51 protein-coding genes, 10 pseudogenes and 2 other annotated features are annotated in these 56,303 nt (G+C 58.2%); of the genes and pseudogenes, 32 read left to right on the top strand and 29 right to left on the bottom strand.

Annotation, left to right across the window (positions count from 1 at the left end):
- Positions 1–152: 152 nt before the first annotated feature.
- Both LDZ24_RS27875 and LDZ24_RS27870 read right to left on the bottom strand, forming a co-directional pair.
- Positions 153–791, bottom strand: a pseudogene (locus LDZ24_RS27875) (transposase); the annotation flags it as partial.
- Between the two features lie 69 nt (positions 792–860).
- Positions 861–1,807 (bottom strand): annotated as a pseudogene (locus LDZ24_RS27870) (IS3 family transposase); the annotation flags it as partial.
- Positions 1,389–1,505 (bottom strand) — a sequence feature (AL1L pseudoknot). (Overlaps the previous pseudogene by 117 nt.)
- Between LDZ24_RS27870 and LDZ24_RS27865 the strand changes: the two are divergent.
- From LDZ24_RS27865 to LDZ24_RS27845, 5 genes and pseudogenes are all read left to right on the top strand, one after another.
- Positions 1,763–2,954 (top strand): IS3 family transposase gene (locus tag LDZ24_RS27865; protein WP_371747520.1). Its coding sequence is split into 2 segments (ribosomal slippage): positions 1,763–2,061 and positions 2,060–2,954, totalling 1,194 coding nucleotides; the frame shifts between segments, so codons are not numbered across the junction. The pseudogene LDZ24_RS27870 and the gene LDZ24_RS27865 sit on opposite strands and share 45 nt — an antisense overlap.
- Before the next feature lie 778 nt (positions 2,955–3,732).
- The gene (locus LDZ24_RS27860; protein ID WP_087128633.1) at positions 3,733–4,137 is read left to right on the top strand and encodes a type II toxin-antitoxin system HicB family antitoxin; all 405 of its coding nucleotides are present in this window, start codon (positions 3,733–3,735) and stop codon (positions 4,135–4,137) included.
- Positions 4,138–4,220: 83 nt separating this feature from the next.
- Entirely contained in the window at positions 4,221–4,487 is a 267-nt protein-coding gene (locus LDZ24_RS27855) for a hypothetical protein (RefSeq protein WP_143754646.1), read from the top strand.
- Positions 4,488–4,564: 77 nt separating this feature from the next.
- Positions 4,565–4,951: a hypothetical protein gene (locus LDZ24_RS27850; RefSeq protein WP_087128447.1), complete on the top strand. Its 387-nt coding sequence runs from the start codon at positions 4,565–4,567 to the stop codon at positions 4,949–4,951.
- Positions 4,952–5,395: 444 nt separating this feature from the next.
- Positions 5,396–6,601, top strand: a pseudogene (locus LDZ24_RS27845) (acyl-CoA desaturase).
- 644 nt (positions 6,602–7,245) lie between these two features.
- On the opposite strand, the gene LDZ24_RS27840 reads toward LDZ24_RS27845, so the two are convergent.
- The 3 genes and pseudogenes from LDZ24_RS27840 to LDZ24_RS27830 all read right to left on the bottom strand — a co-directional run.
- The gene (locus tag LDZ24_RS27840; RefSeq protein WP_248324850.1) at positions 7,246–7,512 is read right to left on the bottom strand and encodes a hypothetical protein; all 267 of its coding nucleotides are present in this window, start codon (positions 7,510–7,512) and stop codon (positions 7,246–7,248) included.
- A gap of 777 nt (positions 7,513–8,289) precedes the next feature.
- Entirely contained in the window at positions 8,290–8,562 is a 273-nt protein-coding gene (locus tag LDZ24_RS27835) for a hypothetical protein (protein ID WP_248324848.1), read from the bottom strand.
- Positions 8,563–9,957: 1,395 nt separating this feature from the next.
- Positions 9,958–10,140, bottom strand: a pseudogene (locus tag LDZ24_RS27830) (ATP-binding protein); the annotation flags it as partial.
- Positions 10,141–11,150: 1,010 nt separating this feature from the next.
- Here LDZ24_RS27830 and LDZ24_RS27825 point away from each other — a divergent pair.
- The 7 genes from LDZ24_RS27825 (at position 11,151) to LDZ24_RS27795 (ending at position 16,952) form a co-directional block, all read left to right on the top strand.
- Positions 11,151–12,191, top strand: a complete 1,041-nt coding sequence (locus tag LDZ24_RS27825) for a PHB depolymerase family esterase (RefSeq protein ID WP_248324846.1) — start codon at positions 11,151–11,153, stop codon at positions 12,189–12,191.
- Between the two features lie 262 nt (positions 12,192–12,453).
- A complete protein-coding gene (gene phaP / locus LDZ24_RS27820; RefSeq protein ID WP_143754727.1) occupies positions 12,454–13,020 on the top strand; it encodes a TIGR01841 family phasin in 567 nt (188 codons plus the stop codon).
- Between the two features lie 391 nt (positions 13,021–13,411).
- Entirely contained in the window at positions 13,412–14,128 is a 717-nt protein-coding gene (locus LDZ24_RS27815; protein ID WP_248324844.1) for a hypothetical protein, read from the top strand.
- A 33-nt stretch (positions 14,129–14,161) separates the two neighbouring features.
- On the top strand, positions 14,162–14,623 hold the full coding sequence (locus tag LDZ24_RS27810; protein WP_248324842.1) for a YsnF/AvaK domain-containing protein: 462 nt from the start codon (positions 14,162–14,164) through the stop codon (positions 14,621–14,623).
- 67 nt (positions 14,624–14,690) lie between these two features.
- On the top strand, positions 14,691–15,593 hold the full coding sequence (locus LDZ24_RS27805; protein WP_248324840.1) for a YsnF/AvaK domain-containing protein: 903 nt from the start codon (positions 14,691–14,693) through the stop codon (positions 15,591–15,593).
- Between the two features lie 61 nt (positions 15,594–15,654).
- Positions 15,655–15,804, top strand: a complete 150-nt coding sequence (locus tag LDZ24_RS27800) for a hypothetical protein (RefSeq protein ID WP_248324838.1) — start codon at positions 15,655–15,657, stop codon at positions 15,802–15,804.
- A 272-nt stretch (positions 15,805–16,076) separates the two neighbouring features.
- Positions 16,077–16,952 (top strand): manganese catalase family protein, encoded by an 876-nt coding sequence (locus LDZ24_RS27795; RefSeq protein ID WP_248324836.1) that lies wholly within the window; start codon positions 16,077–16,079, stop codon positions 16,950–16,952.
- A 198-nt stretch (positions 16,953–17,150) separates the two neighbouring features.
- Here the strand turns inward: LDZ24_RS27795 and LDZ24_RS27790 are convergent, their stop codons facing one another.
- The 10 genes and pseudogenes from LDZ24_RS27790 to LDZ24_RS27740 all read right to left on the bottom strand — a co-directional run bounded on the left by LDZ24_RS27790 (position 17,151) and on the right by LDZ24_RS27740 (position 24,402).
- On the bottom strand, positions 17,151–17,567 hold the full coding sequence (locus tag LDZ24_RS27790; protein WP_248324834.1) for a response regulator: 417 nt from the start codon (positions 17,565–17,567) through the stop codon (positions 17,151–17,153).
- Positions 17,568–17,819: 252 nt separating this feature from the next.
- Positions 17,820–18,068, bottom strand: a complete 249-nt coding sequence (locus LDZ24_RS27785; RefSeq protein WP_248324832.1) for a hypothetical protein — start codon at positions 18,066–18,068, stop codon at positions 17,820–17,822.
- 31 nt (positions 18,069–18,099) lie between these two features.
- The gene (locus LDZ24_RS27780) at positions 18,100–18,300 is read right to left on the bottom strand and encodes a DUF2934 domain-containing protein (RefSeq protein ID WP_248324831.1); all 201 of its coding nucleotides are present in this window, start codon (positions 18,298–18,300) and stop codon (positions 18,100–18,102) included.
- 403 nt (positions 18,301–18,703) lie between these two features.
- Positions 18,704–19,522 carry an IS3 family transposase gene (locus LDZ24_RS27770; RefSeq protein WP_305854751.1) on the bottom strand — a complete coding sequence of 273 codons (819 nt, stop codon included), beginning with the start codon at positions 19,520–19,522 and terminating at the stop codon, positions 18,704–18,706.
- The gene (locus LDZ24_RS27765; protein WP_248324920.1) at positions 19,501–19,863 is read right to left on the bottom strand and encodes a transposase; all 363 of its coding nucleotides are present in this window, start codon (positions 19,861–19,863) and stop codon (positions 19,501–19,503) included. Before LDZ24_RS27765 ends, LDZ24_RS27770 begins: the two co-directional genes overlap by 22 nt.
- 121 nt (positions 19,864–19,984) lie before the next feature.
- A pseudogene (locus tag LDZ24_RS27760) lies at positions 19,985–20,551 on the bottom strand (transposase); the annotation flags it as partial.
- Positions 20,552–20,981: 430 nt separating this feature from the next.
- Positions 20,982–22,102 (bottom strand): IS3 family transposase gene (locus LDZ24_RS27755; RefSeq protein ID WP_248324918.1). Its coding sequence is split into 2 segments (ribosomal slippage): positions 20,982–21,844 and positions 21,844–22,102, totalling 1,122 coding nucleotides; the frame shifts between segments, so codons are not numbered across the junction.
- A gap of 418 nt (positions 22,103–22,520) precedes the next feature.
- A complete protein-coding gene (locus LDZ24_RS27750) occupies positions 22,521–22,859 on the bottom strand; it encodes a hypothetical protein (RefSeq protein WP_087129147.1) in 339 nt (112 codons plus the stop codon).
- A gap of 243 nt (positions 22,860–23,102) precedes the next feature.
- Positions 23,103–23,258 carry a hypothetical protein gene (locus LDZ24_RS27745; RefSeq protein ID WP_248324916.1) on the bottom strand — a complete coding sequence of 52 codons (156 nt, stop codon included), beginning with the start codon at positions 23,256–23,258 and terminating at the stop codon, positions 23,103–23,105.
- A gap of 275 nt (positions 23,259–23,533) precedes the next feature.
- Positions 23,534–24,402 (bottom strand): annotated as a pseudogene (locus LDZ24_RS27740) (manganese catalase family protein).
- Positions 24,403–24,651: 249 nt separating this feature from the next.
- Here LDZ24_RS27740 and LDZ24_RS27735 point away from each other — a divergent pair.
- The 4 genes and pseudogenes from LDZ24_RS27735 to LDZ24_RS27720 all read left to right on the top strand — a co-directional run.
- Positions 24,652–25,080 (top strand): annotated as a pseudogene (locus LDZ24_RS27735) (transposase); the annotation flags it as partial.
- Between the two features lie 1,494 nt (positions 25,081–26,574).
- Positions 26,575–26,778 (top strand): cold-shock protein, encoded by a 204-nt coding sequence (locus LDZ24_RS27730; RefSeq protein WP_008345092.1) that lies wholly within the window; start codon positions 26,575–26,577, stop codon positions 26,776–26,778.
- A 738-nt stretch (positions 26,779–27,516) separates the two neighbouring features.
- Positions 27,517–27,672, top strand: a complete 156-nt coding sequence (locus LDZ24_RS27725; RefSeq protein WP_160297420.1) for a hypothetical protein — start codon at positions 27,517–27,519, stop codon at positions 27,670–27,672.
- A 197-nt stretch (positions 27,673–27,869) separates the two neighbouring features.
- Positions 27,870–28,067 carry a hypothetical protein gene (locus LDZ24_RS27720; protein WP_033537232.1) on the top strand — a complete coding sequence of 66 codons (198 nt, stop codon included), beginning with the start codon at positions 27,870–27,872 and terminating at the stop codon, positions 28,065–28,067.
- Between the two features lie 622 nt (positions 28,068–28,689).
- Here the strand turns inward: LDZ24_RS27720 and LDZ24_RS27715 are convergent.
- Entirely contained in the window at positions 28,690–29,439 is a 750-nt protein-coding gene (locus tag LDZ24_RS27715) for a trypsin-like peptidase domain-containing protein (RefSeq protein ID WP_248324926.1), read from the bottom strand.
- Positions 29,440–29,807: 368 nt separating this feature from the next.
- Positions 29,808–30,050: a hypothetical protein gene (locus LDZ24_RS27710; RefSeq protein WP_248324914.1), complete on the bottom strand. Its 243-nt coding sequence runs from the start codon at positions 30,048–30,050 to the stop codon at positions 29,808–29,810.
- 325 nt (positions 30,051–30,375) lie between these two features.
- Here LDZ24_RS27710 and LDZ24_RS27705 point away from each other — a divergent pair, with 325 nt between their 5' ends.
- The 8 genes from LDZ24_RS27705 (at position 30,376) to LDZ24_RS28240 (ending at position 37,439) form a co-directional block, all read left to right on the top strand.
- The gene (locus LDZ24_RS27705; RefSeq protein ID WP_248324912.1) at positions 30,376–30,786 is read left to right on the top strand and encodes a hypothetical protein; all 411 of its coding nucleotides are present in this window, start codon (positions 30,376–30,378) and stop codon (positions 30,784–30,786) included.
- Positions 30,755–30,970: a hypothetical protein gene (locus tag LDZ24_RS27700; protein WP_035970473.1), complete on the top strand. Its 216-nt coding sequence runs from the start codon at positions 30,755–30,757 to the stop codon at positions 30,968–30,970. Before LDZ24_RS27705 ends, LDZ24_RS27700 begins: the two co-directional genes overlap by 32 nt.
- Before the next feature lie 282 nt (positions 30,971–31,252).
- Entirely contained in the window at positions 31,253–31,492 is a 240-nt protein-coding gene (locus LDZ24_RS27695; RefSeq protein WP_014253392.1) for a hypothetical protein, read from the top strand.
- A 357-nt stretch (positions 31,493–31,849) separates the two neighbouring features.
- Entirely contained in the window at positions 31,850–32,599 is a 750-nt protein-coding gene (locus LDZ24_RS27690) for a transglutaminase family protein (RefSeq protein ID WP_248324910.1), read from the top strand.
- Positions 32,600–33,079: 480 nt separating this feature from the next.
- Positions 33,080–33,442 (top strand): HigA family addiction module antitoxin, encoded by a 363-nt coding sequence (locus LDZ24_RS27685; protein WP_248324908.1) that lies wholly within the window; start codon positions 33,080–33,082, stop codon positions 33,440–33,442.
- A complete protein-coding gene (locus tag LDZ24_RS27680) occupies positions 33,432–34,931 on the top strand; it encodes an ATPase domain-containing protein (protein ID WP_248324906.1) in 1,500 nt (499 codons plus the stop codon). The genes LDZ24_RS27685 and LDZ24_RS27680 overlap by 11 nt, the downstream gene beginning before the upstream one ends.
- 7 nt (positions 34,932–34,938) lie before the next feature.
- Positions 34,939–36,993 carry a response regulator gene (locus LDZ24_RS27675; RefSeq protein WP_248324904.1) on the top strand — a complete coding sequence of 685 codons (2,055 nt, stop codon included), beginning with the start codon at positions 34,939–34,941 and terminating at the stop codon, positions 36,991–36,993.
- A 41-nt stretch (positions 36,994–37,034) separates the two neighbouring features.
- Complete coding sequence (locus tag LDZ24_RS28240) at positions 37,035–37,439, top strand: DUF2934 domain-containing protein (protein ID WP_371747519.1); 405 nt, start codon at positions 37,035–37,037, stop codon at positions 37,437–37,439.
- Here the strand turns inward: LDZ24_RS28240 and LDZ24_RS27670 are convergent.
- Positions 37,431–38,668 (bottom strand): IS3 family transposase gene (locus LDZ24_RS27670; protein WP_248324902.1). Its coding sequence is split into 2 segments (ribosomal slippage): positions 37,431–38,377 and positions 38,377–38,668, totalling 1,239 coding nucleotides; the frame shifts between segments, so codons are not numbered across the junction. The two genes, LDZ24_RS28240 and LDZ24_RS27670, sit on opposite strands and share 9 nt — an antisense overlap.
- Positions 38,271–38,387: a sequence feature (AL1L pseudoknot), on the bottom strand. Its footprint overlaps the gene before it by 117 nt.
- Positions 38,669–38,792: 124 nt before the next feature.
- Positions 38,793–38,971: pseudogene (locus LDZ24_RS27665) on the bottom strand (DUF4148 domain-containing protein); the annotation flags it as partial.
- Positions 38,972–39,526: 555 nt separating this feature from the next.
- On the opposite strand from LDZ24_RS27665, the gene vapB reads away from it, so the two are divergent.
- From vapB to LDZ24_RS27645, 4 genes are read left to right on the top strand one after another with little or no spacing between them, the layout of a single operon-like run.
- Positions 39,527–39,763 carry a type II toxin-antitoxin system VapB family antitoxin gene (gene vapB / locus LDZ24_RS27660; RefSeq protein WP_248324899.1) on the top strand — a complete coding sequence of 79 codons (237 nt, stop codon included), beginning with the start codon at positions 39,527–39,529 and terminating at the stop codon, positions 39,761–39,763.
- The gene (locus LDZ24_RS27655; RefSeq protein WP_248324898.1) at positions 39,763–40,164 is read left to right on the top strand and encodes a type II toxin-antitoxin system VapC family toxin; all 402 of its coding nucleotides are present in this window, start codon (positions 39,763–39,765) and stop codon (positions 40,162–40,164) included. The genes vapB and LDZ24_RS27655 overlap by 1 nt, the downstream gene beginning before the upstream one ends.
- A gap of 16 nt (positions 40,165–40,180) precedes the next feature.
- Positions 40,181–40,357 carry a hypothetical protein gene (locus tag LDZ24_RS27650; protein WP_248324896.1) on the top strand — a complete coding sequence of 59 codons (177 nt, stop codon included), beginning with the start codon at positions 40,181–40,183 and terminating at the stop codon, positions 40,355–40,357.
- Positions 40,358–40,388: 31 nt separating this feature from the next.
- Positions 40,389–40,541 (top strand): hypothetical protein, encoded by a 153-nt coding sequence (locus LDZ24_RS27645; RefSeq protein ID WP_248324894.1) that lies wholly within the window; start codon positions 40,389–40,391, stop codon positions 40,539–40,541.
- A gap of 320 nt (positions 40,542–40,861) precedes the next feature.
- On the opposite strand, the gene istB (LDZ24_RS27640) is transcribed toward LDZ24_RS27645, so the two are convergent.
- Entirely contained in the window at positions 40,862–41,662 is an 801-nt protein-coding gene (gene istB / locus LDZ24_RS27640) for an IS21-like element helper ATPase IstB (RefSeq protein ID WP_248324893.1), read from the bottom strand.
- Positions 41,655–43,178 (bottom strand): IS21 family transposase, encoded by a 1,524-nt coding sequence (gene istA, locus LDZ24_RS27635; RefSeq protein WP_087129150.1) that lies wholly within the window; start codon positions 43,176–43,178, stop codon positions 41,655–41,657. The genes istB (LDZ24_RS27640) and istA (LDZ24_RS27635) overlap by 8 nt, the downstream gene beginning before the upstream one ends.
- A 281-nt stretch (positions 43,179–43,459) precedes the next feature.
- On the opposite strand from istA (LDZ24_RS27635), the pseudogene istA (LDZ24_RS27630) reads away from it, so the two are divergent.
- Positions 43,460–45,036 (top strand): annotated as a pseudogene (gene istA / locus LDZ24_RS27630) (IS21 family transposase).
- 2 nt (positions 45,037–45,038) lie between these two features.
- A complete protein-coding gene (gene istB / locus LDZ24_RS27625) occupies positions 45,039–45,806 on the top strand; it encodes an IS21-like element helper ATPase IstB (protein ID WP_248324924.1) in 768 nt (255 codons plus the stop codon).
- Between the two features lie 65 nt (positions 45,807–45,871).
- Here the strand turns inward: istB (LDZ24_RS27625) and LDZ24_RS27620 are convergent.
- A pseudogene (locus LDZ24_RS27620) lies at positions 45,872–46,101 on the bottom strand (integrase); the annotation flags it as partial.
- A gap of 223 nt (positions 46,102–46,324) precedes the next feature.
- Between LDZ24_RS27620 and LDZ24_RS27615 the strand changes: the two are divergent.
- Both LDZ24_RS27615 and LDZ24_RS28235 read left to right on the top strand, forming a co-directional pair.
- The gene (locus tag LDZ24_RS27615) at positions 46,325–47,530 is read left to right on the top strand and encodes a HAMP domain-containing sensor histidine kinase (protein ID WP_248324891.1); all 1,206 of its coding nucleotides are present in this window, start codon (positions 46,325–46,327) and stop codon (positions 47,528–47,530) included.
- On the top strand, positions 47,527–47,934 hold the full coding sequence (locus LDZ24_RS28235) for a response regulator (protein WP_371747518.1): 408 nt from the start codon (positions 47,527–47,529) through the stop codon (positions 47,932–47,934). The genes LDZ24_RS27615 and LDZ24_RS28235 overlap by 4 nt, the downstream gene beginning before the upstream one ends.
- A gap of 672 nt (positions 47,935–48,606) precedes the next feature.
- Here the strand turns inward: LDZ24_RS28235 and LDZ24_RS27610 are convergent.
- From LDZ24_RS27610 to LDZ24_RS27580, 7 genes are all read right to left on the bottom strand, one after another.
- Positions 48,607–50,037: an ATP-binding protein gene (locus tag LDZ24_RS27610; protein WP_248324889.1), complete on the bottom strand. Its 1,431-nt coding sequence runs from the start codon at positions 50,035–50,037 to the stop codon at positions 48,607–48,609.
- Positions 50,038–50,196: 159 nt separating this feature from the next.
- Entirely contained in the window at positions 50,197–50,775 is a 579-nt protein-coding gene (locus tag LDZ24_RS27605; RefSeq protein WP_248324887.1) for a zinc-ribbon domain-containing protein, read from the bottom strand.
- Positions 50,776–51,139: 364 nt separating this feature from the next.
- Positions 51,140–51,664 carry a DUF4411 family protein gene (locus LDZ24_RS27600; protein ID WP_248324885.1) on the bottom strand — a complete coding sequence of 175 codons (525 nt, stop codon included), beginning with the start codon at positions 51,662–51,664 and terminating at the stop codon, positions 51,140–51,142.
- Positions 51,661–52,839: an ImmA/IrrE family metallo-endopeptidase gene (locus LDZ24_RS27595; RefSeq protein ID WP_248324883.1), complete on the bottom strand. Its 1,179-nt coding sequence runs from the start codon at positions 52,837–52,839 to the stop codon at positions 51,661–51,663. Before LDZ24_RS27595 ends, LDZ24_RS27600 begins: the two co-directional genes overlap by 4 nt.
- A gap of 207 nt (positions 52,840–53,046) precedes the next feature.
- Positions 53,047–53,259, bottom strand: a complete 213-nt coding sequence (locus tag LDZ24_RS27590) for a hypothetical protein (protein WP_248324881.1) — start codon at positions 53,257–53,259, stop codon at positions 53,047–53,049.
- Positions 53,260–53,341: 82 nt separating this feature from the next.
- Entirely contained in the window at positions 53,342–55,453 is a 2,112-nt protein-coding gene (locus tag LDZ24_RS27585; RefSeq protein ID WP_248324880.1) for a site-specific integrase, read from the bottom strand.
- The gene (locus tag LDZ24_RS27580; RefSeq protein WP_248324878.1) at positions 55,446–56,054 is read right to left on the bottom strand and encodes a hypothetical protein; all 609 of its coding nucleotides are present in this window, start codon (positions 56,052–56,054) and stop codon (positions 55,446–55,448) included. The genes LDZ24_RS27585 and LDZ24_RS27580 overlap by 8 nt, the downstream gene beginning before the upstream one ends.
- Positions 56,055–56,303 lie beyond the last annotated feature (249 nt).

Here is a 56,303-nt window from a genome sequence, read left to right as displayed (position 1 = left end):
GTATTCGGCCTGAAAAGATAGACATTCCGGGGGGCAGTCGTAAAAACAAGGCGTTTCGGCCATGACACCGACAGGCTCCCCTCAGCATAACTGCCAAAATCAAATAAAACTGTTGAAACAGGCCAAGGGTGGCAGAAGCGACAAATATCTAGGATCGATTCATCATCCGGGAAATCTACCTGCAACCGATTAGCAATTTGTTCAGGTGACCAACCATTGACCCACTTTCGGTCCCCGCGATGCGGTTTATTTCGCCCCTTGAACGGCGTCTGCTTGGGTCCGTCAATTTTACGACCGTCAGCGTCATGTACCTTGCCCTCCAGGCGCTCCCGTACATATTGACGCAGTTCTACATTAGTCGCCAGTTTCGCGGGCTTGGGTCGTTTAGCGAACCGTTCAGCCTTCCACTGCGCAACCGAAGCACGATACTCGAGACACCCACCTCGAGTCGCAGCATTGCGCGTAAGTTCTCGTGATACGGTCGATGCATTCCGTCCGATACGGCGGGCGATCTCGCGCACCCCGAACCCCTGGACAGAGAGCAAGGCTATTTCTTCCCGCTCAGCGAACGACAGGTATCGACCAGCGATAGGTTTGGACATGAATAGTGGCATGCTGCCACGATAGCGGAACCAACGCGAGCCTACCGCTTGTGATGCGCCTACCGCCTGCGCCGCTTTCTCGCTTGTAATGCCGGTCGCGATCTGTTGCCAGAACCGACGCTCAACCTCATGTCCAAGTGATGGGGCGCCCGGGGAGTACATCGCTGCTCGACCCGTCAACCGATACACCTGCTTTGCCGTTCGCACCATGCAACACCCCCTCGATTAAAGGTGTTGCGACGACCGGTTGAATCCGCCTTGCGACCCGTGGTCGCTATGGTGAATGAGCCCGGGCGGTGGCTGGCGATCGTGTAACGCCTGGTTCAGTGCATCCAGCACGAAATCAGTTCGCATCGATGCCGACACGCGCCAACCGACGATACGGCGCGCAAACACATCGGTCACGAAGGCCACATAGACAAAGCCCGACCATGTCCAGCAATAGGTAAAATCTGCGACCCACAGCGCGTTAGGCCGTTCGGCCCGGAATTGACGTTTGACCCGGTCCAGCGGGCGCGGCACCGCATCGTCGCGCTGCGTCGTCTTGATCCGGCGCCCACGCCGCACACCTTCGAGGCCCATCACCTTCATCAGGCGCGCAACCGTGCAGCGCGCGACCTTCACGCCATCGCGCAACAACTGGCGCCAGACCTTGCGCACTCCATACACGCCGAAGTTCTCGTCCCAGACCGCCCGGATGAGGGCATTCAGTTCAATATCGCGATGCGCTCGTGCTGGCCATTGCTCCGGATCGCTGCGCCGCCCAGCGTGCCGGTAATACGTCGACGGCGCGATCGGCAGCAGGCGGCAGATCGGCTCGATACCGTAGACGTCGCGATGCTCATCGATGAACGCGATCATGGCTTCGATCGGCGGTCGAGCTCCGCCTGCGCGAAATATGCGGAGGCCTTGCGCAGGATCTCGTTGGCCGTGCGCAGTTCACGATTCTCGCGCTCCAGTTCCTTCAGACGCGCCAGCTCCGAAATTGTCGCGCCCGCTCGTTGGCCACGGTCGCGCTCAGCCTGAATGATCCAGTTGCGAAGCGTCTCTCGCGACATCCCCATCTTCGAGGCGATCGAGCGGATTGCCGCCCCCTGCGTTTGATACTCGTGTTGGTGCTCGAACACCATCCGCACCGCTCGCTCACGGACCTCATCCGAATATCGCGTCCCGGTGGGCTTCCTTGCCTTGCCTTCGCTTTCCATGCTTCAAATCTCCCGTTACAGCCAAGATCCGAAGTCTCCTACATTTCCGGGGCGGTTCAGGAAGCCGCCAGCCGATTATCGTTGTCAGTCAAGACGCTGGGCGCCTGGGTCGTTGCTGAACGAAAAGGGACGCTGGCGAAAGTTGGTGGGACGCAAAAGCCACAGAACGAGCTAGAAGCGGAATTGGCGCGGGTCAAGCAAGAGCTGGCAACAGTTACGATGGAGCGCGACATCTTAAAAAAGCGACGGTCTATTTCGCGAAGGGGTCGCGGTGAAATACGACCGGATTGAAGCGATGCGACAGGAATATCCGATCGCTGTGCTGTGTCGGGTGTTTGGGGTGGGAGCCAGTAGCTATTACGCTTGGCGTCGACGCGCCGAGTCGCCGCGTGCACGAGAGAACGCCCGGCTTGAAGTCCAGCTTGCCGCGGCCCATGAACGAACCCGGCACACGTATGGGCGAGAGCGGTTGCAAGCCGATCTGAGTGATCACGGCGTGCGCGTTGGCCTTCATCGCATCAGGCGCATTCGCTCCAAACTGGGACTTCGATGCAAGCAAAAGCGAAAATTCAGAAATACGACAGACTCCAAGCACGATCTGCCAGTCGCACCGAATTTGCTGGAACGCAATTTCGACATGAGCGCGCCGAACCAGGCTTGGGTAAGTGATATCACGTACCTGTGGACCGACGAGGGCTGGTTGTATCTTGCTGGTATCAAAGACCTGTTCAAAGGCGAGTTGGTCGGCTACGCCATGAGCGAACGGATGACTCGCAGCCTGGTGATGCAGGCGTTATTCAGCGCGGTGTCGCTCAAGCGGCCACCGGCGGCACTGATTGTCCATTCCGATCGCGGCGCCCAATACTGCTCCCGCCATTATCGGGATCTGACAAAACAGTTCGGCATGACGATGTCGATGAGCCGCAAGGGCGATTGCTACGACCATGCGCCAATGGAAAGCTTTTGGGGGTCGCTCAAAAACGAACTCGTGTATCACTGCCGATTCGCGACGCGCGCTGAGGCTCGACAAGCCGTCACCGAATGTATCGAGATCTTTTACAACCGGCAGCGAAAGCAGGCCCGTCTTGGCTATCTATCTCCTGCCGCCTTCACCCAACAATTTAATAAGATGCGACTCGCAGCTTAGACCATTGCTCTCCACGATTGACGACCGACCTCAGCGCCTCGCTGGTCTACTTTTCGAGACCGCCATGGTCATGAGCGTCGGTAAAGGCGTTTGACACCCGCGCATCGAAGGCGACGACCCGGCGTAGCACTGCGCATCTAGGCCATTCATCTTCTATACGCGGCGGCAGAGGTCGCAAAGCAACGCATTAAAGCGCCTTTCATCATCCTGCCTATAAGTCCGCATCAATGCGATCGGGAGTGCGAAATACGATGACCCAGCCGCGTAAGCTGGCCAAAATAAATCATCTCCCGCGGCGTTCAAAGGTGTACAGTCGGAACACGCCTCGCGTTTTATGGAGGCGGCCTTCAGAGGTATTTATGCGACTAGAAAATAAGAATGCACTTCCCACTACGGCGAACGAAACGCCCTACAACCGGGACCGTCGGACGCGCCACCTCGTTCTTCAAGCTGAGGACGCTGAGCGGGCAGACCAAAGGCGCATCAGCTATGCACTCATCGATTCGACTTTGAGCAAGTGGCGATATCCTGCTGACCGTATGAAAAGCCGATCTTGACGCACTTATCTAGAATCGCTGCTTGACGGCTTGTTCACCAAACGATGGGCCTATTTGATGGGCCGAAACTGCAGACACGAGCTCTGTGGCGGCCAGCTTACCGTTGCCACGGTTTCCCTACACTGACGGCGCGCGGGTAGTTGGCCTTCGTTGACGGAAGCGTTTTCGCGACCAAACTATGAGTATCGGCTCCAAACGTGGGCAGTCAGAGGGAAGACCTTATGCAATACCCAATATATGTGCACGGTGACAGCCGTAGCGGTTTCCGCGCTAGCTTCGCCGATCTACCCCTCGCCTGCGCTCATGGCGCCACGCTCGATGAACTCCGGTCGAATGCACAGGGCGCGGTGGAACTGCAGTACGACCGAAGTGAGCAGCTCATACCCGCGCCGACCGGCAGCATGTCGGAACTCCAGTCGTTGGCAATGGACGATGGTCAGGGCATTTGGATGTACGTCGAGATCAACCTGGTGCGGGTCACATCGCAGGCTGTAAGCGTTGAGTTCAGCCTTCCGGAGAGCCTGCTGCGTCAAGTCGATGCGTGCGCAAAACAGCGTCATCTGACGCGCTCTGCGTTCTTTGCACTCGCTGCGGCGCGTGAAGTTGGGGGGCATAGAAATGGATAAATGTCCGCGATCCCGGCCGTGGCTCGCGATGCCAGATTGAACATCAATGGGCGTCTAAGTAAAGAATATAGAAGTAAAGACTTATGGTTGTTCGTATCGCTCAAAATGCGGTACGAGCGCAACGCGTCGTTGCAGCTCATCTCGATGGAGGTGAAAAGATCATGATCGATGAACCGGTAGATGCGGAAGGACCGACGGAGAGCAGGATTAGCAGGCAGGCCGCAGCGAATGCGACGGATGATGGGATGCGGATCGCCGAGGACGACGACGAAAAGGCCGTCGAACAGAGCACGGAAAACAGCCCGGAGAAGGAAGTGGTTCAGGAAGCGCGAACTGACGGCGATACGTGAGACCACTACGACGGGGAATACGACCACGTACTGACGAATTTTGGATTCGTGCGGGGCAGAGTTGAGAGGGGATTGATATGACCCAGCTAAGCGAAGACTGCAGAAAACATCTGTATCGCATGATCTTGGAGTTTCCCGGAAAGCAAACTGTATTCATGCTTGCGGCGAATCGCAACGATGCGTGGAGAATAGCGCTTCGCGGAGTGTGCGCTGTATATAACGTATCGACAGATGTCGTTTCGCTCTACGGCCTTCACTCTTGCACAGAATTGGTTGGATTCGGGAGGAGCAGAGACGAGGATTTGCGGATCTTTGAGATGGCCTGGTCGGACGACGATGTTACTGAATGGGTGTCCTCGCCGCTGTTTTTGACGGGAGACCCGACGGTTATCTCTCGTTGGGTTGAGTTGCAAGCCACTCTTCAAATCGACGCAACGGCAGCAACGGCGCGCACATCGCTGTGATACTGCGACCCCAGACGTGGGCACGTATGGCCAGGTTTCGCGGAGCGCCATGCGTCGCGTCGATATTTCTCGTAATTCGCGCGGCATCGAAAACTCTTGCGATGCGGAACGGGATTGCACTTTCCTTCTGCCCCCGATTTATCGAAAGTATCTGCCGCATCGCCAGGTGCCGCGAGCGACATCGCAGAAGTCGACGCCCGCGTCATGACGGACAGGAAATTTACGTTGCAGGGAAATTCATTAGCTTCGTCATGGAAACAAGCGCGTCGATAGCTGGGTGCGGGGGATCAAGTTGAGCCGGCCTTAGCGCTCGGCCTTGATGCCAGGCGGCAGGTGGTTGAGACGCGGGCGGCTGAGAATGGGCTTTGCCGGATACCAAATCTTTTAGCTGTCATGCCAGTGAACAAGCACACATCTGTCGCTCAGCGGCTGAAAGAAGTTTATATGTTAGGCAATCTGCTCCTGTTCCTCTCCAGTGGCCTAGTTGCGCTTTCATGGTGGCAAGTATTGCTGAGCACGATCGTGATGACGCACATCACGATCGTTAGCGTGACGCTATACCTTCATCGCTGCCTCGCGCACCGCTCGCTCGACCTGCACCCGGCCGTCCGTCATTTCTTTCGGTTTTGGCTTGGTTGACGACTGGCATATCCGGCGGCTCCTGGGCCGCGGTGCATAGGAAGCATCACGCGAAGTGCGAGACGGCGGATGACCCGCATAGTCCGCGAATGCGCGGAGTCCGTAAAGTAGTCTTTGAGGGAGCGGAGCTGTACACCGCCGAGTCGCTGAGTGAGGAGACCTTGCGCAGGTTCGGTTCGGGTATGCCTACGGACTGGCTAGAGCGAAATGTATATATGAGATACCGAAATCTTGGCGTCAGCCTGTTGATGGTCATTGACGTTGCGCTGTTCGGCGTGCTCGGCGTGGCGGTGTGGGCGGTGGAGATGATGTGGATCCCTTTCTGGGCGGGCGGCGTTGTCAACGGCTTCGGGCACTTCCTCGGCTATCGCAACTTCGATACCGATGACGCGAGCACGAACGCGATTGCATTCGGCATCCTAATCGAAGGGGAGGAACTTCACAGCAATCACCATGCATATCCGACGTCCGCTAAGCTGTCGAACAAGTGGTACGAACTCGATGTGGGCTGGATGTACATTCGCATCCTGTCGGCGCTCAAGCTCGCGACTGTCAGGAAAGTGTCGCTGCCGCCGCGCCTGATCGCCGGCAAGCGCACAGTCGACGGCGCCACGCTGCAAGCGCGGTACTGCGTCACCGCCATGAGGTCATGGCCTCATATCTAAAGTCTGCGGAAGTCGTCTGCGTCCAGGCCTTAGCGAGGGACCGGCACCTCCGTCGCCGGGAAAAGATTGTGCTTCGGTGCAGCGTGCGCGAATTGCTTCGGCCGCAGGCGTCGGCCGCTTGCGGCAAGCCGTCTCAGCTGCCGCCATTCCCCGGCGCGTGGATAGATAACTCGACGCTGCGCACCTGCATCGAGTTGCGTCACGGACCGTTGGTTATCTGGGCTCATTCGAGTGCGTCGCGCGAACAGCTGTTCAGCAGTTGCAGAAGTGGTGCCGCGCGGCTGAGCACAGCGGCATCCAGGCGATCGAGGCGTTTCCATTGCGTCTGCGCCAGTACGCGGTCTAACGATCACCGGTGTCCGTCGGTATTGACCCCGCGATGAAGCTCGTAGCGCCCGCCGGCGGGGAGGAAGATGCGCAGCCGTCAGGGCGCCTCGTACGCATGCGGGGCGCCTGTTACGGACCGGGCAATATTCTTTCGGTTGCGGAACTGATGAACGTATTCGCGCGATCTCGGCACCGGACGAATACCTCTTGCTATTAACGGCATGTCCCGCCGTCCAATATCGCCCCCGATGGTACGTGCTGGGCGAGTTGCAAGCGATTGACGGCTCGTGCGATCGTCTGTGGTGAATTGAACAGGCGCACAAGCTGCAGCGGCCGACCTTGGTCAGCGTTTGTACCTCCCATCCTCGTAACGATCGAGTCGACGCAAGAGCTCATCAATGGCCCCGGACTGCTGTGGAAGGAGATGAAACGTGTTGACTAGGCGAAGCAAGCGATCGCGCCAGTAAAGGTGCGGTAGAACTGGCCGTGGGAAACGTGAATCGAATTCCCGTTCAATCGCCATTCGGATATGTACAATGTCCGCATCGATGACGAGCAGGTCGTACGCGCACAAGTGCGGAATTGCTCTCGCCATTGCTCCTCTCTTCTAGTCGTTGTTCATCTGCGCCGTTCAATAGGGCGTTGGCAAAACTAGGCATCGCATTAAATATCGTCGTACTGTTCTATGCGCTTCAATAGCCCGAAGATTGCCTCGCGCTGATGCGCGAGCAGACTTCGCCCCGTGAGAAGGTCCAACAACCGCTGACGCCAATAAGCGATGGTGAGGACCGGCGCCGCCTGCTCTTCACTGAGTTCCCACTCGATCGCGAAACGAATATGCGCAATCTCGCCGTCGATCGACCGCAGTTCATGGGAAAGGAAGTTTCGACGACGCTTCGGGGCCATTATCAGTGCGCAAATATCGTGCATGCACCGAGTGGCCTTCCGGACAATCGTAAGCGCACACGGCTCTGTCCCGGAAGATCGGCGGTCGTAACCCCACATCTGATAGGCTGTGGTTTGGCTCCGCTGGACGAACAGGATCCGAGAAGGCGGCCAAAAAAACGTGGGATCCGTCGAAGCAATCGGCCGCGAGCCAGGCAAACCGCGCGGGCCTCGCGCCTGGGGGATATATCGGTTTGGCGAAGAAAGCTCCCGGTTGTAACTGCAATTTCGCGTGAGTCGGTAAGCAACTCCATCGAGGACGCCCGTACAGGGTCCTGCGCAGGAAGCGCGTCGATTGCGAGCCTGGAGTACCGGGCGGCGCGTTCCGAGGGCGTTGGGCCGACATGATGACGCGGCGCGTTGATCACATAGTTGGATAAGCGAAGCCATTGGCCGAGTGAGATATCGACAGGCCAGGGCGGCTATCCTGTCGACGCCTAAAGGCTGAGTTTTCCGCGCACTCTTTCGATCACGTGACTGTCTCTGAAGCACCGAGCCTCCTCCGCGCGCCGGACACTCTGCCGATACCAGTAGAACGAGACGGAAAATATGATCGTCATCGCCGTCAGGATTGCGTAGATTGCATATGTCATAGTCACCCCCTTAGCGGTGCCTTATTCGTCGTTTCGGTGACCCCGTAGGGAACCGGCAACACGCGAAACATCCTGCTGTCGCGAAAGCCATTCGTGGCCCGCGCATCCGAGCGCAATCTGCGCCTTCTGGGCGCCATTCAGAAATAAGCCATCCGGGATACAGCATACGTCAGAGTTCGTTTGCCTGAACCTTGCCATCTACAATGTCCTTGCCGTATTGCATGGCCGAATCGATGGCGTCGATCGCATTCGTAGGGTCAGTCGCAGCGTACACAGTTGTGTAGCGCCGCGGGTTCACGTTGCTGCGTTGCATGTCCTCTATTCGCACAACGGAAGAGAACCTTCTCGGACCTTTGGCATACGGGTCGCGATGCAGGGGGAATTCCTGATGAGAGTAAGCACGGAGCTCGTACCCTCTGTATTCGATAGTGGCGATGGTCATGATGGCGCGGTCCTTTTGTGATGCTGACCGCCAGCAACGGTGTCGATGCAGATAGCGATAATCTGGCGGCTAGAGGTACGTTTCGTGTCACTTCACAATGCGCCTAATCCCATAGCAAAGCAAACTAAATTGCGTCAGGATTCAAAAGAAATAGCGCTCCCCCCAGCTACGCAAGCGCCGGGACCGCCGAATGAGCTACTCTGCCGCACGGCGCTTTGGCGCAGTGCTCCTAGTCGCAAGCCAGGTGCGTCCGGGCTATCTAAAACAATGCCCATGTTATGCGACAGCGGGGCGATCACCCGGTTTCAAGACGCCGGAAAATCGACGATCCCGCCCGCATTATGGTATCTGCCAACAGTCCATCGCATCGAAGCGGCCCCTGGATCAACGTTGGGGACAAGGCCAAAGCACGCCACCACTCGTTGCTCGCCGCGCATTCGCAAGGTCGTTGGCCGTTGGCCGGGGCAGTCGCGGGCGGGTTTGACTTCAGTTCGACTTTCGGGGTAGAGCTATCCATGTCTGTCGGCCGGGCCCCGCGGCGCCTGTCAAAAATATATCTGAATCATGTAACTGCTGTCTGCGCCAGCGTGCCGGTAGCCCGCGTCCACTGTAGAAGTCGCTCATCAATACGGCGACAAGCGCAACTGTCGCCAAATACGATAGATCATTGCAAAAGTAGCCCTTTATTCGGCGTGCGCCGCTCATCACGCCTGCCTTCACCCAGGGATACACGACGGCCGTGAGCAAATTTCCGGACGCGAGACCTGCGTGCCAACGGCCTTCGAAGGGGACGCGAGCCGCGTTACGTCACCTTCCGCGTTGTCGACGGAAGATGCCGGGTGGCGTCACTCCGTCAGCGCCGGCGTCCCGGCCCCAGAAGGCTGCTATCGAATAAGGCAACTTCGTCAAACAGTTCGATACCGCTGAGGTTTGTGGAGTTTTGGCGGAAGTTCAGCCGGGGACATGACTGAGGTGGCTGAGCGAGCCGGGTGGTTTATGAGCGGTGACCTGGCGGGCTTCGACCTTCGCGCAGATGCGGTCGAATTTGCGACTAAGTGGGCGCAAGAATGGCTTCCATCCCGCTTCGGTTAATGCAACGCAGCCGCCCGCGACCGCCGGTCTCTGCCAAGCAATCGCGCCACAATGCGCCACGCCGTCGGTCTGCTCAAGTTCGTGCGGCGTGCGTTCCGGTACCAAACCGCGCTGCGACGCTGACGAGTTCCGGAGATGTCGAGTGATTTTTGAGCCGGGGTGGAGACCGGTCTAAGCGAGACCCGGTGTGAATAAGTGTATGGGTTTCCGTGGTCGTTGTCCTCCTACGTATGAGAGTGCGTTGCGCAGGGGAAGGTGCGGATGGCGTAGCCCGTAGTAGTTTCCCCTGCGCGGCGAACGAGGTCAGGCGGATTTGGAGGCGCCGGCGGCCTCGCTCTTGCGCGCCGCTTCACGCGACCGGATGCGCTTCTTTGCACTGGCGCTGCTATGCCGGAGACGTTAGCTATCGTTGCCAGTCTCCCCGATGGGGCAGTGGTGCGTCAGCCGACCGAGCAATGCCGTGGTCATCTTCGCGTCGCCGAACACATGCCTTGTCCGAATTTAGTTGACCATTACATAATCCCGCCTATTCTTCGAGAGGGCGACTCGCCTACCAGCCTTGATCGCGGAGTTGAAGATGTCAGACCGATGGGGTTCCCCCGACAATCAGCCACCAGTGCGACCCGGCCCCCAACGATGCGTCATTTTGTTCGGCGGCGCCGACACTAACAATGCACGTTCTTGGGTGATACTCGGAGATGCCGACGCGAATAACATTACCTACCAATCACAAGCCTTACCGGCGCTGCTGGCGCAGGGCTGCACGGTCGCATCGGCCACGCCAAGCGGTAACGAAACTTGGCTGCTGATACTTGATCCGCCTTCATGAAACATCTGCCTGTTGTCAATGCTCACGAGCCAATGTTCAGCGCCAAGGCACCAAGGATCCTACGCTCCGCGATGAGCAATGCGAGCCATCGCCGAATCGAGGCATCTTTGGCCTTTGCCGCCGAGGCCGCCGCCGCTCTGATGTACTTCAGATCATCCAAACTAGCCACTTGTCGCCTGATCAGAGGTTGGCTGCTGCTCGATATAGAGTGGCCCAATGCGGATCGGCAACGTTCAATGCGTGGAAGGAAGCGGGTACGTTTCGTATTTGCTGCCTAGCTGCGCTTTTGGACCGTCCCCCGACCGACGGCAGGGACGGCCGCCGGAAACGATGACCGTGTTGCCACCTCCCATCGGAATGTCGATGCCTTGTGGTACCTAAACTCGTAAATATCTTTATTCGCCTTCGCGCCAAGGGTAAACGCGGGTACGATGAACCTGAAATCGAAGTTCTAAATCTGGGATCAACGCCATTACGAAAGCAAATTGATCTCCAACGATATTTGCTTCCGAGCCCGACCTTCCCAACAGCCACGCGTCCGACCTGGTTTCCAAGGATTCACCGCATTAGTCCTCGCCGAGAAAAATACATTCGAGTTTCCCGGTGGCGGGCCATTGTTAGATCGATACTCGACACTCGCGCAAATCAGTCCGAATAAAAGGGTCCAATGAAAAATATCAACGCAACAGCCGTAATGCACAATTCGGGTCACCCCTCTTTCGACAGTTCATCGTCTCCCTTAACAGGCTTGTTTGTTTCTCGCGTCGCCAACGACGTGGTCGAAGCTGCGAATTTCGATTCGTGCTCACCGCTTCAATCCGGGCCGCAATGGCTCTCAGGTCGGTTTTCCCATCCGACGGGTGTCCACGACTTCAAGGTCTACGTTCCGGCGAATTATCGCGGCGCACCCACCTCCCTTATAGTCATGCTTCATGGCGCCAGCCAGGACGCCGATGACTTTGCTCTCGGCACCGGAATGAATCTGGCCGCTGAAAGTGGCGGCTGTATCGTCGTTTATCCCGAGCAGGGAACGAGTGCCAACATGTTCAGGTGCTGGAATTGGTTTCGGCCGGCAGATCAGGTCCGCGATTCAGGCGAAGCCTCGATCATCGCGGGAATCACGCGCGAGGTGATGGCATGCTACGGGATCGATCCGACCCGCGTTTTCATTGCCGGATTGTCGGCCGGCGCGGCGATGGCAGTGAACCTTGCGGTCACTCATCCCGACCTTTACTCGGCCGCCGGGATTCATTCAGGCTTGGCGTTCGGTGTCGCCGACGAAGCATTTTCGGCGATGACCGCAATGAGGACGGGAACCTGCATCGCCCAGCTGAGCGCCGCACGAGATGCGATGGGCGTCTGTCGTGCGGTGCCCCTCATCGTCTTTCACGGTGATCAAGACACCACGGTGCATCCGCTGAACGCCCAGGGGCTGATGCAGATGCATCGGAACCTGATGCTCGGCACGGATGAGGCATACGCCTCGGTTACCACCGAACTCGGACAAGTGGAGCAAGGCTATCCCTATACCCGCAACACGTATCGACGTAGCGGCGGCGGGGAGGTCTTCGGCGAACAGTGGCTGATCCACGGGCTTGGTCACGCTTGGTCGGGTGGCGATCCCAACGCCACTCACACGGACGCCCGGGGTCCGAACGCTGCGCGAGAGATGATGCGATTCTTCGAGGCTGTCGCCGACTCACGATAGATGGGCCCCCAGGCGCTCGGCCAAATAGGCAGCGCGTCGAAATAATAATTGGGTCGTTTATACCTTTTTCAAATTATCCAGCTTAGGAATAAAAAAGGGCGGCGTAAAAAATACGGACCGCAAATTGCATTCTTGCATAAATGAAATAAGGCTTGACGCTTGAATTCAATGCTGTAGGATGAATTTCACCGTGCAATGCAGCAACGCATTTTTCACCTCTCCAGAAATTCCAAACCCGTCTAAAAATTAAACGGAGCAATTCATGTTCTTTCTTCCTCCGCAGCAAATGGCAGCATTTCAAAAAGCTAAATTCCAGGCGTGGATGAGCTTGACTGATAAGTATATGGACGGCTTTCAAAAGCTAACGCAACTTAATGTGCAAACCATTAGAACGCTCATTTCCGAAAACGAGGGTGCAACCAGGCCAGCGCCTGAAAATGCCAGCGACGTGAACGAATGGCAATCGAAATTGCTTACGCAAGTTCCGGAAAAGGCAGCATCGTATAGTCGGCATTTTTTTGCGATTGTCTCGGCAACAGGCGAGCAGGTGGCGCGAGAGGCGCAAAGCCAGTTTGCTTCATATGGCGGTCACATGAACGAGATCTTCAAGACTGCGGTTGATCACGCATCCGAGGCGTCGGAAAAGGCTGCTGTGGCCTTGGAGACGAACTTGAAGCAAGCGACCACGGCCTCGGCCGAGGCGACAGCGAACGCGGCTGATTCCCTGGCGAAGGAAACCCAGTCGAATGTCTCGGCCGCGAGCAATGCAATGAAGACCGGCGCCGATACGGCCGCGCAATCGATGAACAAGCCGAATCAAAAGCACTAAGCATCTACAGTGCCGCTGCTTCGGGATAGTCTCTGCAACGACAAGCAAAGGCCCGCTTCCGAGCGGGCCTTTGTTTGTTGAACTCCGACAGCACGCGAGCGCGCCCCGTCGCAAGCTCGCTGGCTGCCCGCCTTTCCAAACTTTTGAATCATCCCTCAACTCGAACTTGCTCCAGTGCAACGCGGGACATTGCGTCGTGGACAATAAATTCTTTCGATTCTCACGCTTGGAGCGGATACCCCCTATTTGCATTCGCACAAGTGGCGTAACTTGCAGATAAGGGTTCGGGCCGTCGTCCGACCCACCTGGGAATAGCCCTTGCACTATACACCACAACATCAATTTTCAAGAATATCATTTTTTTCGTTTTCCTAACTTCACGGATTTCAAAATGCGCCTGCTCACTACACAAGACGGTCTTCCCCGTATCTCCTGGGGTGCCGTCATCGCCGGGGTCATCCTCTCCCTCATCGCTTATCTGATCCTCACGGTGCTCGGAACTGCAATTGGAGCGTCTGTCCTGTCGCCGCTTACTCAGCCCGATCCCGCGCGCGGATTCGCCTTCGGGCCGGGCGCTTACATGATCGTGATGACGGTGATCGCAGTGTTCATCGGTTCATACTTCGCCGGCCGTTGCGCGCCGGTACTGGGCTGGCTTCATGGCCTCCTCGCCTGGGCGGTGATGATCATCGTTATGGCTTACGGCGCAACGTCGCTGGTAGGAAGCGCCGTCAACGCCGCCGGCAGTATTGCGTCGACAGGCGCGACGGCGACCGCGGCAGCGGGTCCGTCCGCAGCCAGTGGAACGATGATCAGCTCACTCAAGGAGCAGGTCCAGGGCGCGGTGGCCTCGGCGACGGCCATGGCCTCCAGTCCGCAAGCTGAAGCCGACACACGCCAGGCCGCAGACACCGCAGCGCGCGGCGTCGCCCGTGCATCATGGTTCTCGTTTGCTGCGCTCGTGGTCGGCGCGATCATCGCAATCGTTTCCGGCGTTGCGGGCTTTCGCCATCAGCCGCCATTCGAGGACGCCGGTGGTGCTGCATACAAGGACGACGCCGTGCGCTCACCGCGACGCACCGTACCGGGCAGCCGTCCTGCGCACTGAGCGCGATACAACTTTGCGAGTCGGAGGACGGGCATGAGCGGTAACGATGAACCGACGCCGAATCTCGAAGGCGGACCGGCCACCTTAATCGCGAGCGAGGAACGGCTTGCCCTTACGGCTCGCGAACAGGAGACCGGCGCGCTTCGGGTTCGAACCGTCACTCATACCGAGCTACACGAGCTTCCCGTCGTCTTGCACAGCCGTACGGTGCAGGTAGAACGCGTTGCAGTCAACAGATTCGTCGACGCCCAGTTCGCCCTGCACCAAGAGGGCGACACCTTGATCGTGCCCGTCTTCGAGTACGTGCCCGTGACCGAATTGAAGCTGTTGCTCAAAGAAGAGATACGTATAACGACCGTCGTCTCTACCGAGACCGACGTTCACGTTGCAGAGGTGCAGCGTCAGCAGGTCGTCGTTGAAAGACGAGTCGGATCAGCGGGAGACTGGATTGCGGACCCCGCGATACCGTCCTCTGGCGCAGGCGATTCCGTTTGAAATCCCGCTGTATAGATTTTATTTCCTGGCCGCACAGCAGGCTGCTCAATCTCATTCGGAGTTTCACATGACTCAAGTAATCGTAGGTGTATTCGACTCGTTTCAGGACGCCGAGACCGCTGTCTCCCGTCTGGTCGCGAGTGGCCTGAAGCGTACCTACATGGAAGTGCATGCCGCTGATCGAGCCGGCGCGCCCGGTGACGTTGCTCTAGCCGACGCTCGACCGTCGACCGTAACGACCGAAGAAGTCGGCGTATTCGGCAAGATCGAGCACTTCTTCAGCAATATCTTCGGCGCCGACGATCGGCCAGAAGAAGTGGGCCATTATCAGGAAGCCGTCCGGCGCGGTGGCGCGTTGCTGACCGTTACGGTGGCCGATGGAGCGCGCGTCGGGATGGTTCGTTCGACAATGCACGAGGCGGGAGCCGTAGATGTCGATGAGCGAGCCGCGCAGTGGAAAAGCAATGGTTACACAGGCTTCGACGCGACAGCCAAGACTTACACCCCCGATGAGGTCATCGCAGATCGCAAAGCGTTCGCAGTGACGCGTGAATCGCTCGACGTGGGCAAGCGCGAAGTGGAAACGGGTGGTGTGCGGGTCTATTCCCGTTCCACGGAAACGCCTGTTTACGAGAGCGTAAATCTGCGCGAAGCACACGCGACGATCGAGCGGCGGCCGGTGGATCGCATTGCCACGGCAGCGGACCTGAAGGAAGGCTCGGTAGAAATTCGTGAAACGGCTGAGCACGCCGTGGTGGCAAAAACCGCACACGTGATTGAAGAGGTCGTCGTGGGCCGCGAGGCAACGGAACACACGGAAACCATCAATGAGACCCTGCGTGGCACGGATGTCGAGGTCGAGCGTGTTGGCGCGAGCGCAGCCGGTCTTGAGCCGGCGGAATCGGAACTTTCGCGTGGCGTGCCAAGCGCGAATGAATCGATGATCAAGACGCCGACGAAATCTGCCTAAATCAAAGACAAGGCGATTGCCCGACAGCCTGGACTGCGCTCGCCTGCTCACAGGAGCATCCATGAAGAATCCCTGGACGAAAAAGAATCCGTTTATAAGCATGTGGTTAAGCGGCGCGAACACGGTGATTGGCTCGGCGCGAGGTCGCGCGAACGCCGCAGCAAAGCGCGGTGTGGTCGATTTCTGGACGGCAGCGCTTACGCCCGCCTGACCCAAAAAGCGCAAGGTAAATCCATAACTGACCGCCGGTGCTCACATCTCATCGCGAGATGAAGTCACCTCTTCCCGACAAACCCCATCAGCAACCTGAAGTAAATACGCCAAAGCGATATTCGCTTTGAGAACTGAGCGCCTTCATGAGGAGGCGTGCCGCGTCAATTCTGGCGCGGGACCGCTCGGCGAAAGATCGTCACTCGCGAGAAACGTTCACCAAATGCGCAACGTCGCGCGTGTGGCGAAAGCTCTTCTCCAAAGGAAAAAGTCATGTTCATTCATAACAAGCGCCTTCAATATACGGTGCGCGTCGCGGCGCCCAATGCCGGTCTTGCAAACCTGCTGCTGGAACAGTTCGGAGGACCGCAAGGCGAACTCGGCGCTGCGTGCCGTTACTTTACGCAGGCCGTGGGTGAGGACGATCCCGGCCGTAAGGATCTCCTGTTCGACATTGCAACCGAAGAATTGAGCCACCTGGAAATCATTGGTTCGATTATCGCGATGCTGAACAAGGGTGCGAAAGGCCAGTTGGCCGAAGCGGTCGAAAGCGAGGCAGAACTTTATCGCTCGATGACCGGCGGCGGCAACGATTCGCACACCACGTCCCTGCTTTATGGTGGAGGGCCAGCGCTGATCAACTCGGCCGGCACGCCGTGGACGGCTGCGTACGTCGATACTATCGGCGAACCGACCGCCGACCTGCGTTCCAACATAGCGGCCGAAGCACGCGCCAAGATTGTTTATGAGCGGCTCATCAACGTAACCGACGATCCGGGCATTCGCGAAACGCTGGGCTTTCTAATGACGCGAGAGATCGCGCATCAAAAGTCATTCGAAAAAGCCCTTCATTCGATACAGCCGAACTTTCCGCAAGGCAAACTTCCCGGCTTCCCGGAATTCACCGGCGTCTACTACAAGATGTCGCAAGGCGAAGAGTCAGCAACGCGTGGCCCGTGGAATGAGGGACCGGAGTGGACGTTCGTCGACGATCCCCGACCCGCTGTGGATGGCGGCGATGGATTGGCGACGGTAACGGTGACTTCGGCGGATGTGGAAACACTACAAGCCATGGCGGCACGTACGGCTTCCGACGTTAGCAGCGACCCGGTCACGGGTGCTGAACTCGGGGCGGGTCAAGCTGCCTGACTCGTGGCGTTGCGCCTAGAAATCCGCAAAAGCGGCCCGCAAGGGCTGCGTCGGGTTGGCCGTCATACACATGCTGCAATCCAACCTTACCGAACCGTCCGACGACTCTGCTCAGTGGCGATCGGGCGGCGCCGCAGAGCCCTTTCTTGCCACGAGTGCTAATCTGCTACATCACTCGAATATATGCCCAGCAAGTATTCACGTTGTACCGTCGGTCGGCCGAAAGTGCTTGAGCGAAGGGTCAAGATGAAAGTCCAGCGTGCGCAGGAGCGCCTCGAACTGAACAGGCTTAGTGAAGTGATAATTGAAACCTGCTTGAATCGACGCTAACCGATCCGCGAGGGACGTCAAGGCCGTCAACGCGATCAGCAAGGGTTGCGGTTCTAACACCATGGCTCGTACGTTTCGAGCTACGGTGCGCCCATCCATCAGTGGCATTTCGATATCGAGTAAGGCAATGTCTGGATGCCAGTGCTGAATAGCGGTCAAGGCAGATAATCCGTCAATGGCCGTGTGAACTTCGAAACCGTGCAGTATCAGAGCAGCCGCGCTCGCGTTAAGCACTACAGTGTTGTCATCAGCCAGGAGAAGCCGAGGTGCTGTCGGTTTGCGCATTGTCTTCTCGATGGTGTGCCCTACATCAAGCGCACGTGGCATTCCCGACGGACGGATTATTATTCCCTCCCAGATTGAACCGCTGTCTAACGTCGACAAGTTCAGACATTGGGATGAGCTTTCAGGGAAGTCAGGCGAAGTGCCGCCATAAGTTTTGCCCGTTCGACGTTGTTCCGGTGCAGGTCGAACTCGATGCCGACTGAATGCGTAGGCGATGATTGCTTGCTCGCGGAAACGAGTGATTCGAAGAATTCAGGTGCTAATTTCCGAACCATCTCGCTTCCCATCGATGACGTCTTCGGCCAGCCGTGTGAGCCGGGTGAGCGCTTCCGCTTCCGAGAATACGGCGGTCCGCCAGGCAGGCGTGAACTGTCTGTCGTCGTCAGCGTCATCCACCTCATGCGTGATAACAAACGTTCCCGAGTAAGCGCCGCGAGCGTCAGGACCGATCACATCGACGCTGATGTTGCAATCCCTGTATCTCGAGTTTTGTACTGTCATCAGCCCTCCCTCAAGTGAGCCACCGCGGCAATCACGGTGATGACGGCGCTGGCGCGGCAGCGAATTTGTCCGAATCCTCGACGAGATCGGATTGAGTCGGCTTTTCGATAACGCCGAGTTGCAGCTGGGCACGCTGCCAGAATTCGTCAGCCCGACCTTCCGGACACCCCGCTTCGGTCCAGAGTTGATATGCGCACGAGCGGATTTGGTCTTCGGTGATGCGAACGTCCATGTCTTGCCTCGCTGAGGTTAAGCCGACCCTGCGCGCGCACGCGTCATGGTGCCGTCACACGTTTCGAATATTCACAGGTCGAGTCCTGATGATGCGCTTTTTTGCGTCGCGAAACTCAGCGCGATTTGATTGATATTTGAAAAGACCCGGCGACCCGCGGAAAGATTCGTTCAATTCTTCCCCGAAGCCATCTCCGTCTCGGCGAGCGCCTTCAAGAACGACTCGGACCACCAGCGAACATTCTCTTTGCGGACCCGGTCGGCGAGTGCGGTATGTCGATTGATGCGCTCATCGAGCGGCATGACCAATGCGCGCTGGATGGCGTCTGCTGTGTCCGCGCCGATTGAATTTTGAACCACCGCTGGAGTGAACCCCTGAGGCTGGGCCGTTTCAGGTCCGCAAACTAAGCCGCCTGCTGAGCAAGTAACGCCTCAAATCGGTTGGGGGATAGATATCTAAGCGCGGAATGCATGCGCCGGGCGTTGTAGACGTCTTCGATGAATACTGGCAGCCTCGATGCTGCATCCGAGAACGTCTCATAGCCAGACAGGTAGACCTCCTCGACCTTTAGGGTCTTCATGAAGCTTTCGGCTTGAGCGTTGTCATAGGGATTGCCGACGGCGCTCATCGAGCCGACGAGCCCGTTGCGCGACAGGGCATCACGGTAAGCAGCGCTCGCATACTGACAGCCTCTGTCGCTATGATGAATGCAGCTCCCCGGCGCCGGTTTGCGCGCTCGCACAGCAGCTTCGAGCGCCGCAAGCGTTAGCTCTGTATCGATATGTCGTCCGATAGCATAGCCGACGACTTTGCGGCTGCAGGCATCAAGTATCGCCGCGAGAAACGCAAAACCCGATGCCAGCGCGACGTAGGTGATGTCCGCGACCCAAACCTTGTCGGGCGACTTTGGAATGCTGTTTCGATACAGGTTCGGGAAGATGGGGCAGTCGTGTCGGCTGTCAGTTGTTCGTACGAACCGGCGACGACGTATGGCCCCGAGGCCATATTGGCGCATCACGCGGGCGATTCTCTTGTGGTTGACCGCAATGCCCCTGGCAGCGAGTTCTCGTGTCACGCGTCGATATCCGTAGCCAGGAAACACGTCATGAACATCGTCAATCAGTGCGGCTAGACGCTCATCAGTCAACCCTGGTTCAGATGAGTGCGGCTGGTAGTAGTAGGTGCTTCGTGGAAGTTCAATCACTTTGCATCCTCCCCTGATGGAGCAGTACGCGGGCCGGTAACAATCGACGAGCTTTCGCTGTTGCTCACGAGACGAAGTCGCGGAGTTTTTTTAAGAAGGTCGATTTCCATTGTCAGCTGCCCCACCTTTCTCTCCAGCGCAGCAATCTTCGCCTCGTATTCCGCCACCACGCTTGCTGCCGCGACCTCTTCATTCAGGTCACCACGGTCGTACTGTGACAGCCACAACTGCAGCAGGTTGGCAGACAGGCTGTGAGTGCGCAGAGCTTCCCGGCGGCCAATCTTGCCACCACGGATATCCGCACATAGTTGATGCTTGAATTCGCCGCTGTGCCGGCGATACGAGCCTCTTGATGACATGGACCTTCTCCTTTCGATGAAGGCCCAGCAAGCGTATCACTTTGCTGCCGTCTCCATGCCCAGCCTCAGGGGTCCACTTCAGCGATCCCTACAAGTGGCTCAATTTTCGGTCGGCGTAAACACGATTGTAGTTCTGCTGCAATTTCAATCCGTGCCGCGCCGCCGCCTTCACCAGATGTTCGCGACACCGCTCGAGCAAGCGTGAATCAGTGGGATGGGCGATCGCTTTTTGCATGACCGTCGTGTCGACGATCACGTGCTTCACGCTTGAGGCTTTCATCACTCCGGCACGCTTGGCGGCTTCGATCGTCTCGGCCAGTAACTCTTCGACGCCGGCTTCGCCCAGACGCTTACGCCAGCGCGTGAGACTCGACGGATTAATCGGCGCTTCGGTCTGCAAGTACGTCTCGCCAGTGAAAACCTGCCAATACGGATTCTCCACCCATTGCCAGACGACTTCCTCGTCGGACAGGTCGAACGCGTGCTGGAGGTACAGTAAGCCGGCGATTAGCCTTGGGGATGTGGCCGGTCTCCCTTTGCGCGATACGAAGCTCTCGCTCATCGACGCGCCCAATCGGTCCCAGTTGATCAGATCGGCCAAACCGACCAACGGATGCTTCAAATTGATCTGTTCACGCAGCGGTTGCCGGAAGAAATCTCCCTCCGTCACAGGCGCCTTCGGACCCATCCGCACCTCGTTAAAAAATGCAGGAATTACGCGTTAATATGCCTGCTTCCTGCAATTCCCTCAACTCCAGTCAGAGCGCGAAGCCTTGCACCATAAGGCTTCGAGGATTGTTCAGGCTCGACTAATTAACAAGAAAGCCACAGTCTACGCTAAAAGAACAGCGCTAACCCATTGATACAACAATGTGATATGTCTCTTATGGAAAACAACCGGTAGTTCGCGCAAGTTTATCGCGACTGCTCGCCGAAATTTAATCGGTCTTCGACCCGTCCCATGCGCGTGTCAATGCGATTTAGACGTACGGACTAATGAGCCATATCAGTGTGAACCCGGCTCGAGCGCTGTTCAATGGATAAAAGCCGCGGTTTCATCAGTTCGAGGTCTTCTCGCACAATAAAAAATTGCTGCTGAATCTGACCTGCCCGTTTTTCTAAGACCACTGCGTTCTAGCAATAACGGCTTGAGTTGAATTTCTTTCTATGCGCTGGCGGTACGCCAGCGGCGTGTCGTAGTTCAGGCTCGAATGCGGTCGAACCTCGTTGTAATGCCGTCGCCAGTCGTCAATCACGATCTTGGCTTCAATCCGATTGCGGAACCATTCCATGGCAAGACATTCGTCACGGAACTTACCGTTGAAGCTTTCGTTCGTGCCGTTCTGCCACGGCTTGCCGGGATCGATTAACGCCGATTCGATCTTCTCCGATATCACCCACTTGAGCAACGCTGCGCTGACAAACTCGGGGCCGTTGTCGCTTCGCATATAGCGAGGCGCGCCGTGAACGCTGATCAGCTTGCTCAACACATCAATGACTCTAGCCGATCGGATCGAGCCAGACACATCTATGGCCAAACATTCACGCGTGTACTCGTCGACGACCGTCAGACACTTTAGTTGCTGGCCGTTGGCACATGCGTCAAAGACGAAATCGTAACTCCATACGGCGTTGCGAGCGCTCGGAGCAAGCGGCCGGGGACGCGAACCGGCAATGCGGCGTCGGCGTCGTTTGCGAGGCACTTGAAGACCGGCTTGCGCCCACAATCGGCTGCACCGCTCCTTGCCGATGACGATCCCTTCGCGAGCCAGCATGATGCGGATGCGCCGCGAGCCGAAGCGGGGATAGTCACCCGAGAGGCGTCGCATCGTCTCCACGATTGGGCCGTTCTTGCCCGGCATGATGCTGACGTAACCGAGATTGGCGCGACTGACGTCAATCAGCGCACACGCGCGTCGTTGGCTCAGCCCGCGCGAAATGGCATAGCGGGCTTGCTCGCGGCGCGCCTGTGCGCTTACCATTTTTTTGCGGAAATCTCCCTCATGACCTCGATCTCCAGGTCGCGCTCCGCCACCAGCTTCTTCAGTCGGTTGTTCTCGAGCTCTAATGCCTTCAATCGCTTGACGTCGTCACTGACCATTTCGCCAAATCGCTTGCGCCACGCGTAAATCGATGCGTCGCTGACACCGTGTCGCTTGGCCACCTCGGCAATTGGCGCACTGTCGGCCTCCCGCAAGATCCGAACAATCTGCTCATCGCTGTATCGACTCTTCTTCATGACGCGCTCCGTATGGATGCGCCGTTATCCTAGATCAATTCGGTCTCAGATTACCGGGGCAGGTCAAATCGATTTCACAACCTGATAGATGAGTTCGTTGGAAATCGCGTTGTCGGGCATGGAACGTCAACCTCTCTGATCGAGAGTGGCATAGAATTATAAAAGCAACGACATTAAATTTCTTGACGAACGCGACGGTCATCCCCAGGTCTGCACTTGAAAGAAAGTCCATGAGTTTGGAGGAAAAGGGTCTGGTTCAGATTTTCACTTCTTTTATACGCAGCCCCAGTTAGTCGGCGTTGGTAGAAATTGGTGTCTATGAATCACAACATTCAAATCAACAGCCCCATAGGCGAGCACGGTCTGTAGACGCCGTCGGGCTTGGACTTGCGCCGGTTCTTGGCATTAGCTGAAAGTGTCATTCCCGCCCGTCGCGCGTCTTGATCGCATAGGCTTCGGCCGCCCCGGCTCCGGTCAGACTGTAGGAGAAGTAGAACGAAGCGCCGCCTTCCACGTTCCTCGCTGACCTGCGGGCGAGCAGTCCGCGTTCACGGAGTTCGACGAGGTCGTCCGCAAGATGCCGCGCCCTTAACCGGCCGTATCGATAAGCACCCGGCATACGCGTGGCAGCGATGTAGTGCTCGATAAGTTCCGGGTTGATGGTATTAACCGCTTGCCCGTATCGGCCGGAATGAATGGCCAGCAGCAGCCAATCGAGTCTGTCGCGAAGCGACAGCTTGCCAAGGGTCGTCGCCATAGCAGCCCGACTACTGAAAAATCGCCGCCAGGCGGTCGATAATTTTATTTCCCCTTACCGATATATCGGCCTCTGTATTTCCCTCGCAAATGCCTTCTTCCCAGTACGTGGGTCGATTGAGTAAGCAATTGACGGAGTACGCCTTTTGCGATGTTTCCAAAATCGTCAGAATCGTCTCGATGTGACAAAGGTCTTTCCTTCCAAGCGCATTGACGTTCATATGAGTTTGATGACCGGCTAAGATTACTTGGTTACGCCTTTTGAAGCAGCCATTTGTTCTCTAAGGTTCTGCAGAACGCGATCACGTTCGCGCTCGCGAATGTAGTGTTTTAATATTGCAGGGAGTGCAATCAATACGACGGCGCCAGCGACGATGCAGCCAATTAACGTTTCGCTCATGGCGACCTCCTGGGAGCCACGCGCGAATGATCATGGCTAATCAGCTTGTCATCTTAACTGATTATTTTATTTACCACATGAAATAATTAAAAAAATGCACAAACCTGCATGTTATAAGGGCTACTAGAATTTGAATCCAACCGTTCGTTTTAAAGCGACGTATTCCTGGTTTTCCAAGCGGAAAGCTGGCTGATCGGCCCGCTTGTTTGGCGGGAGGATTCCGCCGCCCCGCCGGCTTCTGCGGTGGGCACCGGCGGGGCGTTCGAGGCGAGGTGTTATTTGGCCTGGCCGGAGCCGAGATCCGCGCCAGTGAACGGATCGCTGGCCGGGTCGGATGCGGTCCGTGCGGCCATTGCCTGCAGGGTTTCGACGTCCTGTTGCGTCACCTGGACGGTCGCTGTGCCGTCGCCACCATCGACGGCCGGTTGCGGGTCGGCAACGAACTCCCAGTCGCCGCCTTCGTTCCGGGGCCGCGCATGTCGTCGCCCTTCGACATGTTGAAGTAGACGCTCGCGAATTCCGGCGTGCCCGGCAGCTTGCCTTGCGGAAAATTCGGCTGGATCGAATGCAGCGCCTTCTCGACCCCTTTTGATGGGCGATTTCACGGGTCATGAGGAAGCCAAGCGCGTCCTTGATGCCCGGATCGTCGGTCACGTTGATCAACCGCTCATAGACGATCTTTGTGCGCGCTTCCGCCGCGATGTTGGAGCGCAGATCGGCGGTCGGCTCGCCGATGGTGTCGATATAGGCTGCTGTCCACGGTACCCCGGCGGAGTTCGTCAGGGGAGCGCCGGCGCCGTAAAGGAGCGACGTAATGTGCGAGTCATTGCCGGCTCCGGTCAGACAACGATACCAACTCTGCTTCTTCCTGCACCGCCTCGGCCAGCTGGCCCTTCGCTCCTTTGTGCAGCATCGCGACAATGTTGCCGATCACTTCAAGGTGACTGAGTTCCTCGGTCGCAATATCGAACAGCATGTCCTTGCGGCCCGGATCGTCTTCGGTGACGGCTTGCGTGAAATAGCGCATCGCGGCGGCCAGCTCGCCCTGGGGACCGCCAAACTGCTTCAGCATCAGATTGGCGAGCCCGGGATTGGGGGCGGCCACGCGGACGGTGTATTGCAGGCGTTTGTTATGCACGAACATATCAACGGCTCGTTGGGGGACGAACGATTTTCTTACGCTGCGCAGCGTGCTGACGCAAGACTGGTATCAAAATGAGAGGCCTTCGTTTTAGCAACGCTCGTTCCACTTTTGTGAGAGCTGCGGTGCGGGAATGAGGGATGCATTTAGCCGTTGACCTAGGTAAGGCTTTCGCCTGTTGCGCGGCTTCATCATGTATCCGGGATGCGAAAGCAATCCCTTAAATGCGCGATCTGGACGCGCAGGAGGACGGCGGTGGTGGACTGGGCCAGCCGCAAGATCCAAGCGCACCGCGTGGCGATCACGCTGGAGGCAATGCATGCCGTTGAAGCGCTGGAAGAAGCGTTCGCGCGCTATGGGCACCCCGACATCGTGAACACCGATCAGGGCAGCCAGTTCACGGCGGGAGTCTTCACCGAGGCGGTGTTGGGCCGAGGCATTCGGCTCTCGACGGACGGCAAAGGCGCCTGGCGCGACAACGTATTCGTCGAGCGAGTGTGGCGCAGCATCAAGTACGAAGAGATTTATTTGAGAGCCTACGAGTCGGTCAGCGACGCGCGATGCTCCATTGGCCAGTACATTGAGCTGTACAACCGCAAACGTCCTCATTCGAGCCTGGCGGATCAAACGCCCGATGACGCATACTTCGCGACGCTGCCAGCGATCAAATCGGCAGCATGATCGCCCTGGACGTTCCACTTAAGAATCTCGGGACCCTGTCCGAACAGGTGGCACCACCTTTCTCCGCTTCATTGGTGAGCTTGCCTAGGGGCCGGACGCGTCCGAACACCTGCATTCATACCCGCAACTAGCCTGCGCAATACGAGACGGAACGTATCGGGCGATGAGTTTGGCCGAGCAAGACCTGTCCGGGACGTTGTCTCAACCGTTAGAATGCCGAATTTTTCCAGCGCGTGCGGTGTTGAGGGCATTCCTGTCTCGTGTCATTCATGTCTCGACCGGCACGACGCCAGGGCGACGATGCTCGTGGCGCCTTTTGACCCGCCGTGACAGGCGTCCTCTCGGACATTACAGCAATAATCACGCGCCCCTCGTACCGCGCGCGCATAATGAGCTATGTGCATGCTCAAGGAAGTTTGATGAACGAGAATGAAAAAGGTGCCGTGCACCGTGGGCTTCGAGGCTTTGCGCACTTGATCGAAGAAATGGGCGCTCATCGCTCGAAGCAAAAACGCGATACGGTGCGGACGCTCCGATCCGTCGCCCGTGTCAAAGGTTGTCGTGAGCGGAGCAAAGTAATAACTACGCTACCACCAAGCGCCTAGGCAATGACCAGCCTTAGGGGCCTGTGATGTTTCGCAACTACCGCGGCATCGAGCGTGTTCTGTTCCAGCGAGCGACGGCGAGAAGCATTAGGCGCCATCTAAATGTTCGTGTGGGACACGACCGACGTGGACTTGCGTGCCGCAGTCGCCGTCCTAGCGGTCCTATTGTCTAAATGCGAGCCATCTGCCTGGCTTTGTGGAATGGCACCGAAACAAGCGAGACTAAAGCTGCGGACGGGCATTGGTAGGTGCCTCGCGTCATGTTTTGACTTGGCGTTGCTGAGAGGCCTGCTGGTCGCGTGGCTCTCATGCGTGTGGCAGTGCGACGCCGGCGCCGCAACTACTGAAAGGTGCTTCGATGATAGTGATGACGGTTACTGTGTTGGCCTTGGTGGATGGCTCGTCTTGTATCTGGCTAACGAGAACAGCAACGACAGCATTCGGCGGGAAACATGGGAACGCGAACTTGGGGTTCGCATGAAGACCGCTAGAAGACGCCTAAACGGCCCAAAGTGTTGAGCGGTCAACTCGTCAACCGTCCGAGTTTGAAACCATCATGCGTTCGGGAGGACGATTGCCGCGCCGGCACGTGCGTGCGCGTTTCGGCTTGGGGCTGCAACGGCTCACGGCAGGTTTCCGCATGTCAAGGGCCGATCGGTAATCGCTTCGTCATTAGGGCGCAATTACCCCGCCGCAGTTCAACTGGGAGCCGGCCCGAAAAGCTTTGACAAAGCCACGCCAGCACTATATTGTGAACAACGAAATATTCAAGAAGCTCGATTGCTGATCACCATTACTCGCGTCGTCGGCGCGGTACTCGCTGTCCTCTCTTCTTCCTTGAAGTTTTTGTCGCTCCGCTCGCGAGCTCTTATTTTTTCAAGGAATTCTCATGGATACCGGTACAGTTAAGTGGTTCAACGATAGCAAGGGCTTTGGTTTCATCACCCCTGATGCTGGTGGGGACGATCTCTTTGCGCACTTCTCGGAAGTTCAAGGCGACGGCTTCAAGACGCTCGCAGAAAATCAGAAAGTAAGCTACGAGACAAAGCGCGGCCCGAAAGGCATGCAAGCCGCGAATATCTCGCCGCTGTAACGCAGTTCAAGGGCCGGTTTACCGGCCCTTTTGCTGTCGGTACAGTCGACACCCGCGCTGCGCGACGGGCCGCGATCACATCGGCGCGATCTAACGGCACATCTATGTCCGATGCGTCAGACAATATAGTCAGCTCGTCCTGCCAGTCATTTCTTCCCGAAAACACGGGGTCGACTACCGGTGAATCAAGTGTCCGATCATTGCTGTTAGACGGCAAGGTGACGCGCAGTGCTACGGCGGTCTGCTCTAAGTCGATATAGGCAACCGTTTCAGCGGCTGAACAGAGCCGGCGAGAACCCACATGTCATCGCTAGCGGTCACGGAAGCGTGGCTATGAGCGGGTCCGCGGCAGTCTGCGACCTCATCAACGATTGCCTTTCGGCCTTCGCAACGGAGTAAAGCAGAGCGACTCCTGCAAAGCGGGCAATATCGTCGCGTTGAAAAAGTCTGAACTCCTGGCGACTGCATGATCGGTATATCCGCCGTTGCAACGCGCTGGATGATCCCCAACCTATCGCAGGCACACGCCCAGGAGGGCAAATGTATCCTCTACTGGAGTTTCTTTCGACACTTCCGCAGTTCCACGCAGATCGTGCTCGGAGCGAAGTGGTCCACATTGGCACCGGGTGCACTTTGTCGCGTAGGGACAGCTGCGGGCCCGAGGTCGATTCAGTACTTCTCGCTCGGTGGCCGGGGCAACCGCTAGGCGATGCCAGCACCATTGACGGACTCGATGCCGTGAACTTCTATATGCGTGAAGCGCGTAGCATGGGCGCCGAGATCGGCCTGCTCAACCGAGCGATCGGTGTACTCGATCGATCGATGGGCGGTGAGACGCTTTTTTCGAAGTCAATCTACGTTTCGCCGGCGCGTGCGACCCAGGACGGCAGTTGACGGCCGGCGAAATCGACGTCATGTGCGTCGCTCGGGCTCGCGCCCCGTGGCAGTCGTCACAACCGGACTGCATCCGTGATAGGCCGTGCAGCAGATCCTGTAACGAAGGCGTGCGAGAAGTGCGCGCGGACAGTCCAGTATATTTCAAGCAACTCGCGGCTATGCTTGTCGAGTGGGGACCCACCCTGGGGATTGACATGGCGACAGAAGAAAACGTACTTGCTACCTTTGAGCAGTTCAACGTTGAGGGAAGAGACTACGTCACGTTGAATGACGCGTGCAACGGACTGGCGCAGTGGCTGGCGTCGGCCTGGGATCGTCTAGAGGAAGGCGACGCCCAAATTTTGGTGGCCGTCGGTGCCACGTTGTGGCGAGAGGGCTATTCCCAGAGATAGTTTCCGTCGTTGTTTGGCAGTTGCCGACGTCGGCTGGCGGCACCGCTTAAGAAAGGAAGGAGGCTCGGGCTGCGGCATGCCATCTCGACGGGGCGCACGTCCGTTTCACCCTCCGTTTGCGTTCAGACAGGGTGAGTTCCGTCAACGAGTGGAGACCGTAGAACAACATTCACTATGCCGGAAGCTCATAAGGAAATTGATCGAGGTTGGCGGATAGCCGGGCGGTTCGGGATCTTTCAGACGAACGTGGTCGTCGATTAACGACAGCATTTTGCCAAGCGGAATCGCGTAGATCGTATCCTTGCCGATCGCAACCGATTCGGTGATGTGCCCAATTGATAAGCAGGCAATTTGCCGAGTACGTCGGGCGCCTGGCATGGTTTGATCCGGTGACAGCTGAAGGACCACCACGAATGCAAGCCCTGGCGCGCGGATGCCGACATGGTGAACCCGTGCCCATTCCGCAAGCCTCTGACGGCGCTATCTCGGCCCCCCTGCAGCTTTTCGAAGCGGCGCCGCCTCGGAAGGCCGGTGAGTTTTTTCGTCCGTCGTCATGGCGAGCCGAACCGCTCGAGCAGCTTTTGTTGGAAGGTAGCTACCGGCGCCGGAAGAAACGATTGCCTCAATGTTCCGTGAGCGTCATCAGAATGTCCGCGTACCATGCGCTGTTGAGGCCGAGCGTCTCGTCGACCTGGAGGTCGCGATCGCCCATGTCAATGGTGGATGAGTGAACGCCAAGAAGCGTCCATGGCAATCTCTCACCCGTCGCCGACTGTTCCCTCAACGGCTTGCTCATCACCACAGGTGCGCCGCTTGTCCCTCGATGCGTTCGCGCATCCGTAATGAAGCATCCCTTACCCTGAAAGCGGAGACCGAAAGCCGATGCAACGACGCCTTGTCTCACGACGGGCAGATGGTGGAGCGAGTCGTGAAAGCCGAGCGGGAATCCTACAATGAGAACCGAGGCGCCTATCGGCATGACATCCCCAGACTTCGGCAGATGTTCAGGCGTGAAAGCTTCGAAGACGGCACTTGATGGCAGCCTTGCTTTGTGCATTTCCAGCACCGCGACATCGATCGTGCCGCCGTCGTCCGAGCCTTCACGCCACATTGCGAGGCCTTCCGAAAACAATGGCATCGAAAACCACGTCGACGCGCCTAGGTTATTTAGATCGACGTGAAGCTCGATTTCGAGGCGATCGGGAAAGTGCTTGCTAGGTTCGTCGTTGACTACATGACGGCTTGTGACGAGAAAGAGGCGCTGGTCACGGGCAAAGAAGAAGCCGCTTGCATTGGTGAGATGCTGTGCGCTGGCGAAGGTTCTCACACGGGCCGCCGTGAGAAGCAAGTTACCCGCAGTCGGTCGATGCAGTGCGGGAACCTGTACCGGTACAGTTGAGCCGGCGCTTACGAGCGGCAAGACAAGTCGGCTGATCAGTCGAAGCAGCGCATCTTGCTGCGGCGTTGCGTCGTCGGCGGAAAGAAAGGCCGACAGGGACAAATCTGATGAGCGCCCCCCTGAAGCGGTGCTGGGAACGTGCCGAACGACGAGATGATCGTTGGCTGCGGCAACCAACAGCCACCTATCGCCATTCGGGCTTACGTACAGTTCGACAAGGTTAGCGTTCATTGAGAGGTCTATGCAACGTATGAAGCTCCGAGGGCGAGATCGTCGAGATAATTGGATGCATGACCAATAGGATTGAGCGGCGACGATAAAGCCCATGCAAAGCCGGCTTGTCAAGCCTCGTGCTGCGCATCGAGAAAGGTATCGACTGCCGCCTGCCCGGCGCTCTCTGCATTGAAATAAGCCCAGCGATGAGTAAAGGGACCGTTATGAATCTGGATGCTGTGGCCGGCGCGACCAAGCACGCCAAGATTGGAGCCGCCTTTGAGTTGAAACGTCACGTCATACGGATCTTCGGCTGACACCGCCAGGCTGACGTGGATCTCGAAGCCGCGGAATGGAATGATGCGGTACATAGGCGCTCCATTGGTAGAGACAGGCGTCTCTTCGGACTTACGGAGAATGCTTAAGTATAGCCCGTCAATTGCTAGCAGAGCGCGCTTCCATCTAACATCAGCCCAGGTTGCGCGGTCAAAGTTAGCTGTACAAAGTCTCTGAAGCGGGTAGGATGGGACGTGCCGACTGGACAGCAATGCCACTTTGGCGTCCAGCAGTGCTTCGACGATCTTACCGAATTCCGTCATTCGTCTGGGCCGTGCAATGCGGTCGATCTGTCCGTGTTACCGAAAATACTTATCACACAGTCTTATTTTGGCGCCTGAACGGCGCGAGGGCTCACTCATGGCAGTCAATTTTCGCTTATATCGGGGGCTGGAAATCTATCCGCTCGTTTTTCCACGCCAACCGACCTTGTGCGGTCACGGTCACAACTATGAGGACGGTTTCGATGCCGCCGTGCGCATCAAAGAGCCGGAAGCGGAAACCGGTCAGTCGCGCAGTTGCGTGTTCAGGCTGCCCGCACAAAGCGGGTATCAGAGCTCGGGCGATGCACGGCGCGCCTGCACGGCGTATGCAGAGGAAGTGATCGACACTTGCCCAAGAAGCCGCGCGTTCTTCGGCAAGCAGACGAACCATCGCGTGCAGGAAGCAGCGACCCAGCAGAATGCAACGGCCCAAGCGCGCCCGCCTTTCGAACCGGTCGATAGAACAGTTGAAGATCATGCAAACGAGTCCGACGAGCTTTCGCATTGACCCGACGCCCCGAAGGGCAGACGGCGAGTACATGGCGCACGCACGCATCAGCGGTCACGCTGCGGATGGCAGCCCGACCGACGTGTTTATTAGCGGTGACCTCGGGGGCTTCGACCTTCGCGCAGATGCCGTCGAATTTGCGACCAAGTGGGCGCAAGAGTGGCTTGCAACACGCTTCAGATGATGCGAGCGGCCCGCGCCCCGCTTACGGCACACTGCGCCGTGCCGTCGGTCTGCACTGGTTGCCGGCCGTTCCTCGACGGCTTCGAGGTCCTTCAACAAATGCGCTAACGCACCGGTATAGGACTAGAAGCATTCACGAAATCGGTTGTTGCGGTCCTGAAGGTTCCGGTACGTACATATTTGATTACCCGTGGTGGCGCATGCATGAGAACCTATCCCAAAGGTTGCGTAGACCGTCCGATGCTGACTCATGTTAGTCTCCGAAGACTAAAGGGAGGCTTTCATGCACCGAACGATCGCATACCGCGGCTTCGAGATTCAGATCGAACTGACTTCGGCTGCCGACGAGAACACCTTTGATGTGACCTTTCAGATAAGGGGCGCCACGAACCTCGAAGTGCTCGGTGCGCGGGGAGGCCGCATCCCGTTGCGCAACGGACCTTTTACTGAGCGTTGGGCCTATCTGGTGGCCGAAATTGCCGGCCAAGCAGCAATCGACGTGTTACTCGGTCCCGCCGATTGACTGCATGTCTGTTTCCCGACCCACTACACTCAGTAAGTGTTAATGGACGGCGCCTAGCCGGTTTCGGGGGTAAGGTCAGGTTGACGATCACCCGCGTACGGAAATGAACATCGGTCGGCCCCGATTTTGAACCGGCAAGAAAGCGCCCTTTCAAGATTCCGCTCAGCAACGACAGTAGGCAACTATCTTTTGCCGAGAGCATGAGCCCGGGAAGCATCCCTTGTTGCCTTGTGCCGCATTGCATCTCCGAATACCAGGCCCAACGGCACCTGCAATCAGCGAACTACGGAGGATCCCGGATCCATGTGACTTCGCGTCGGATACGAACTGTGGTACGAGTGCCTGCAGCCCACGCCGATGATGCTGATGCTGAACACGCATTTTTCGCACGCCAAAGATGTCGTTGTGGCGGATGTCCTCGTCACCGATCCGCCGCTGCCGATAAGGCAATATCGCGATTTGTTCGGCAACCTATGCAGTCGGATCGTGGCACCTGTCGGACGTGTGGCATTGAGCACCACAGCGCTGCTGAATGTGTCAGATTCCATGGAGACGCGGCCCATCGACGGGTGGGCGCATCCGGTCGAGCAGTTGCCCGACGATACGCTGACTTTTCTATTGGGCAGCCGCTATTGCGAGACCGATCTACTGGTCGAGATCGCGTGGCAAATTTTCGGTCAGTGCACGCCGGGTCGCGACACTGTTCTGGCAATCTGCGACTACGTGCACCAACACATCGAGTTTGATTATGGGCATGCGCGACCGACTAAAACTGCGTGGGACGTGTACCGCGAACGCAAGGGCGTCTGCCGTGATTTCGCCCACCTGGGCGTCACCCTATGCCGGGCGATGAATATTCCGGCGCGCTATTGTACGGGCTATATCAGCGATGTCGGCTTGCCGCCCGTTACCGCGCCGATGGATTTTGCGGGATGGTTTGAAGCTTACGTGGGCGGTAGCTGGCAGACGTTCGATCCGCGAAACAACGCGCCGCGTATTGGACGTGTTTTGATGGCATACGGGCGCGATGCCGCCGATGTCGCAATCAGCAATGCATTCGGGGCCGCCGTGCTAACGCACTTCAAGGTGCACTGCGACCAGGAATGACCGGGCCACGCCCCTCCGACACTAAGCCGGCGCGGAAATATGCGGATAAGATGCGTCGCGCTGCAATGTGCAGTTTGAAGCGAACGGTCTGTTGCGCGGAGGTGAGCGTTGTGGCGCGACGTGTGAGACTGTCCAAAGCATTGAGGTCTTTCCAGCGGCCGCTTTGGAGAAGGCTGAGTGCCCGTTGCGGGTCGGAAATCCGGCTCACTGACTGCAATCTGCTGACGGCCGATCTGGGTCGGGTGCTGAAGTTCGGGCGGCAGTCGCCGCCGTTGCGCGGCGCTTCGAGAGCGATCTTCATCAACCGGCCACTTCCAGTCATTCGAGTTTACAACGTACCGCCATTCAACCGTCGGCTACGCCAATCAGTTCCAATCGGCGGCCCTGAACCTCTACCAACTCCGAACTGCCTGCCCGATTAAGTAGTTCGGCGTTAAAGCGTGCTATGCTGACCAAAGTGTCACGCAGGGAGTTACACCAATGACTGAATCGCCGTTCATGCAAGTCGTACCTTATCTTCGCAACGCCCGACATCCGGGCGGCGTTCTGAAGGATTTTGTGTTGCCGTCTTTGCAGCTTTCAGTCAGCCAAGCAGCACGAGACCTAGGTGTGTCTCGTCAGACTCTACATCGAATTTTCGACGCAAGCGCAAGCGTCACGCCTGAAATGGCGGTAAGGCTCGAAGCGCTATGCGGAATCTCGGCAATGTTTTGGCTTGAACTGCAGTGTGCACACGAGCTGCGCAACGCCCGCGCATCGCTGGCGCAGTTGCTACCTCAAATTCCTCGATACCGTCTCCCGTATAAAGCGATGAAGGAACTCGGAGCTACTGATGGACGCTAACACCCCCGATTCGCGATACGCACAGACGGGGGTCTCTGGATTGGATGACATCCTTGCGGGCGGCCTGAGCAAAGGCAACGTGTTTCTGCTGGAGGGAAGCCCCGGAACCGGCAAGACGACAATTGCCCTTCGCTTCTTGATGGCTGGCGCGGAAGTGGGGGAGCCCTGCCTGTACATTACCCTGTCAGAAACCGCGCCAGAATTGCGCAAGAGCGCGCTCTCGCATGGGTGGACGCTTGGAGACGAGATAAGCATTTTTGAGGTTAGTCCGTCGGAGAGTTTGCTCGACCCGGAACAACAACAGACATTGCTTTATTCGTCCGACCTTGAGCTAGGAGAGACGACGCAGGCCATTCTAGAGGAGTTCGAACGCGTTAAGCCCCTGAGGGTTGTGATTGACAGCCTCTCTGAGATTCGCCTGCTTGCGCAAAGTTCGTTGCGTTATCGTCGACAGATCCTTGCATTTAAGCATTATTTTGCAGGTCGCGATGCGACTGTATTGCTGCTGGACGATATGACCTCTGAAGCTTCAGACAAGACAGTGCACAGCGTTGCTCATGGCGTCATCAAGCTGGAGGAAATGTCGCCGCAATACGGAGCGGAGCGTCGACGGCTGCGAGTACTTAAATACCGAGGTCAGAAGTTTCGTGGTGGTTACCACGACTTCGCAATAAAAAGGGGAGGCGTAGCCGTCTATCCGCGATTGGTCGCCGGCGAACATCGCACCAGTTTCGCGCGAACTCAGATGACAAGCGATGTTGCGGAGTTGGACGCACTTCTCGGTGGCGGAGTCGAACAAGGGTCGAGCACTCTCATTCTTGGCCCTGCCGGTACAGGAAAGAGCTTATTCACCATTCAATTCGTCGCGGCTGCTGTGCGGCGAGGCGAGAACGCCGCGATGTATGTGTTTGATGAGGAACTTGGGCTGCTGTTCGATCGCGTTCGCCCGATGGGAATCGATCTGCGAGCCATGAAAGAGGCGGGAACCCTCCATATTGAACAAATAGATGCCGCTGAATTGTCTCCCGGTGAATTCGCCCATCGTGTGCGGGAAAGCGTCGACGGTATGCAAGCAAAGACGGTCGTGATTGATAGTTTGAATGGCTATCAAGCGGCGATGCCCGAAGAGAACGCGCTCGTGCTTCACATACACGAATTGCTTCAGTACCTAAATCGACAGGGAGCAAAAACATTCCTGACAGTCGCGCAACATGGCTTGGTCGGAGACATGAAGGCACCGGTGGACGTGACGTACTTGGCTGACACCGTCATCCTGCTTCGCTACTTCGAGGCGCTTGGCCGCGTCCGTCGTGCCGTTTCCGTCATCAAGAAGCGTACCGGTGCACATGAGGAATCGATAAGGGAGTTTGGCATTGGTCTTAAGGGGCTCATGCTAGGCGCTCCTTTGGAAAACTTTCAAGGCGTGTTGCGCGGAGTGCCCACCTTTGTTGGCAATTCGGCGCCGCTCCTCACGCCGGAACGGGACTAGTCGCCGCATGTCCGGAATCGAACAATGTCCGGCCCTCATTCTTGCACCCTCGGGACGGGACCTGAGCGTAGCGCAAGAACTCCTGGCTGCAGCAGGGATCAATTCAAGGGCCTGCGCCGACGCGCGGCTCATCTGTGCGGAGTTGAGCGACGACATCTGTTGTGCCATTGTCGCTGACGAAGCATTGCAGGGAGCCGACACGTCTGAGCTTACACAATGGATAGCCTCGCAGCCGCCTTGGTCTGATTTGCCGTTCATTGTGCTAACTCGGCGAGGCGGGCCTACCGACCGCAGGGCTGCAGCAAAGCGGTTGACGACCGCGCTCGGAAACGTGACATTCATCGAGCGACCATTTCACCCCACCACGTTCGTCAGTGTTGTCGAGACTGCTGTGCGCGGCCGACGTCGCCAATTCGACGCTCGGGCGCGAATCCAAGAGTTGCATGAAGGGGAAGCACGCTTACGGACCGCTTTGACCGCTGGGCAGCTTGGTTCCTGGACACTGGATCTGGATACCTTCACGCTTACGGCATCAGCAACTTGCAAAGCGATTTTCGGGCGCGGTGAGAATGATGGGTTCAGTTATGAGCAGCTCCTGGCGAGCGTTCACCCAGAAGATCAGTCGCGGATGCAGGCCGCAGTGACGCGTAGTGTGCAGACGGGCTGTGATTACGTTATTGAATATCGCGTCGTGCTGCCTGATCAATCAGTGCGTTGGATCGACATCCGTGCACGCATTGTACTAGACGGTCAAGACAAGGCATGTCGGCTCGTTGGAGTGTCCTCGGACATCACCTCGCGCAAGACAGCGGAAGATCAGCTGCGACGTGTAAATGAGACGCTTGAAGTCAGAGTATTGGAGCGAACCGCCGAACTCCAAAGCGCCCATCGAACCGTGCTTGAAGAGATTCGACAGCGTGAAGACACTGAGAAACTGCTACGGCAAATTCAAAAACTCGAGATGATCGGGCAGTTCACGGGCGGCATCGCGCATGACTTCAACAATTTACTCATGGCCATCATGGCGAATCTGGAGCTGGTGCAAAAGGAAGTGCCATCTCATGGGCGGATCGGTCGATTAGTGGACGGCGCTTTCAAAGGCGCGCAACGAGGTGCTGCTCTGACGCAACGCCTTCTCGCGTTCGCGCGTCAACAAGTGCTTAAGGTCGAGCCCGTACAGTTGTCCGCATTGGTGTCCGGCATGATTGACCTGCTTGAACGGTCGCTCACTTCGGCAATCGAATTGAGAATGACTACTGCCAAGGATTTGCCATTCACGATGGTCGATGCGAATCAGGTTGAGTTGGCAATCTTGAACCTTGTCGTCAATGCGCGTGATGCTATGCCTGACGGAGGCATCATTGCGCTCACTGTCGACACTGCTTATTCGATGGATGGCGGCGAACTTGCAGCCGGAGAGTATGTCCGGGTGACGGTAACCGACACAGGCACGGGCATGGATGCCGCGACACTGGCCAAGGCCACGGAGCCGTTTTTCACCACCAAGGAACTGGGTAAAGGAACTGGGCTTGGCTTATCCATGGTCCACGGCCTCGTACGGCAATTGCATGGGGCGCTTCGGCTTGAAAGCACATTTGGACAGGGCACGCGAGCTTCGATTTGGCTGCCCGTGTCTTTTGCAGCCGCCAACATCGCCATTCCCGAAGCGTCGCCCGATGATGCGCAAGTGGAAGCACCGGAGTTACGGGCGACGGTGCTGGTTGTTGATGATGACCCGCTTATCTCTTCTAGTACGTCCTTTCTGCTGCAAGATTTGGGGCAAGACGTGATTGAAGTGAACTCGGGTCAAGCGGCGCTGGAAGTCTTGCGCAGCAACCGAGAGGTCGACGTGATGCTCACGGACTTTTCGATGCCTAAAATGACCGGATTAGAGTTGGCGAAGGCTGCTCAGCTGCTAAGGCCTTCCTTGCCAGTCATTCTCGCAACCGGTTACGCGGAATTGCCCGAGGGAACGGAGGCCAATCTTCCTAAACTACGCAAGCCCTATCAGCAGAGTCAGCTTCTTTTGGAGATCGCCAAGGCTGTGATGCCTAGGAATTGAGGTGGCGCTGCTGTGTGTGCGGTTTAAGCGACGATCGGGCTATGTCGTGCGCCGACGATACGAGCGATCTTGATGTTGGCTTTGCGCCTCGCGCGGCGTGGATGCAGCAGAGTAAAGCGACGCCCGCGATGTATCGGCTGTCGGCCCACGTCCCGAAGCATTGCACAGGCAAACGGACGAGGGAGCCGCTTTTGAACAGAAATGACGAGGACTCTCCAATGCAAGGCACGTCAACGGAACATGCAATTCGCGAGCGCGCTTACCGCCTTTGGGAAGCAGACGGACGCCGCGACGTGCATTATCGGTATGTGGCCATCGAGCTTCTGGATGGGGACGCGCGGCTTTCTAAAGCGATCGCCGCCTCGCCGGCCGCAGGCCGAAAAAGATCAACCGGTGCGAAGAATGAACCGCACCGGGAATCGTGGAGGCCGGTTGGGTTAAGTTAATGCCGGCATGTCAGCGGCACTTCGGAGTTGCCTGTAGTAGTGTGCCTCAGCCTCAGCGGGAGGGATATAGCCGAGTGGTTCCATCAGCCGACAGTTGTTGTACCAGGCGACCCATTCCAGGGTTGCGAGTTCGACAGATTCGCGTGTCTTCCACGGGGCGCGCCGATGAATCAGCTCTGTCTTGTACAGGCCGTTGATCGTTTCAGCCAGCGCGTTATCGTAGCTGTCGCCACGGCTGCCGACGGACGGCTCGATACCCGCTTCGGCTAACCGTTCGCTGTACCGAATGCTGACATATTGGGACCCCCTATCGGAATGATGTATCAGGGTCCCGTCCTCGCCTGGTTGGCGTGCGTACAACGCCTGTTCAAGTGCGTCAAGAACGAAGTCCGTAGTCATCGAGGAACTGACCCGCCAGCCGACGATGCGGCGGGCGAATACATCGATGACGAACGCCACATACAGCCAGCCCTGCCATGTCGAGACATATGTGAAATCCGAAACCCATAGCTGATTCGGCCGGTCTGCCTTGAACTGCCGGTTGACTCGGTCCAGCGGGCGAGGCGCGCTCGTATCGGGGATCGTCGTACGAAGCCGCTTGCCGCGTACAGCGCCTCGCAAACCCTGCAGCTTCATCAGCCACGCGACCGTGCAGCGCGCCACCGAAATACCTTCCCGGTTCATCTGCTTCCAGACCTTCGGCACGCCGTAGACCTGCATGTTGGCCTGCCAGACACGCCGGATCTCCGGTTGCAGAGTATCGTCGCGTTTCGCGCGGGCGCAGCGCCTGGACGGATCTCGGAGCTGCGCCGCATGGCGTCGGTAACCCGACGGGGCAATCTGCAGGACCTTGCAGATTGGCTCGACCCCAAAGGTATCGCGATGCTGGTCGACGAAGGCCTTCAGGATTTCAAACGGCGGTCGAGCTCCGCCTGGGCGAAAAACGCGCTCGCGAGCTTGAGAATCTCGTTGGCACGGCGCAGTTCCTTGACCTCGCGCTCGAGGGCCTTGAGGCGCTCGCGCTCTTCTGTAGTTACGCCCTCGCGCTCTCCGGCATCAATCTGATCGCGCTTGACCCAATCGTGCAGCGTCTGCGGCGTGCAGCCGATCATTGGTGCAATCGATTCGATCGCTGCCCACATTGACGGATGTTCGCTACGCTGCTCGCGCACCAGACGTACCGCACGCTCGCGAATCTCTGGCGAAAATTTGGTTACCTTCTTGTTCATAGCTCCATTGTCTCAAGAGTTGGAGCCTCCACGAAATCCGGTGCGGTTCACCCCGGCCTTGCTGATACCGATTGACAGGTAGCGGGCGTCGGGCGTCGTGGTCTAGTCAGCGTCGGTAACAGGGTCACTGCGTTCGCGTTGGCGCACATTCGGCTTGGAACCAGTAGGCGACGAGGCGCTTCGCGGCCTGCAGATCCTTGGGATAGTAGGATCGTCCCAGAAGGGAGATGGGTCGTATCCCGCTTTTCGCAGCGCCGCCAACTCGGACTGGTGCTCAGCCATCGTGGGGTTAGAATTCGCTCGCTGTCAACGAGGATGCAGCCAGATTCAATGATGCATCGGTGGTCGGGAACGCGATCCAACGCCTGACGATAGGCTCCTTCAGCGGCGTCGAGGTCGTCGTCCTCGAGCGCGCGTGCACGGTAGAACAGATCGACAGCGTCTTCCCGTGCGCGCTCTTCGCGGGGCGTCAGGATAGAGGCGACCCTGCCGCAAGTCGGCTGCGGCTCGAAGTCCAGCAGTAACTGACCTGTCTCCGCATCCCATTGGCGGCTTGTGTCATCGCACCGCCACTTGGTCCCCGACGGCTGTGATGCGCACATTCGTCAGCGAGCCTTCGCGTCCCCAACTTTTTCGGGGGTGGTCGAGCGCGCGGACAATCTTCATTGGCAACACGCCGGCTATCCGCAACGCGTGTGCGGTTCTCAGCATCACGACTTTGCCACGCGATCAGAAAACGACACGCTTAACCGAGGGGCTGCGCACCACTAGGCACCGCTAGCGGTGTACACACGCGTATTTACTTTTACTCGTTGATCAATTATAGTACATCCATCGTACACACGAGACGAGGAAGAGGTGCAAATCACACGAGTTTTCAGAAACGGCAACTCCCAGGCCGTCCGCATCCCTGCTGACCTCGCCTATGAGCGCAGCGACCTTGAGCTTGAGATCGAACGCGTGGGCGATGAAATCCGCATCCGACCGGCGCGCCGACCGCTCGCCGGTGTGTTGAAGAAATTCGCCAAGTTCAGCCCCGACTTTATGGCCCAGGGACGAGGCGAGCAGGAACAAGCAGAACGCGAGGGCCTGTAATGCCGCGCTTCATGCTGGACACCAATATGTGCATCTACCTAATGAAGAACCAGCCCGAGCAGGTGGCGAAACGCTTCGCGGAGTGCTTTGTCGGCGACGTGGTCATGTCAGCTATCACGTATGCAGAGTTGGAATACGGTGTCGCCGTTTGTGCAAATCCGGCGAAAGAGCGCCGCACCCTCGCCGCGTTGATTGAGGACATCCCGGTGGCTCCGTTCGATGCTGCGGCGGCGGTGGCTTATGGCCCGATTCGCGAAGCAACTCGCGAGCGCAAGAAGGACCACCTAGATAAGCTGATCGCCGCACATGCGGTCGCGCTCGACGTTGCCCTCGTCACGAACAACACAAAAGACTTTGTCAGTTATCCGGGCGTCAAGCTCGAGAACTGGCTGAGCGATTGAACACGGGAAACGAACCATGTCCAATTTGACTCCAGCGCTTGCTCTGCGGGCAGCGATCGACGTTTTGCGCGATTCTACTGAGTCACGCAAGATGCTCAACGGCGAACTGCTAATCGATACCGTGGTGCCGCTCCATCTGGAGGCGGCGGACATGCTCGAAGAATCCTTGTCGGACCTTGGTGACCACGAGTGAGAAACAACGCATCGAATTAGGAGAAGAGACGATGGCTCCTATCGAACTCCGATTCAATGATCTTGAACTTGAAGCCGAACTTACTGCTGAATTGAGGGTAATCGTTCGTGAGCGCGATGTAGCTGAGGTCGCTTACTCATTGAGTGAAGCGTTCGCCGCGCTGCTTCCGCAAGGTCTTAAGTAGTGCTCCGGTCGACCGTCGACGATGCGATCAGGGCACTGCTACGCAAGCACGCACTGCCCAATTAGGAAGTGGAGCGTCGGCCACTCGGCGGGGACGTAGCCGCGACGAGATTAAGATAGGAATGGACATAGCTTGGAACGACAATCTGTCCGCGCCGATTGAATTTTGAGCCGGGGTGGAGACCGGTCTGAAGTGGGACCGGTTGTGGATAAGTGTATGGGTTTCCGTGGTCGTTGTCCTCCTTCGTATGAGAGTGCGTGGCGCAGGGGAAGCTGCGGAGGGCGTAGCTCGTAGCAGCTTCCCCTGCGCGGCGAACGAGGTCAGGCGGATTCGGAAACGCCAGCGGCATCGCCTTTTCGCGCTGCTTCGCGCGACCGGATGCGTTTCTTTGCACTGGCGCTGCTATGCCGGAAACGATAGCTTTCGTTTCCAGTCTCCACGATGTGGCAGTGGTGCGTCAGCCGATCCAGCAATGCCGTGGTCATCTTCGCGTCGCCGAACACACTGGACCATTCAGCGAAGTCCAGGTTCGTTGTGATGGCAACGCTCGTGTGCTCATACAGGCGGCTTAGAAGATGGAACAGCAGTGCTCCGCCGGCTTGGCTGAAGGGCAAATATCCGAGTTCATCCAGAATGACCAAGTCGAGACGCAGCAAGCTCGCGGCGATTCGTCCGGCGCGGCCCTGCGCCTTTTCCTGCTCCAATGCGTTGGCCAGATCTACGGTCGAGTAGAAGCGCACGCGCTTGGCGTGGTGCATGATGCCGGATACGCCGATGGCCGTCGCAAGATGACTTTTCCCGGACCCCGGCCCGCCGACCAGAACCAGGTTGTGCGCGCCCTCCGTGAATGTCATGCTGGCCAGTTGCATGACGAGCTGGCGATCGACCGGCGAGCCATCGAAGTCGAAGCCGGCGATATCGCGATGCACCGGGAACTGCGCGGCGTTCATCTGATGGCTGACCGAACGCACGGCCCGATCGGCACTCTCGGCCTGCAGCAACCGCTCAAGCAGCCACTGCGACGACGCCACTTCCACGTTATTCTGCTCAAGCAGTTCGGCCCAGCCGGCGGCCATGCCGTGCAGCCGCAACTGCTTGAGTTCGACGATCAGATCACGCATGACCGGCCTCCGGCTGTTGCAGCGCCGGGCGCAGCCCGTCGTAGCGCGATGTGTCGGCAAGCGGCGGGGTGCTCAGCTGTAGCGCTGTATCGATCGTAGGCGGCATCTGCACACTTCGCATGCGCGAGAGCAGATTCACCACGTGCTCGACGCTGACGCGTCCGGAGGGAGGTGCCTGTTCGAGTGCCAACGCGACCGCGATCAGCACAGCGTCCAGGCCGCTGTCCGGCACCAGCGCCAGGACCTTCGCCATCACGCGTTCGCCGCCCGTCTCGCGCAGCAGCGCCCGGCGCAGGCGTTGCAGCGGCTCGGGCATATCCAGGAACGGCGCACCGTTGCGCAGTGCGCCGGGCTTGCGCTGGATCAGTGGGATGTAATGCTGCCAGTCGTATCGCACCAGACCCTCGTCGGCTAGCCGTTCGTGTTCGGCCACCACGGCATCATCGCCCACCACAACGACACGCCCCGGATAGAGCCGCGTGCTAAGCATCTGGCCTGCAAATTCGCATGGTACCGAGTAGCGGTTGCGTCCGACTACCACCAGGCAGGTCGACGACACGCGGGCCGCGCGTTCAACGTAGCCGTCAAACGGTGTCGGCATCGGCATCAGATGGGCGCGCTCCTGCTCGAATACGTCGGCAACGCTCAGGTCGCGATAGTCAGGATGTTTCACCTGCTCCCACAACGACCGGCACCGGCTCCCGAGCCACGCATTCAAATCGGCGAAGCTGCCGAATCGCTGCTCGCGAGCTTCAATCCAGATACGTAGGCGGCTGTCCTGCACGTTCTTCTCGACGACGCCTTTCTCCCAGCCGCTGGCCACGTTACAGAAGTCCGCGTCAAACAGGTAGTGCGCGCACATCACCGCAAAGCGCGAGTTGACGGTGCGGCCCTTGCCTTTGTGGACCTTGTCGACCGCCGTCTTCATATTGTCATAGATGCCACGGCGGGCCACCCCGCCGAAGGCCGCGAACGAGCGTGTATGGGCGTCGAACAGCATCTCGTGACCTTGACTCGGATAGGCCACGAGCCAGAACGCCCGCGACGCGCACAGCTTCATGTGCGACACCTGCAGCTTACGGTAAATGCCGCCGATAACCAGTCCTTCCTCGGACCAGTCAAACTGAAACGCTTCGCCCAGCTCGAATTGCAACGGCACGAACGCCGACTTCGAAGCCGCCTTGCCTTCGCCTTGCCGCCAAGCCCGGATGAAATCGGTCACCCGCGAATAGCAACCGTCGTAGCCGCTTGCCTTGATCTCCTGGAACAGCATCCAGGCCGTGCGTCGCTCCTTCTTCGGCCGCCGTGCGTCCACGCAGAGTGCCTGCACCAGCGTCTCATGAAACGGTGCTAGTCCGGTCGGCTGCGAACGTCGCTGATACTTCGGCTCCTCCTGAACATCCATGTTCAGGTATTTGCTAATCGTGTTGCGCGACAGGCTTGTGAGACGCGCGATCTCGCGTACCGACTTGTTTTGGCGGTGGAACATCCGCCGCACCTTTCCAATCATTGTCATCGGGATCATCCCCAAACACCCTGCCTGAAAAACTAGCAGGATAGGTTGATTGCCCGGCTCATTTTTCAGTCGGCGCGATCCCTACAAGTGGCTCAATTTTCGGTCGGCGTAAACATGAACGTCGTTCGCGAGACTACATGCCCCCTGATGGGCGGGCAAATTCCCCCACCTGTGGGCACCTCGAAATCCCCCACCTAGAGACACGCGGAGCATGATGCTGACGCGGTCTGGCAGGACGTTACCTTGCACCTCTCGAAGAATGAACAAGAGAGGTGGCTGGAGTGAACGTCTTGAAGCCGCATCTGCAAACAACCATCGCCACACTCGTCGCCGCGGGCAAATGTCAGCGGGAAATCGCCCGGGTTACCGGGGTGGATCGGAAGACGATTCGCAAATACCAAGAGCAATTCGCAGCGGCGCAAGCAAATTCCCCCACGGTGCCCACCGGCTCCGCGCTGCATATTCCTCCACCATGCCCACCGACAAAGGGCAGCCAGATATCAGCTTGCGAGCCTCACCGGGGGTTCATAGAGGCTCAGTTGCGGCTTCGGCGCAATGCCATGGCCATCTACCAGGATCTGGTGGACCGATTCGGCTTTGCCGCCGGATACGACAGCGTCAAGCGATTCGTCCGGACAATGCGTCGGCACGAGCCGGCCAGTTCGACCGGTTGGACTTCATGCCTGGCGAAGAGGCGCAGGTTGACTATGGCGAAGGCGCCCTGACCAGGGTGCCGGGCACCAACCGATACCGCAAGCCCCGGCTGTTCGTGATGACGCTGCGTTACTCGCGGCGCAGCTTTCGCCGCGTCGTGTGGAAGTCCAGCAAACAGGTCTGGGCTGAACTGCACGAGCAGGCCTGGCGTCACTTTGGTGGCGTCACGCAGTACGTCGTTCTGGACAATCTGAAGGAAGGCGTAGTCAAACCGGATTTGTACGAGCCGGAGCTCAATCCAGTGTATGCCGCCATGCTCGCTCACTACGGCGTAGTGGCGGACCCAGCCCGCGTACGGGATCCGAATCGCAAGGGCACCGTCGAGAGCGCAATCTAGCACACCCAGGGCACGGCCCTGAAGGGGCGACGATTCGAATCGATCGAGGAGCAAAACGCCTTCCTTGATCAATGGGAATCGAACTGGGCGGCCAGAAGGATTCACGGCAGGACCCGCCGCCAGGTTCAGGCGATGTTCGAGGAAGAGCGCCCCCATCTGCGCGCCTTGCCCGCACGCGGTTTCGAATACTTCATCGACAAGGTCTACACGGTCTGCGACGACACATGCGTACGGGTGGATCACAGCAGTTACGCCGCCCGACCAGCTCCCATCGGCAGCCGGGTGCTCGTGCGCAAGTTTGCCCGTCGCCTGGAAGTCCGTAACCTCCAGACACAGGCATTGCTGCGCACGCACGTTCTGGCCGACAAGCCGGGATCGGTGGTGTTGCCGCAGGATGAGCGACCGTTCAATCCCTCTCGGGAAACGCGCCGCATCCTGTTTCAGGCAAAGGCGATCGGGCCGTCCGCCGAGCGTTTGTGTCAGCAACTGTTCGACACCGAAGGGCGAATCGGTCAGCGCAAGCTCTGGGGCATCGTCGGTCTCGTGCGTCGGTACCCCCGCCGCCTGATCGATTCGGCGTGCGAGATCGCCATGAAAGAAGGTGTGACCAGCTACAAGCAGGTCAAAGCGCTAACCGAGCGTCTGCTGGAGCAGGCGCTGGCTGACCTGGACACGCCCCTTCAGGGCGAACTGCCCTTGACTCAGGAACATCACCTCATCCGGGACGGCGACGACTATGCCGACCTGTTCACCCTCGGCGCCAGTCATAGCGCCGCCATGTCATCACCCAACGGAGATCTCCCTTGAGCATGAGCCTCGCTGAAATTGACCGCGCCCTGCGCGAACTGCGTCTGTCTGGCATCAGCGCGACGCTGGAAACCAGGGTGCTGCAAGCCCAGGCCAGCCAGCAGCCGTTCCTCGAAACCTTCTCCATGATTCTGCAGGACGAGCTCGATCGGCGGCAATCCAGGCTTCTCGAACGACGTTACCAGCAGTCCGGTCTGGACGAGCGAAAAACCTTGAGTGACTTCGACTGGTCCTTCAACCCCAAAGTACCTCGTCAGGCTTGCTTCGAGTTACACACCCTGAAGTTCGTCGCCGACAGCGACAACGCATTGCTGATAGGAAAAACGGGCACCGGCAAAAGCCACGTCGCCAAGGCCATCGCCTACAACGCCACCCTGCAGGGAATGAAGGTGCGCTACGTCGAGTTCGACACCGTGTTCGCCGGCTATGCTGTGGAAACACGGGCCGATCAGGACCGTCTGCTCAAGGCACTCGTTGAGCCCGAACTCCTCGTGCTTGACGATCTGTTCCTCGCCAAACGCATCCCTGATGCCGCGGCCGAACTGCTGCAGACCCTTGTTCACCAACGATACAAGCATCGCCGCAGCATTCTCGTCACATCCAACCGCATCGTCCAGGACTGGGGGCGCTACCTTCGCGACAGCACCATGGCCTCGACGATTCTTGACCGTCTCCTGCATCGCTCCAAACTCCTCGAGTTTGAAGGAAAGAGTTATCGCCTCCGGGAAGCAGCGACCAGGCTTGCCGTCACTGAGGAATCCGACGCATAATCCACTGGTCCTGTCTGGGGGAATTTAGCCGCCCACAGGTGGAGGAGTTTGAACTGCCCTTCCGGGACATGCCCTCCCATGCGCACGTCCTGGACCTGTAAGCGCGTCAAACCGCACGCCCAAAGCTTACTGTCGATCTCAAGGTTGAACATCGCCAACTAACGGGTGTTGGACGACATCTGAAGTATCGTTCGAATCTCCCAAATTCCCCGAAGCTTCGCCGGAGGCCTCTGGTTAGTTAGCCTCCCGTTTTCCATGACACACGACGAGCGCCCGAAGAAGTATGCGTGTCCATGACAATCTCGTCTTCAACGAAGGGAAACCGATTGTGCACTTCGCTGACAGCTCGATTCTGACCTTTTCGGCCGTTCGCATTGGTGCGTCGGATGTCTCGTGGATGGCGCGCAAGGGTCATCGTGCTCGGCCGCCGTGTGAATCAGTGGCGGCCCATCGATAACGTAAGATGGGGTGTCAGGCGACGGTAGAATGGCCTCTCAGCTTTTACGGTTGGACTTTTCGTGCACGAGCTACCGAACGCTAGAGAAGATGCAGAGCAAATCGCGCGCGATCTTGCTGCAGTCGCACAGATCGACGCGGTGCCGACGATTCTGCAGATTATTTGCGATGAAACCGGTATGGGTTTCGCAGCTGTGGCTCGTGTGAGCGATTCAAGCTGGACGGCCTGCGCGGTGCGGGACAACGTAGGCTTCGGTTTAAAGGCCAGTCAGCAACTCGAGCTGCGCACAACGCTATGTTTTGAGTCGAGAGCAGCACGCGAGTCGATTGTCGTCGACAATTTCAGCCGAAGTCCAGAGTATTGCGACCACCATACGCCGGCAATTTACAGGCTTCAAAGCTACATTTCAGTCCCAATTGTCCTGCCCGACGGCGAGTACTTCGGGAATCTGTGTGCGATCGATGCCCAGCCGCGTTCGCTTTCCAATACGCGGGTCGTTCGCATGTTTGAAGTGTTCGCGAGCCTGATCGGCATGCAATTGCACAGTGCGCGGCGCCAGTCAACGGCGGAGGCGTTGTTGGCGAACGAGCGGCGCACGGCCCAGCTGCGGGAACAATTCATAGCGGTGCTGGGTCACGACCTGCGCAACCCGCTGTCTGCCTTTAGCGCCACGGCGGAACTCCTGTGCCGGCGGCAAGAGTCTGAACTGGTCGCCATCGGTAGCCGTCTCAAGCGGGCTGTCGGGCGCATGGCGGGACTCATCAACGATGTAATGGACTTTGCGCGAGGGCGGCTTGGTGGTGGCGTAGCCATGAATATCGCCCCGATACCCGACCTCGAAGCTGCGCTGCGCGCGGTCGTTGATGAGCTCTGCGACGCCGACTCGTCGTGTGTGATCGAGTTTTGCGCCCACATCACAGAACCGGTCGAGTGCGACCGAGCTCGCATTCAGCAGCTACTGTCTAACCTCCTGGCCAACGCGCTGACCCACGGCGCCAAGGGCGTTCCCGTCACTGTCAGTGGGGAGGTAACGGGCGGGTGGCTCGTACTTACCGTTCGGAACAGCGGTTTGCCCATTCCCGACGAAGTCCGCACCCAGATCTTTGAGCCTTACTATCGTCCGGCGACTAGTGATCCAGGCGGTGGCCTCGGACTGGGCCTCTTCATCTGCAAGCAGATAGTCAACGCTCATGGCGGCACGCTGGAAGTCAGCTCGACGTACGAAGAGGGTACAACATTCACTGCCCGAATTCCGCAAAAACGATGAAAGGGCGGACGCGGCATGGCGGTTGCGCAGACCAGGTAAAGGAATTACTAGCCATGGTCTGTGTTCTACTCGTCGATGACGAAATTGTTTCAGCGCGAGCCCTTGGCACCCTGTTCAAGCTTGACGGCTTTGACGTTGTCTATGCGACTGATGGTGTGGGTGGGCTCATTGAAGCGCAAAACTCGTCGCCCGACCTCGTCGTTACCGACTGGGAGATGCCGCGCCTTGATGGCATCGGTTTGTGCCGATCCCTTCGGCAACTCATACGTTTTGCGCGTACTCCGATTGTACTGACCTCCGGAAGGGAGCCACCTGCCTGTGCGGGATCCTGGGACCTGTTTGTCCGCAAGCCGATCGACTTTCCACTGCTTGAACCGATCATCCGCCGAGCACGATGCCGATAACGCGAGCGGAGGACGTTCAGTCCATGATGCACGAGCGAGAATGGAGGAAGCGACGATTGCCTACGTCAGTGCCGCTTCCCTCGATGGGCTCGGGCACTCAAAGTGCGTGCGTCGGCCTTTCTCTGGGTGAGGAAGGAGGTCGAGCATCACGTTGCGAATCGGCGAACGGCCGTTTGTGGCCGTTTTCGGAATTCCGAGAGGTCGCTACAAAGCTCGGGGCGGCATCGTCTCGCGCATCGCCGCAAGGGGGCATACTTATCCACAGCTTACGTGGATAACCGTGTAGATAACGCTCCAAGGCAGACGCTATGTTCTTGACAGAAAACATCAAACCCATGGTGATGCGACGATCGTCACGACCACGTTATGTCTAACCGATGGTGGCGGGCGGCGAAGGGCCGCCTTGTCACGGCTATGTCAGGTTCGGCTTTTTGCATAAGCCGCGGCTTCATTTCTCGCTTATCGCGGTCCCGATCCATCCCGAGCAAACGGCGACAATGGCAGTAGCACGGGATCACGACGCCCGCTATTCACATACCTCTCCAGATCCGGTTCGACCGAATGAGAATTGATGTCCCCCAAGCCGGCGAAGGACGATGTCACCACCGTTGCTAGATGCCGCCATGGGCGGGTCACACGTCGATTAGCTTCAAGTCACGCGCTGGGGTATCTCTATCGGGCCGCGGAATGGCTACTATCCCGAAGCGCTGTGCCCAAACCCCAGCGGACTCGAATGCCTGTTTGTGATTCGTCCTGCCGCGCGATAAGGCCTTGTTCTCGCAACCTGCTGAAGACGCCTGTTACCTGCTCGGCCGAATCGAGAGCGAGAAGATCTAGTGCTTGCCGATTGTTGATCGACCCATGTCGGCTGATGAACGTTGTGATGGTGCTGGCGACGTCGACCTTGGGTTCTCGCCTCAACGTCACGTAGACGTTGGCTCCATCGTCTTTGAACGACGGGTCGACGAACCCTGCCCGCCGCATCCGTTCGACGACAGTATTGATGCCTTCCCCCAAGTCCTTGTTTGGGGCATCAGGGTACTTTGATAGCAGGCGGACGAGCTTTGGGTTCCTCGAAAACCTCGACTCGGCGATGTTCTGCGTTGTGACGTAACCGGGCAATCGGCCAGGGCTCCGGAATTCAACGCGGTTCCGGTAGACGCTGATTAGCACGTTGTCCGACACGCCATAGTCACGATGTAAAACCGCATTCACAAGCAGCTCGTAAAGGGCTTCATATGGATACGTCGGGGCTAGCAGCCCGTCCAATGTCCAGCAGACGCTGCGGCTGATTACCGCTTTCAAGGTCGAAAACGCCTCCTCAATCTGATCGCGGAGCGACCCTTCAATCGAATGCTGATCCTTCGTAAGGCTGTCGCGCTCGATTTCTTCGTGAGAAGAATCGTAGCGGACTATCTTGACCGCGCACTGACGAGGCATCACCGAACTCGGGTTCTCGGCGAAGAGGACCACACAGGCGACCGTAGGCGCGAATGAATCCGCGTGAATCAGCCGCTCCTTCAACGCATACGAGATTGGGTCTTTGTTGGTAATGCTGAGCGATTGGAGAAACGTGCTAAGCGCTGCGCCCTCAATGATTGGGTCGGGAATGACTTCAGTCAGCCAGTTGTCCTCCTCCGAGACCATCCCCTTGGCACGCATTAGATCCTGCACTTTGGAGGCAGTCAGCCTCAGGTTCTGGGCACCCTTACGGATAAGCACGTCACCTGCGGCGGTTTCATGGACTTTCAGGCTCCGCCGAATTTCCAATTCCAGAACGTAGGACCGCGTCAATTGGCCTTCGCGGTAGAGGAAGCGGTGGCTGAAATCGATGCCGGGATTCAACCCAGCCAGCGCTGCAATGAAGGGATTAAAGTCTTCGATCGAGGGCTTCCCGACCCAGCGATCAAGGGGCACAGGCACCTTTCCGCTGTCCTCCACGCCTATTACCAGCGTGCCGCCTTCAGCATTTGCGAAAGCGACTGCTGGATCTTGAATGTCCCTAGGCTTGATGCGTGCTGACTTCCGATCGAAGTAGTCACTTTCAGCTCGTTCGCAGAAGTCAATCACCTCAGCGTCTGCGATTCCTACGATTTTGCTCATAGTTATTTTTCGTAATGTCGCATCGCGACGCGGCATCGACTCATCCTGCAAGCGCTTTTGACCCGTTGGGACTAGAAAATCGTGCCGGCCAATTAGCATCTAACGCCGGTCGGCCCGTAAGCGACGCAGTACAGTAGACGCGCCAGCTTCTGGCGACTGTCAATGAGGTAAGCGACCTTCCTCTACGCGAACGTCTATAACACTCTTCCCATCGTTCGCAAGATCGCACTCGTAGACAACGTTAGTATATGCACCGAACCCGTTTTGGAACTGGGCCTTGTCGCCAATGTATGTGACAACACCGGTCCGTTTATCTGCCCATCGAAAGCGACTGAATTTCATATCGAACGTGCCATCGGTCCACTTGACGCTGTGCTTTGCTAGGCGCTCGACGGGATCTTTGCAGTAGATTCCCGCCGCTATAACACCTTTGTTGCCGAGGCAAGATAGATCGTCCTTAGCGCATGCAGCCTCCTTGGACGGCTCGGACGCGCCACCTTTCTTATCGTCGCTGGAACTCGAGTAAATGGCGTATCCCACAATCAACAAAAACGCGATCACAATCGGACCACATCCTGTTTTTCCCTTCGATTTTGACGCTACAGGCGGGACTGCCTTGATTGACTGCGGCGGCTTCGTCTCATGATCTGCTGTCTCGACAGGTGCTCCGCACTTGACGCATGCTGCTGCTTTGTCGCTTATTTCTGCGCCGCATTCCCCACACTTCACCAGTGCCATTTTTCCTCGCCGTTTTTTACGCTTTTATCGGAAGCCACAGTAACGATGGCAGGCAAAGAGAAGTTCCGCCGTCGTCGACACTCTGTGCTGCCTGAAATACTCGCCGTAGTTAACGGCGCGTCGAAGGAAAGCTTTAACGATGGAAACCGCAGAACTAGTCGGAGTTCTCGAGTGCGAGCATCGGCACACCGCTTAAGGACGAAGGTCAATTGCACGGCTCCGCCCGTGTCATCGGTCAGCCGATGACTGTTTGCGGTACGGCGCTTCTTGCACGATGTGTGGCGATCTCACAGTGTGCTAAGACAGCGGTGGCCAGCGGATGGTGAGACGCTAATCTTAATGCGCAATGTGCCGATGCGGCATACTATACCGCCGGTTTAATCCAAGCCGTGGTGAATCCGAGCTCGCGTAGCATCGTGAAGGTGTTGCAAACTAAAACGCCGTTGTCGCGGCACACGTCCGGTACCCGGCGATTCGCTCGTTTTTTGGCGGGCGCAGACACCTCAATCGATACTACGACGCGGCTGTCACGATCCGGTATCGCGTATGCAATTAAGAAAGGATCCCGGCCGATTTCTTCAAGTTCGGTCTCATCGAGGTCCGGAGCATATCCCTTTGCTATGACAGAGGTAACGAGTTCCGGGTCGGCATCTTCTTGCAAGACGAGTGTTTCATAAACGTCCGTGCGAGTGAGCCAAGTAACTAGGGCGTCTTTCTTAGCCTTACCGCCACCGTCGCGAACTTCCTCCAACGTTTCAATCGGCATCTTCACGTGCCCTTGGCCGGCCATGTACAGCAGCCATTCCCAAAACACCGGCACCATCTCCATCGAGTAGTAATCGCGGTTCGCAGTGATCAGTACGTTAGCGTCAAGGAGATAAAGCTTCATGCCACCCCTACCAACGCCTGGACATTGGTCGGTCGAACGCCCAAGATGCGGCCTGCTTTCGTGGGCGTCACACAGCCCTCGGCTATCGCCCTACGGGTGATTTCGACAAGGGCGTTCCCAACCCTATGTCGTTTCACAACATAGTAGTTCGGGCCCCCTGCCACATCTGCCACTTGTTCCTTCTTCCTGGCTCGCTCCGCCTCCCAACTCCGCCGAAACTCTTCGGTAAGGTCCGACCACTGTTTGCGATCGATCTGGCGGCGTTTCAACAGCCTGTAGGCAACGAGGGCACGACTCACCTTACGTCGGCTCGCGAAATCACTGACGGCCAAAACTAGTTCGTGCCGCTCGCCGCCTAAGTGCCGAAGTTCTTCCATCTCGACCTCAGGCAGAAGAATGTCGCTTGCGATGTCATTGCAAAACTGTTCGATCTTCTGCTCGAAATCAGCTCCACTCAGACCGGTACGCCCAAGCCAGATGTGCGCCAACTCATGAAGCAGAGTGAACGACCACGCGACCTTCGCATCCTGATCGTTGACAACGATGAACGGTGCCACCTTTTCCGCGAGTGCAAACCCTCTGAAGATGTCGGTGCTTAGCGCTGTGTGATGGGTGCCCAAATTGCCTATAAGAAGGACAAAGACACCGAGCTTTTCAGTTAGTCCACGAATGTAGTTGAACGATTCTTCGACTGTCTTTTTGCGACGAAACTCATTCAGATCGAACGAGAGCCGCTCACAGATCACCTTGGCTGCGTAATCCGCAGGTTTAGCCAGTGTAATACTGCCGACGAAATTCAAGGGCTCCGCTTCGTCCGTGTCTTCGAGAATCGACTTGACCAGACGTTGGCGGACAAACACATCGCGAACAAGTGCATCCAACTTGGGACCACTTTCGAACTCGCGGCCGCCGGGAAGTGTTCGGAAGTCCTCGCCCCGTTCGCTTCTCACAGGAGGCTGCTGAAGATAGAACGTAAGAAGAGGACGCCGATAAGCCTTGGCCATCTTGAGAAGCAAAGGTCGGCTCGGCGGCTTTCTGCCTTGCTCGTATTCTTCCAGGGCTTCAGGGCCGCTCTGCCGAACGCCTCCGAGCTGCAACGCCTTGGCGGCCTCGTCGAGGCCGAGGCCAGCGCTTTCTCTAGCCCATACGAGGATATTTGGGTTTACCAGCGGCATGTGGGGTTCGGTACTTGTTTGCAGAACTCAAGCAGATTGAAGCTAACTGTGTGAAAGATTATCATAGTGGACGAAGGGATCAAATGAGCAGTTCTCAACGCGAGAAGCGCCCCGTCGCGACCCTCCAGTCCTGTACCTCGCCGTCATCGATCCAGCTTGCCGCGAGTTCGCACGCGGCACGTGCCGCGGGGCAATGACATCGCCGCGTCAAATCGTCACCTCGACGCTAGTGCTGCCATCCTCCGCAGCAATGTCGCCTTCGCGCGGGCGCGAAAACGAGATGCCGGTCTCGACCAGCAGCTTGATCAGATTGTCGCGCGAGTTCAGCGGATCAAACTGATCGAGGTTCACGGCGACCACGCGGTCTACATCGGAGAACGCAGCCAGTCCGGCGCGCAGGTTGATTTCTTTATCCGTCATCGTGCTTCCTGTGTTCCGACGCGAGACGCGCCGCAAAGTAATTCGTTTTGTCAGTCGCGCGCAGCGCCGACTGCTCTGCTGCTCACTGCCCCGTCTTATGCGCGGCGAGACCAGCATAGTAGCGAGCCACCTCTTCGACCACGCGCTGCTTTTCGGCCTGGACATAGAGAGTCGTCGTTTGCAGCGAAGCATGACCCAGCACCTTCTGCACGACGTCCACCGGGACTTCATCCGCGACGGACTGGGTGCCGAAGGTGTGGCGAAACGCGTGGGCGTTGGCTTGCCCGAGCCTCACGCGCTCATCGAGGCTCAATTCCTCCATCGTCTCAACCAGCTCGGTGACCATTCGACTAATCAGCCGGTTCAGCCCGTCGGCGGTATAGCCCGCTTCGTTCATAGACTGCCCTTCCCTGCCCTCCGCGTTCTGCCCAGCCCGATGTCGCCGGCGTGAGGCGTCGGTCCATGGAATGACGACGGGCGCGAGTAACGGTCCGCCCTCATTCCTTTCTTCAGTCGCTCTGTCAAAATCTTGCCCCCGGTCGGCCCAATGCGCGCGCAGCGCGGCCAGCGTCGCGGCGCTCACGGGCACCGTGCGCTCGCGCTGGCCCTTGCCGACGACGGTCAGCTCCCACACCGGTCGCTCGATCGTGCCAAAGGATGAAGGGCGCAGGTTCTCGCGCCTGGCGCTTGCCGCTTCTTCGCGCCGCAGACCGGAATCACCCATTAACAGAATCGCCGCGCGTACGGCGCGCCACTGCATGCGGGCTTGGGATCCGCGCCACTGCTCACCGGCCGTCGCCCCGGCCTCTTCTGCTGAGCGCACGTCGAGCTCGTCGCGCAGCTTGCGCCACAGATCGGCCGGCAACGCGCGTTCGATCTTCATCGGCCGCTCGCGTTTAATCACCGCCGGATCGTTGACCGCCTTCCACGGGTTGCCGGCGAGATACCGCACATCAACCCACCAGGTGAATGCCGTACGCAGTACCCGGACGGCATAACGCTGCGAGTCGGGCGAAAGCGTCGCCGACAACTGAGCGTTGCCGTCGCCCGCGACCGAAGAGTTGGGCAAGGCAAACGGTCGCCAGCGCGGCGAGTGCCGGGGGAAGCGCTCACCGACGAAGCGCGGGTCGGGCGCTTTCAGGAAGTCCTTGTAGGCCTCGCAGTCGTCGACGCGCAGATCACTGAGTGCCTTGCCCCGCAGCACTACTGCCCACAACAAAAAACGCTCGAGCTCCTTGGTGTAGGCGCGCAAGGTTTTCGGCTGATCGCGAAAGCGGTTCAGATAGGCGCGCACCGCCTCGAGATCGTGCTTCGCCTGGATATAACAAAACGCCGCCGAGCGATTTTCACCGGCGGCGCCGGAGAGCGCGTGCGGCACCGCGAGGCGCTCGAGCGGGGCCAGCGTGAGCCGGCTCGTAGAGCTCACCCCCCCGCTGGGATCGTCGCCTGGGCCGCCGTTCGTGCCGCCGGCCGGACCGCTGTTTGAGCCGCTTCCCGTCACCTTGGCGGCCGGCCCAACCTCGATCAGGTCAGCCGCGATCAACGGCACGCCGTCCCGCTCTTCGGAGTCGACGTCGCGGTCGATCGTTAGTTGCAGGGACGCCTGTTGCCTGTGCAGCCAGCTCACAATGGCGCGCGCCCGGCCCGGACCGATCCGCGGAATCGAGCGCCACCAGCTGCCGCCGCGCCGGTTGCAGAACGCCACCAGTTCACCAAGCGTCGCGATGCCCTCGCTTTTCAGACGCCGCGCCACGCGTGGACGCAGCCAAGCGCCGACCGGGTGATCGGCATGCGGCGGCAGCGCCGCGAGCTGCGCCGCCTCGGTGACCATGCGGAACGTCACGGCCGTGAGCGACGGTCGCCCATGCTGACGGATCGACGCGCGCAGGTGATCGGCCAGCGCCGTGGAACCATGCGCGAGCGCCAGCGCCACCAGCGCGTCGAGCATCGTGGTGAGGTGCCGCTCCATCGCCCCGGGCGTCGCCGCGTGCGGATCGTCGTCGGGATCGTAGTAGGTGCGCGCGATCACTGCGGGCGGAATGCGCTGCACGTACGCGCGCAGCGCCGTGAAGTCCTTGCCCGTGTAGCGGCGCTCAAGCGTGAGTGATTCGGTGAGCTTCACCGGGGCCCGCGTCGTCTTGGCGGTGAGCTTTTCCGGGGACGACGCCGTCGTCCCATGCGCGCGCTCAGGCATCGCCCCCCTCCTCATCACCCTCGTCGCCTGGCTGATCATGGCAGCCTCTTCCGTCATTCACGGACGGCGGCGCCGGCGCGCGCAGGCGGGGCAAGCCGAGTTGTTCGAGCGCGTCGCTGGCCTGCGCCATGAACGCCTCGGGCCAGGTCGCGCACAGGAATTCGAACGCGGTGCGGGCGTCGCGCAGCAGCTCCGCCAGGCGCGCATTCTCCGCGGCATACGCGGTCACATCAAAATCCGTCGTGGGCCGCGCGCCGTACATCACGCGCTGCACCAGCTTGACCGCCCCATCGTCGGCGATGAAGTCAAGCACCGGCAGGAAGCGCGGCAGGGAGCTGAGCGCCGCGCCATAGGTTTCGGCCAGTGCGATGATCACCGCCAGTTCGAGCCGGGACGGTTTGACCGGCAGCGACGGTACTGCATCGCCGTGGGCGGTCAGCCACGCCGCGGCCGCCCGGCGTTTCAGGGTAATGGCGTCGTCGAGTTCGAGCACCACGCGCGCGACCGCCGCGGTCGGCGCCTCGTTTGGCCAGTGCTCGGGTTCGCCGAAGCCCTCGCGATCGCCGTCATCAGACGGAAAGTCCTCAGCGCCTTTTGCCACGGGCCCTTGCCCTCTGTTGTAAATGTGAATTCGAGGATTTTAACCCTGAAACGCCATCCCGATAATAGACATTATCAGGCTTGTCGCGCAGGCTTCCGGCGGCTGAAGCCTCAGGCGGTCCGGCCGAAACGAGCCGCGACGATGGCGACTCCAGCAGCTAACCCGCAGTGGCTTGGAGCGAATCGGAGCCCAGTCGGCTGGATCCGTCGGGCGCCTCTGTGCGCCTCCCTATGGTGGTCTAATGACGCC

The organism is Caballeronia sp. Sq4a (assembly GCF_023170545.1).
Lineage (GTDB): Bacteria > Pseudomonadota > Gammaproteobacteria > Burkholderiales > Burkholderiaceae > Caballeronia.
Note: the sequence above shows the minus strand (reverse complement) of the source record. Positions and strands in the feature narration are given on the sequence as shown.

What these genes read in the sequence shown, in the direction of transcription:
- LDZ24_RS27825 (WP_248324846.1), top strand. Translation starts at nt 11,151, where the DNA reads ATGAAAAATATCAACGCAACAGCCGTAATGCACAATTCGGGTCACCCC.
- LDZ24_RS27645 (WP_248324894.1), top strand. Translation starts at nt 40,389, where the DNA reads ATGGCTCCTATCGAACTCCGATTCAATGATCTTGAACTTGAAGCCGAA.
- LDZ24_RS27605 (WP_248324887.1), bottom strand. Translation starts at nt 50,775, where the DNA reads ATGGCACTGGTGAAGTGTGGGGAATGCGGCGCAGAAATAAGCGACAAA.
- LDZ24_RS27705 (WP_248324912.1), top strand. Translation starts at nt 30,376, where the DNA reads ATGGCAGTCAATTTTCGCTTATATCGGGGGCTGGAAATCTATCCGCTC.
- LDZ24_RS27800 (WP_248324838.1), top strand. Translation starts at nt 15,655, where the DNA reads ATGAAGAATCCCTGGACGAAAAAGAATCCGTTTATAAGCATGTGGTTA.
- LDZ24_RS28240 (WP_371747519.1), top strand. Translation starts at nt 37,035, where the DNA reads ATGTCGTGCGCCGACGATACGAGCGATCTTGATGTTGGCTTTGCGCCT.
- LDZ24_RS27860 (WP_087128633.1), top strand. Translation starts at nt 3,733, where the DNA reads ATGCAATACCCAATATATGTGCACGGTGACAGCCGTAGCGGTTTCCGC.
- istB (WP_248324924.1), top strand. Translation starts at nt 45,039, where the DNA reads ATGAGCCTCGCTGAAATTGACCGCGCCCTGCGCGAACTGCGTCTGTCT.
- istB (WP_248324893.1), bottom strand. Translation starts at nt 41,662, where the DNA reads ATGCGTGATCTGATCGTCGAACTCAAGCAGTTGCGGCTGCACGGCATG.
- LDZ24_RS27750 (WP_087129147.1), bottom strand. Translation starts at nt 22,859, where the DNA reads ATGGCGACGACCCTTGGCAAGCTGTCGCTTCGCGACAGACTCGATTGG.
- LDZ24_RS27840 (WP_248324850.1), bottom strand. Translation starts at nt 7,512, where the DNA reads ATGCACGATATTTGCGCACTGATAATGGCCCCGAAGCGTCGTCGAAAC.
- LDZ24_RS27595 (WP_248324883.1), bottom strand. Translation starts at nt 52,839, where the DNA reads ATGCCGCTGGTAAACCCAAATATCCTCGTATGGGCTAGAGAAAGCGCT.
- LDZ24_RS27795 (WP_248324836.1), top strand. Translation starts at nt 16,077, where the DNA reads ATGTTCATTCATAACAAGCGCCTTCAATATACGGTGCGCGTCGCGGCG.
- istA (WP_087129150.1), bottom strand. Translation starts at nt 43,178, where the DNA reads ATGACAATGATTGGAAAGGTGCGGCGGATGTTCCACCGCCAAAACAAG.
- LDZ24_RS27765 (WP_248324920.1), bottom strand. Translation starts at nt 19,863, where the DNA reads ATGTCATCAAGAGGCTCGTATCGCCGGCACAGCGGCGAATTCAAGCAT.
- LDZ24_RS27730 (WP_008345092.1), top strand. Translation starts at nt 26,575, where the DNA reads ATGGATACCGGTACAGTTAAGTGGTTCAACGATAGCAAGGGCTTTGGT.
- LDZ24_RS27850 (WP_087128447.1), top strand. Translation starts at nt 4,565, where the DNA reads ATGACCCAGCTAAGCGAAGACTGCAGAAAACATCTGTATCGCATGATC.
- LDZ24_RS27785 (WP_248324832.1), bottom strand. Translation starts at nt 18,068, where the DNA reads ATGACAGTACAAAACTCGAGATACAGGGATTGCAACATCAGCGTCGAT.
- LDZ24_RS27835 (WP_248324848.1), bottom strand. Translation starts at nt 8,562, where the DNA reads ATGACCATCGCCACTATCGAATACAGAGGGTACGAGCTCCGTGCTTAC.
- LDZ24_RS27710 (WP_248324914.1), bottom strand. Translation starts at nt 30,050, where the DNA reads ATGTACCGCATCATTCCATTCCGCGGCTTCGAGATCCACGTCAGCCTG.
- LDZ24_RS28235 (WP_371747518.1), top strand. Translation starts at nt 47,527, where the DNA reads ATGAAAGGGCGGACGCGGCATGGCGGTTGCGCAGACCAGGTAAAGGAA.
- LDZ24_RS27780 (WP_248324831.1), bottom strand. Translation starts at nt 18,300, where the DNA reads ATGGACGTTCGCATCACCGAAGACCAAATCCGCTCGTGCGCATATCAA.
- LDZ24_RS27675 (WP_248324904.1), top strand. Translation starts at nt 34,939, where the DNA reads ATGTCCGGAATCGAACAATGTCCGGCCCTCATTCTTGCACCCTCGGGA.
- LDZ24_RS27585 (WP_248324880.1), bottom strand. Translation starts at nt 55,453, where the DNA reads ATGCCTGAGCGCGCGCATGGGACGACGGCGTCGTCCCCGGAAAAGCTC.
- LDZ24_RS27590 (WP_248324881.1), bottom strand. Translation starts at nt 53,259, where the DNA reads ATGACGGATAAAGAAATCAACCTGCGCGCCGGACTGGCTGCGTTCTCC.
- LDZ24_RS27680 (WP_248324906.1), top strand. Translation starts at nt 33,432, where the DNA reads ATGGACGCTAACACCCCCGATTCGCGATACGCACAGACGGGGGTCTCT.
- LDZ24_RS27720 (WP_033537232.1), top strand. Translation starts at nt 27,870, where the DNA reads ATGGCGACAGAAGAAAACGTACTTGCTACCTTTGAGCAGTTCAACGTT.
- LDZ24_RS27815 (WP_248324844.1), top strand. Translation starts at nt 13,412, where the DNA reads ATGCGCCTGCTCACTACACAAGACGGTCTTCCCCGTATCTCCTGGGGT.
- LDZ24_RS27790 (WP_248324834.1), bottom strand. Translation starts at nt 17,567, where the DNA reads ATGCGCAAACCGACAGCACCTCGGCTTCTCCTGGCTGATGACAACACT.
- LDZ24_RS27610 (WP_248324889.1), bottom strand. Translation starts at nt 50,037, where the DNA reads ATGAGCAAAATCGTAGGAATCGCAGACGCTGAGGTGATTGACTTCTGC.
- LDZ24_RS27685 (WP_248324908.1), top strand. Translation starts at nt 33,080, where the DNA reads ATGACTGAATCGCCGTTCATGCAAGTCGTACCTTATCTTCGCAACGCC.
- LDZ24_RS27855 (WP_143754646.1), top strand. Translation starts at nt 4,221, where the DNA reads ATGGTTGTTCGTATCGCTCAAAATGCGGTACGAGCGCAACGCGTCGTT.
- LDZ24_RS27745 (WP_248324916.1), bottom strand. Translation starts at nt 23,258, where the DNA reads ATGAGCGAAACGTTAATTGGCTGCATCGTCGCTGGCGCCGTCGTATTG.
- LDZ24_RS27655 (WP_248324898.1), top strand. Translation starts at nt 39,763, where the DNA reads ATGCCGCGCTTCATGCTGGACACCAATATGTGCATCTACCTAATGAAG.
- phaP (WP_143754727.1), top strand. Translation starts at nt 12,454, where the DNA reads ATGTTCTTTCTTCCTCCGCAGCAAATGGCAGCATTTCAAAAAGCTAAA.
- LDZ24_RS27700 (WP_035970473.1), top strand. Translation starts at nt 30,755, where the DNA reads ATGCAAACGAGTCCGACGAGCTTTCGCATTGACCCGACGCCCCGAAGG.
- LDZ24_RS27600 (WP_248324885.1), bottom strand. Translation starts at nt 51,664, where the DNA reads ATGAAGCTTTATCTCCTTGACGCTAACGTACTGATCACTGCGAACCGC.
- LDZ24_RS27695 (WP_014253392.1), top strand. Translation starts at nt 31,253, where the DNA reads ATGCACCGAACGATCGCATACCGCGGCTTCGAGATTCAGATCGAACTG.
- LDZ24_RS27650 (WP_248324896.1), top strand. Translation starts at nt 40,181, where the DNA reads ATGTCCAATTTGACTCCAGCGCTTGCTCTGCGGGCAGCGATCGACGTT.
- LDZ24_RS27810 (WP_248324842.1), top strand. Translation starts at nt 14,162, where the DNA reads ATGAGCGGTAACGATGAACCGACGCCGAATCTCGAAGGCGGACCGGCC.
- LDZ24_RS27805 (WP_248324840.1), top strand. Translation starts at nt 14,691, where the DNA reads ATGACTCAAGTAATCGTAGGTGTATTCGACTCGTTTCAGGACGCCGAG.
- LDZ24_RS27690 (WP_248324910.1), top strand. Translation starts at nt 31,850, where the DNA reads ATGATGCTGATGCTGAACACGCATTTTTCGCACGCCAAAGATGTCGTT.